The following is a 57,671-nucleotide window of genomic DNA, read 5'->3' as shown; positions in this document are numbered from 1 at the left end:
CATTCCGTCTACAAAGTATTTCCAATATTCTAATGTGAGTGAAAGATTTTTTTCCGCAGCAAGTCTTCCACAAAAACAGGCGATAAAATCATCAGGTTTAATGGCATACTGGATTTTAAGATTTTGAATGACATCCTGATTGAGCGTATCTTCGGCAAAATCGGTGGTAATACATGCATTGGGAATTTTATAAATCGGTGTTGTTACTTTGCATTGCTTTAAAAAATCTTCCAGTTTTGTCGATGCACAGATAACCGCTTTAGCGGCATTGGTATACCGTAAAATACCATGGTCGATAAAATCTTTTACCGCTTTAAGATTCTGTAATGCACCGAAATAGTGAATATAATCGTAATACATACTATGGCAGGTATATACAATCGGTATATTGAGTTTACGCCCTGCATACAAGGCGAACAGGCCTTGGCTGAATTCATGGTGAATATGAATAATATCGGGATTCCATTCTTTTAGCAGCCTTAATCTGGTTCTACTACGCGGGTAAGAAACGGAATAATTGTAAAGATTGTGCAATTTTACGGCAGGGCTGTATAAAATACCGTCAGTAATATGGTGATGCTTTGTATTCGCATCAGGCTTAACGATAAGAACCTCATGCCCCAATTCAATTAGACCTTTCCTCAGCGCTTCGATATGATATACGGCGCCGTTAATTTCCGGAAGATAACACTCGGTGATAATAGCAATTCGCATACTGGTAACCTTTATAAGTATGACTTTAATCCTATCACGGTAAGACGGTAAAAGCAAGCATCAAATCAGAACTTCAAAACAACTATGATATTTTGTAAGAACGTGCCGGTATACATCTAAGGGCTTTTGATCTATCTGTTGATATGCGCAGTGGACATCTTTCTTTGTTTTATCTATTATTACTTACCAAATATCTCTCAGGGTTAAAAAATGAAACGTTTTATCATTATTCTATTACTATTGTTAACACCTGCCGTATTTTGTTTTGCAGATACGCCTTATGCGTTATTTGTGGAAAATGACCATTGGATTTATGATGCAATGCATATCCTTTCGGTTGAATCGCGGCAGACAACGCTTGCAAACCGTCAACCGCTTTCTAAGGGTGAGCTTGCCGAATATTTTTCTACTTTTGACAATGCTGCTATACCGCAGGCGAGTGAACCGCTATACCGTATGATGCAGGGATATTTTTCAGGGCATTCGTTTTTATTTACTCGTAAATATTTTACATTTGATGTGAACGGCATTTTTACGCTGCAGGGGCAATATGTACACAATCGTGAAAACGAACCTCGGCTTGATAGTTTTTTGCGGTATAATAGAACCCCCGCTGTTGTTTCCATCCCAATGCATGTGATGTTTACCCGGTATGTTGATTTTTTTGCAAATTTCAGCTTAAAGAAGAATTATTGGGCAGCGGAATTGTCCTATCCGTATACAAATCTGCCCTTAGAAGGGAATGCGTTTGATATGACATTTCCTACGCAAGCAGGGCTGAGCCTTGGAAATCACTTCTTTAATTTTACTATTGGACGAGGTGCTTTAAATATCGGTAGGTCACTTGCGGGTAGTATGCTGATTGCAGATACCGTAGACCGAATGGATTATATGACTGCTTCGCTTTTCTATAAAAAGGCACATCTGTCGCTGAGTGTGTTAGAATTGGAGCCTACCCGTTTTTTGTTCTCTCACGAAGTGTCTTTCCGCCCGCTAAGCTGGCTTATGTTTCGACTTTACGAAGGAGTTGTCCTCAATGCGCCATTCGATCCTCGGTATTTAAATCCAATGATGATTTTTCATAACTATTATGGATGGCGCGATCCCTCTTTTAATAAAAGTACTGCAGGCGCTCCCAATTCCGATGAAGGTAAAGCGCTGATAGGTTGTCAAATCGGTTTATCTGTTGAGATTGTGCCTATACATGGACTTCGGCTATATGGGCATTATGGGCAAAATCAGTATCAATTAGCTTTTGAACGAAAGAACTATCCCTTAGCCCGGAATATTCCCAACGGTCTCGGCGGTTCTGCCGGTATTGAATATATTCATCCATTCAGCTTTGGACACCTTTCAATAACCGGAGAGTTTTTATATGCAAGTCCATGGATGTACATTATGGAGAATAAACATGTAAGTTTGTATCATCGCAGACGAGATACCATTGCCGGCAAAGAAAAGTTTAACGATTATATTATGGCATGGATTGGAAATCCCTACGGTCCGGATACTATGGGAGCTTTTTTGCAAATTTCCCTAACGGAACCGCAAAAGTACCGTGCAAAACTCGGTTACCGTTTTTTGGTAAAAGGGGAGAATGAAGAAAAGTTTTTTGATCCTAAGCAAGAGACTGGCAAAGATATTTACTATCCTCCTAAATACCACTATAAACCGATAGTAGATGCAAAAACGCCTTCTGCGAATCCGGCATACTTCCATACGATTTCGTTAGGAGGTTCGTACAGGGTGATTAAACAGCTTGATCTGAATGCAGGGCTCAACTGGACAATTGTAACCGGCAAAAAGAGCGGACATGCAGTGGATATTTATTCTTCTGTGAAATATACGATTCGGTAAAATCTGTTTACTGTATCCGCCCCTGCTTGAGCATATCGCTAATTTTTGATATCTTTCGCAATTATTATAAAAATAATTGTGAAAAAGATGAGGTATGTATGAAAAAACTCTTATGCGTTGCGTTATTACTCACCACGCTCCACACAGTATATATTCATGCGCAGGCTCCGGTAGATTTGTTCGATCCATTTTACGAAGATTTATCGATATGGGAGGGCAGCGGTTTAATTAATGATACACCGAGCATTAGACCGTATCCGTTACAGGAAATTGAACGTATATTGCAAATAGTTATAGAAAAAGGGGATGCCGGTCAGCGCAGAAAAGCTGCCGAATATCAAGCACGTTTCTTTCATCGCGCTTTCCATTTTGGGGGGAAAGCCGAATTTAATTTCGCACGACAATCAAAGAAAAACGAAAATCAATTTTTTATAACGCCCTTTGCTAAAATGAATTATCAGATAACAAAAATGCTGACCGTTTCGGCGTATGTAAGTTTTAGCCTATTTAATAAACTAGATAATCCTTCTTTGCTACCCGCTGATACATATTCCTCTAAAGATATTGCTCGTGATCATGGTACAGCAATTGGTAAATGGAACACCTTACCGATGTTTAATTCATCCATAACATTCGGAACTCCTGAGTATTATTTAACGGCAGGATTAGGACGTACTTCTTATGGGCCATTCCATGATAGCGGTATTTTTATTTCTCGTCAGGCTTTTCATGCAGGACAGTTTATTTTTACGGTTAATAAACCAAAGTGGGCATATAACCAAGTTTTACTACTGCTTTCAGCAACTAATAATGCAGGATACGATCTAGGACCGAACAAATTTTTAGCATCCCATTCTTTGGATATACGACCGCTGCCATGGCTGACATTTTCTATAATAGATTCAATGGTATATGGAGGACGATTCGAGCCGATTTATTTAATCCCATTCTCGGCATTCTTCTTAGGTCAAAGTATTTATAGCTTTCCTGATAATTCCTTATTGGGGATGAGTTTTACGGTTAAGCCTATAAGGGGTTTACGCTTTGATGCCGCATTATATGTTGACGATCTTGGTTTAACTGAAATTATTAAATTTAAAAGTGCATTATGGCGTTTAGCTGGAGAATTCGGGGTGTCTTATACCATGCCGAATACTCATTGGTTCTCGTTTGTTGATTTAAATTACACGCTTGTGATGCCGTATATGTATACACATGTTGACGATGATAATTATAAGAAACCTAATTATCAAAATTATACGCATCATGGCTCTCCGCTTGGAACAAACCTTGAACCGAACTCCGATAGGATTCATCTTAAACTTAAATTTCGACCTGTTTATGGATTTGATATCAATCTTTCCAATACCTTTATCAGGCATGCTAATACAACTGAAAGTATTACAGATATCAGTATGATAAAAGATTACCTTGCAAGAAAATATACCACAGACGGTTCGGTGTTTAATCACCCTACTATTACAGATAGAACTTCAAATGGCAACACTCACTGGAAAAATCATGCATTTCTTTATTCCACTCCCTTTATGCGACAGCAGACCATCCAGTATATTAATCAACTGGCACTTGACATCAGCTGCCATTTACCGATTGTAAAGTCGGGCGGGTATATGCTGTTTAAATTCGGTTACGTGTTTGAGGCAAATATCAACCCGGGTGTGCGAAGGAACATTTATTCGCCCGTCGATTCGATGAGTGGATGGGATAAAAAGAAGATCGAAAAAATGACCGCAGCAGAGATCCAAGCTGTCAAAGATAAAGCTGCAGAACAGCTTGCAGATTGGCGTAAGAAGGCTATTGGTAAGCAGTTCAACCACTATATCCGGTTAAGCGCAGAGTTTGCGTATTAGGACTCCATCGGGTTTTCGCTCCGAAACGAATTTTGTACATTTACCGACAATCGACACCCCCGACGCTCTGTGTCGGGGTATTAAACTCTACACATAAATCAATTTTCCCGGTGCAAAGCATCGGGGAAACATTTTATTTCAGTAGCGGAGAATCCTTATCAATCAATTGGAACGGTACCCACGTTATTTTATCGGGGGTACCACCCTTTATTCTTTCGATAATAACCTTTGCAGCACCACCACCTTGTCCGTTTGCATCCTGCAACACCGTCGCAGCCATCAAACCTTCCCGTATAGCATTCCGTCCTTCAAGCGTTGCGTCTACACCAAGAACAAAGACATCTTTTCTATTGGACGCCTCCAATGCCTTAATAGCGCCAAGCGCCATTTCATCGTTATTCGCCAATATCGCATTCAACTGACGGTCATACGTCATAATCCATTTTTCGGTAATGGTAGCCGCTTGGTCACGCTGCCAGTTTGCCGTTTGTTCGGCAAGTATGGTAATCTCGGGGTATTGGGACGTGAGTACCTCCTTATTACCCTCAGTCCGTTTTAGCGCACCTTCATTTTCGAGGATACCGACCAGAATTGCAACACCGCCTTTTCCTTGCAGCAATTCGCCAACCCGCTTCCCTTGAAGCCAACCTGCGATAATCTCCTGTGATCCGACATAGTACACACCGTCAGGGATACTATCTTCTTTGCCTGCAAAAGGATTGCGGTTGACATAGCAGAGCGGAATATCTGCGTTGCGTGCTGCATTGGTGATAGCATCCATTGAACTGGTATCTACCGGTACAACAATTAATCCCTTGACGCCCTTTGCAATAAAGCTGTTTACCTGATCCTGCTGCTTGATAGTATCCTCAGTTGCATCCTTAACCTCAATTCGGCCTCCCGCTTCGGTAATGGTTTCTTTTGCAGCTGCCAGAATATACGTCTGGAAAGTATCATTGAGACTATTGATACAATAACCAATCGTAAAGCTGTTATCCTTCGTATCGGATGCATGAGTCGCATTAGCTCCTTTCTTTGCACATCCTAACAACATTGCAACAATGGTCGTAACATACAACATTCGTCTTGCAAAAGTCTTCATATCTTCCTCCTGAACGTAAATTCCACCGGTTCATTTTTATAGATATATCTGTTAATACGTTACCTGTACAACCTTATCGGTGCGTTCGACAACCGTACCAATAATTGCCGGTTTTCCGCAGACGGTATTTTCAAGAACAGCGCAGAGTTCTGCATATAACTGTTGAGCGTCTTTTTGCGCTACCGCGATAACAAGACCGCCTGATGTCTGCGGGTCAAACAGGATATCTTGATAGGCGCGCGGCACTCCGTCCAGCGCAGTATTATCCCCGACAAAGCTCCTATTTGAATACGCTCCGGCGGGAACAAAGCCCATTTCGGCATATTCAACGGCAGCGTCAAAAATCGGCAGCGATTTACAGGTAAGCTCAATACTAAGGCCGCTTCCCTTTCCCATTTCATACAAGTGCCCCAACAGTCCGAAGCCGGTGATATCCGTACAGGCGTGAACCTCGTATTTGGTCATCACAGTGCAGGCGGCGGCATTTAAGAAGGCCATAACGTCATATACACTTTTAAGCTCGTCCGTACCGAGCATATCAGCTTTCGCAGCCGTCGTCAAAATGCCGGAGCCGATGGGCTTGGTTAAAATCAGTACATCACCTGTTTTGCACGCTGAATTTCGCAGTATTTTATTTGGATGCACAAAACCCGTTACCGCTAAACCGTATTTCGGAATGCTGTCGTAAATGGTGTGCCCTCCGCAGATAATTGCTCCCGCCTCAAACGCCTTGTCGGCGCCGCCCCGCAGTATCTCTTTGATAACGGATTCGGGCATTTTTTCCGAAATACAAAAAAGATTGAGCGCCAGTTTCGGAACACCGCCCATTGCGTAAATATCACTGAGCGCATTAGCGGCTGCAATCTGTCCGAACATATAAGGATCGTCCGTAATAGCCGGAAAAAAATCGGCGGTAAAGATTAAAGCTGTTTCGTCATTGATTTTATAAACCGCCGCATCATCCGATGTATCGAAACCGACTAACAGCCGGGGATCGGAGCAAATAGAAAAGCTTTTTAATAATCCGTCTAGTGCACCTGCACTTAATTTTGCCCCTCATCCCGAATAGGACGAAGATTTAATTAAACTGAAATTGTTATCTGGAAGCGTACAAGTCATGTTTGTCCCTTACTTGAGTTTATAGGCACTGTTGAAAAACTCATTCACAATTCGTCTCAGCGAATATAGCGCATATTATTTAGTTATGGAATAGGCCAATACAGTTATCGGGTCTCTTTAAAAATAGAGATATTCAGAGAGACCCTGTTTTTAGAGGTTCACCGCGGTGTATTTTCCGGCGGCATCAAAACTGAACACTTCATCGCGTTCAATGTTTGCGAAGTTCTCTGCGCCGAACACAGCGCCGCCTTTTATCGTAACTTTAACCGCCGTACCGCAAGCGGAGCTGAGTTCGCGCGGCACGGGAATAAGCTTGATAGTAATCGTGCCGTTTTGCACAGCCTCGCTTTTTTCGAGACTGCGCATACAAACGAGTGCTTCGTAATGAGTGTGAAATGTTATTACGTAGCCGTCAATCATTTTGAAACAGTGATTTTCCAGTCGTTACCGTCGGCAGAGACAGAGGTCTTTGCTTTCATCTTATCGCAAAAGCGAATAACGTTTTCTTTTGAAGTTTCGTTATCGACAAGCACCGTAAAATTCTGATGTGCATCAAATGCTTTCTTTGTCCGTACTACCGGTTCGGGGCAAGAAAGTCCCCGTGCATCTACCGTATAATCTTCCATTTTGGTCTCCTTCGGATATCTCTAAAACTTTAAATTTTAGAGGTTATCCACGTAGATATTTTCTATGTTAAAAAAAAGCGACATCCCTAATGAGGTCGATGATTAGGGACGCCGCGAAAACATTATTTATTTTTTGCCGCGTAGTATACGCTGACACAGGCTGTTACAACTAATCCGATAACAACGGCAATCATCCCCGCGCTTGTCGGCCCTTTACCGGAAGAAGCAAGACCGAAGTTGTGAGCGAAAGCAGCGCCTGCAATCAAACCGGTTACAGTTATTGCCGAGTCGGTATTACCCTCGCCGGTTAAAATGAGCTGGCGCAAGGGGCAGCCGCCAAGCAGAACGCTTGCCCATCCGACCAGCACCATACCAAGAGCATTCCACAATCCGTCGGTGTGAGCAACTGCCTGCCCCGCAAGTCCGAGCTTAAACTGTCCGGTTACAAGCGTTCCGATAAACACAGCAACTAAAATAGCAATACTTCCCGTTAAAAGGTGAAAATCTTTGAGCATAATCGCATCGCGGATACCGCCTGCAGTACAGAGCCGGCTGCGTTGTGCCAATACACCGCCGACAAGACCGATACCAAGTGCGAGTGCAATTGGCGCATGCATTGAACCGGGCCCTTTTTCGCTAAAGACGAGAACGGCAGGGAATGCAACCAATAAAATGAAGAATACGATCATCACGATGGGGGCAAACATACCTTCCTGTCCGGATTGGGGATACGCACGGCTCAATGAGAAGTTCTTGTTGAGGAACACAACCCCGATAGCGATACCGATGATGAACCCTACAAGCCCAAATACCGCATTCAAATCGCCTGCACCCAAACGCAAAAACATACGCAGCGGGCATCCCAAGAACATCAACGCACCGATCATTACAAAGAAGCCTAATACAAAGCGGGTAAAAGGCGCTGAACCGCCGCGGGGCTTAAACTCTTTTTTTATAAGTGCAATGGCAAACGCACCAATGATAAGTCCGATAACTTCAGGGCGCATATACTGTACCACAGCTGCATTATGCAGTTTTAAGGTACCCGCAATATCGCGCAAGAAACAGGCAATACAGAAACCCATATTCCCCGGGTTTCCGAATTTAACCAATACGACAGCCGCAATACCGATGAATGCGCCTGTCAATGCCACCATGAAATGTTTTTTCATTCCATTCCTCCAGTATTAATATTTTAAATAAAAATATAAAAAAAATTATATATAGTATGATACAAGGACTTTATGGGACTGTCAAGATTTCTTTTGAAAACAATGCCGAATTGGTACGATTGGAAAACACTTCTTTTTATGCTATATTATTATCTACTTTACTTTAGGATTATTTTTATGGAAGAAAAATTATCTACGCTTTGCTCGGTTTTAAGTAAAGACCAACCGGTACTTATACAAACGCATGATTTTCCGGATCATGATGCCCTTGGCGCCGCTTATGCTCTTTTAAAACTTTTAGAAAGTTACGGCTACAAAGTGGAGATTGCTTATGGCGGTCATATTCAAAGTTTATCTTTAATAGAATTTGTAGAATATTTAGACTGCCCACTTCTGAAACTTGATGAAATTGATGATTTAAAAAAATACCAAGTTGTAATTGTCGACGGCTCTCCTTTTAAGGGAACCGTAAAAAAGGTAGGCGGTATTTTAAAGGCCGTAATAGATCACCATCCGGCACGAATGCAGTCTACAGCAGCTTATACGGATATAAGGGCGGAAATCGGGGCATGTTCTTCCATTATTTGGTCTTATTGGAAAGAGTCGGGAAAAGAATATGACGAAATGACCGCGACAGCAATGATTGCGGGTATACAGTTGGATACGGCTTTTCTATCCAGAAGTGTCAACAAACTTGATCTGGATGCTTATTATGAGCTCTACTTTAAATCGGATGTACAAAAAACATATCAAATGATTAAAACAACCATAAACATCTGCGACCTCGAAGAAATAGGACGGGCTTTTACCGACTATTTACGCATAGATAATTTCTTAATTGTAGAATTAAGTGAAGATTACTCAAGAGCTATTCTGTCGGTTGTAGCCGATTTTTTAATTTGGATAAAAGATATTTCTTTTGTTATTGTAATAGAAACAAACGGTCCCGAATACAAACTCTCTGCACGAAGCCGTGATAGCAAACTTGATGCGGGTTATCTAATTCAAGAAACGGTAAAAGACATGGGGTCTGGAGGAGGCCACGCGCACATGGCCGGCGGAGTGATAGATGCAGAAAGATACTGCGGCAAAACCGCATTTTTAAACGCTATCATTGCATTAGCTCGTTCTGAACAAGGAAAATAAAACCGATACAAGCAGAATAAAACCAAATTCGGGTTTATTCTGCTTGTCCGTTTCCGGATCATTATTCCGGCGAACGATAGTGCTTCCAACCGGATTAACCGATACCGCCGTAGAAAATACCGAGAATATATATGATGACGGTAACGCCGCAATAAAGATATTTTCCTTGCACAACATACGCGCTGCCGACCGGTTTTAAGCGGCCTTTTGAAACTTCGCGTAACACGAAATCTTTATTGCATACCCAGAAGAACATAATACCGGCAAGTAACGCTCCGAGCGGAATAATATAAATACTGATAATATCCATCCATGTACCGAGTATGTTTCCATCTTCAACTATAAGACCGACAAGAAATCCTATACCAAGTATGATTGCAAGAGCAACCTTTCGGCTGAGCTTAAACTTTTGCTGCAGCATCTCTACCGGTGTTTCATACAGATTGATCAACGAAGTCATTCCGGCAAACAATACCGCAACAAAGAATATAATCGAAAACAGGGTGCCGGCAGGCATTTCTTTAAAGATCATCGGCATGGTGATAAACATCAACGGAGGCCCTGCTGTCGGTTCAAGGTTATACACAAAGACCGCGGGGATAATAACCAATGCTGCAAGCAAGGCTGCGAGTGTATCGAATATCGCCGTGAATTTTGCACTGGTTGGAGCATCTTCATTATCTTTCAAATAGCTGCCATATACCACAGTACCGCTTCCGGCGAGGGATAATGAAAAGAACGCTTGACCGAGTGCATAAACCCACGTTTTTACATCAGCCAATTTACTCCAGTCTGCTTTAAATAGAAAGGTATATCCGTCAGCTGCTTTCGGTAATGTCGCAACACGAATGGCAAGAATAATAAATAAGCCGAAAAATGCCGGCATCATCACTTTGTTGACTTTTTCGATACCTGATGAAACACCTGCCGCCATAATTATAAAGCAGCCGATAATTGCGGCACTGTGCCACGGTAAGCTTGAAAGCCGTCCCGCAATGGCACCGAAGTATGCACCACTGTTCTCTGCAGCAAGCATGGAGCCTGAAAAAGCTCCTACCGTAAAGCGGATAATCCATCCGACTACAACTGTGTATCCGATTGCAATACCGAGCGAACCGACAACGGGTATCCATCCGATGGCGGCGCCTGCATTATTACCGTGCATTTGAGTTGCTTTAAGAAATGCACCGCACGGGCCTGTTCTCATTGCTCGTCCTAAGCACATTTCTTCAACGATGCCGGTGTACCCGATTAATGCAACAAAGATAATGTAGGGAATTAAAAATGCTGCGCCTCCGAACTGCCCTGCACGGAACGGGAATAGCCATATATTTCCCATGCCAACGGCGGAACCGATACAGGCAAGAATAAATCCAACCTGTGAACCGAATTGATCGCGCCGTGTTTCTTTATGTATCATAGCCGTTTCCTCTTACATAGGCGGATTAGTACGCTTCGTGTTCCGAATGTCCGCTTAGGACTATTTAATGGGTTCCAAGTGAGCTTGGAAGTGGCGCAAAATCGGCGGTTCCCAGATGATGCGGTAGCCTTTCACCTGCGACGCCCGTTCTTTGATGTTGATTAACGCTTCGGCAATGACATCCAAATGAGCCTGAGTATACACACGACGCGGAATAGCCAATCGTGCAAACTCGAACTCGGACTTAATCTGCTTACCTGTTTCAGGATCATTGCCGAGCATGAACGACCCGATATCGCAGGTACGGATGCCGGCTTCTTTGTACAGCTCTACACAGAGTGTATGGCCGGGGAATTCATAGTAGGGGATGTGCGGGAACATTGCATTCGCATCGACGTAAACACCGTGTCCGCCCGCAGGATTCTGAATGGCAACGCCCGCATCAAGCAGCTGAGATGCCAAATATTCCATAGAAGCGTTACGGTATTTCAGATATTCTTCATCGATACCTTCATAAAGACCGATAGCTAAGGCTTCCAAATCACGGCCGGAAAGACCGCCGTAGGTAATAAATCCTTCAAATGAAATGCAGTTGCCCTTAATCAGCTGATAAATATCTTTGTTGTTCTTAATACCGATGAGGCCGCCCATATTGACGATTGCATCTTTTTTTGCACTCATCGTAAAGGTGTCGGCATAGCTGAACATCTCGCGGACAATGTCTTTAATGGATTTATTGTTGTATCCCGCTTCGCGCTCTTTGATAAAATAGGCGTTTTCTGCAAAACGAGCGGCGTCGATATTAAAGAGGATACCGTATTTTTTCGCAATCGCAGAAACTTCACGAATATTTTGCATTGATACGGGCTGACCGCCGGCGGAGTTGTTTGTAATGGTCATAACAATCATGCCGACATTTTCTTTGCCGTATTCATTGATATACTTTTCAAGTTTTTCAACATCCATGTTGCCCTTAAACGGAGCATAGACAGACGGTTTTTTTGCTTCCGCACATACGCAGTCTACCGGTTTGCCGCCGGATAAAGTAACATGCGCTCGTGTCGTATCAAAGAACATATTGGAAAGAGCGAACTGCCCTTTTTTAAGCAATAAGGGGAACATCACTTTTTCCGCTGCACGTCCTTGATGTACCGGTTGGATAAATTCGTATCCGAAAATATCCTGTCCCGCTTCGAGCAATTTAAAATAGCTTTTGCCGCCGGCATACGCCTCATCACCGACCATCACACCCGCCCACTGCTTATCACTCATTGCGTTTGTTCCGCTGTCGGTTAATAAATCGATGTACACATCTTCCCCGCGCAGGTTGAACATGTTGTACTTTGCCGCTTCAAGTTTTTTGAGGCGTTCTTCGCGGGTTGTCATTTTGATTGGCTCTACCATTTTGATTCTAAACGGTTCCGGTACATACTTTTTCATACGATTTCTCCTTCCGTGTTACTGTGCTAAATATTCGTTAATACTCGCCGCCGCTTTGCGTCCTTCGCCCATCGCGAGGATGACGGTGGCAGCGCCAAGTACGATGTCTCCGCCCGACCAGACTTTCGGAATACTGGTTTTCTGATTTTCATCGACGATGATGTTGCCGGTCTTGGTTACCTGCAATCCTTCCGTCGTCTTTGCCATCAACGGGTTGGAGCTGTTACCGAGCGCAACGATAACCGTATCCACCGAGATTTGATGCTCAGTACCCGGAATGGCGACGGGACTGCGGCGGCCGGAAGCGTCGGGTTCACCGAGCTTGTAGTTCAGCACTTCGACTGCACACACCTTGCCGTCTTTGTCGCCGATAAAGCGTGTCGGGTTTTGCAAAAAGCAGAACTCAACGCCTTCTTCTTCCGCATGGGCGATTTCTTCGGCACGGGCAGGCATTTCGGCACGGGTACGGCGGTAAATACAGTATACTTTGTCGGCGCCGAGCCGGTATCCCATACGGGCGGCATCCATCGCGACGTTTCCGCCGCCGATAACCGCAACAACCTTTGCAGGATACAGCGGCGTGTCCGCCTTATCTTCCTGATAGGCCTTCATTAAATTGGCACGGGTTAAGTATTCGTTTGCACTGAATACGCCGATGAGGTTTTCTCCCTCGACGTTCATAAACTTAGGAAGCCCCGCGCCGGTACCGATAAAGGCGGCATCGAATCCGTCGTCTTGAAGCAGCTGTTCCAGCGTTGCCGTCCGTCCGACTAAGAAGTTGGTTTCAAACTTGACGCCCATCTTTTTAAGATTTTCCACTTCTTTAGCGACAATGTCTTTGGGGAGCCGGAATTCAGGGATTCCGTAGACCATAACGCCGCCTGTTTTATGGAAGGCTTCAAATACGGTTACCGCATGACCGGCGCGGCGGATATCGGCAGCGGCGGCAAGCCCCGCAGGTCCCGAGCCGATAATCGCAACCTTCTTTCCGGTATCGGGAGCAACCGGCGGAATTGTTGTCTTATTATTTTCCCGTTCCCAATCTGCAACAAAGCGTTCCAATCTGCCGATTGCAACCGCCTTATCCACCGATTTATGCATTTTGCCGACGGTACATACCGCTTGGCACTGTTTTTCCTGCGGGCATACGCGACCGCAGATAGCGGGGAGCAGGTTGGTTGTTTTAATCGTATCGACAGCGGCCTTAAAATCTCCCTTCTGAATACAGGTGATAAATTCGGGGATGGGTATACCGACCGGACAACCCTGTACGCAGGGGCGGTTCTTACAGTTTAAGCAACGTTCCGCCTCTATCCGCGCCTGTTCTTCGGTATAGCCGGTTGCAACCTCGTCCATAAGGCGGGCTCTGGCATGCGGTTCAAGTACCGGCATTTCCTGTATCGGAATAGCCGCACGATCCTTCATTTTTAATTCTTTATCTTTCAGTTCGCCCCAATATGTTTTTGCCTGTTCCGCAAGTTCTTCACGGGGCACATAGTGATGTTCGGTATTTGTATTTTCATTTTCCATTTCATACTCCTCTATCCGGCAAGTCTCCGAAAATGCCGGTTCATCCTTGTTCGGATTAATTGGCGCCGTTTGACAGTCCAATTCTGCATGCATGACGATCGTGATCTTCCCGTTCCTTAAAGGCCTTCATCCGCATCATCATATTGTCAAAATCGACTTTGTGTCCGTCAAATTCAGGTCCATCTACACAGACAAACTTTGTCTTTCCGTCAACCGTAACGCGACATCCTCCGCACATTCCGGTGCCATCAATCATAATCGTATTTAACGAGACCACCGTGTGTATTCCGAACGGACGAGTTGTTGCTGCGCAGAACTTCATCATAATCGGCGGGCCAATTGCGATAACCTCTTGAGGCGGCGCTGCGCTTTCGCAGATTTCCTTTAACGGTTCGGTAACCAGCGCTTTTCGGCCGTAGCTTCCATCATCCGTTACGATAATGAGCTCATCCGCTATCTTGCGCATTTCTTCCTCGAAAATCACGAGTTCTTTTGTACGACCGCCGATGATAATGATAACTTCATTACCGGCACGTTTATAAGCTTGGGCAATCGGGTGTAAAGGCGCCGTACCAATACCGCCGCCGACACAGACAACTTTTCCTACCTTTGCAATATGCGTCGGATTGCCAAGCGGCCCGAGTATTGCGGCAATCGAATCGCCCACTTCTTTTTGACAAAGCTTGATAGTGGTAGCTCCGACCGCCTGAATGACCAGCGCAATCCACCCCTCGGCAGGATCAGCATCGGCGATGGTAAGCGGAATACGCTCGCCGTAATCGATATCAAGCTGGATAATAACGAATTGCCCCGCCTTTCTCTGACGGGCAATTTCCGGCGCCGCAACGCGCATGTAAAAGACATCTTTTGAGAATTGTTTCTTCTCTAAAATCGTGTGAATCATTCGACCTCTTCTCTATAATATAGGGAAAATACGGTATCAATTTATAGTTGATACCCATTTCGTGCTATTTTACTCGTAATAGTACGGAATATCAATATAGAAAGCATTGCGAAAATTATCAATTTCTCTTATACTGGATACATGGATAATGTTGCAACTATACCGGTAGATAAAAACAAGATTAAGCAAGCGGTGCAGATGAATATTCCCATCTCGATTAACACTTATACGCTTCCTAAGGAAACGGAAAACTATATCGTTGATGTTGCGAAGGCTTTCCTCGAAACGGTTCATCAGGACGGAATCCAAGACTATATCGTCTATTGCCTCAATGAGCTGACCACAAACGCAAAAAAAGCAAATACCAAGCGGGTCTACTTTAAAGAAAAAGGCTTTGATATCTATGATCAGAAGTCTTATGACGAAGGAATGCTCAATTTTAAACAAGAAAGCCTCGGAAATATTGATTACTATCTGCAGCAGCAAAAAAAAGCAGGACTTTACATTAAAGTCATCATGCAGGTAAAGCAGGGGCATATTATTTTTGAAGTGCGCAACAATGTGCAAATGGTTGCAACGGAATTTAAACGCATCTTTGACCGGATGGTTGTCGCGCGGGACTATGAAAATGTGGATCAAGCCTTTATGCAGGCAATTGACGATACGGAAGGTGCAGGACTTGGTTTAATTATTATGCTTCTTATGCTAAAAAAAATCGGCTTGCAAGAAGATGCATTCGAATTGATTCCGGAAAAAGACGTAACGATTAATCGGATTACCATTCCAATCGATTTTGAAGTGAACCAGCATCTCGTGGAATTGACCAAAACGATTGTAGATTATATTGAAGAAATTCCGCAATTCCCCGAAAAAATCATGCAAATACAGCGGCTTATCAATGATCCGAATGCAACGATGGGGACAATTGCATCTTTTATTAGTGATGACATTGCGTTAACAACCGATCTTTTAAAACTCGTCAACTCGGTTGCGTTCGGACTTACAAAGGAATGTATGAGTATTACCGAAGCGGTTAAAATGGCTGGTTTACGGGGTATTCAGCATTTGTTGTATTCCGTTGGAACACTACAAGTTTTAAAAGTAACGGGAAATGAACAAAAAAGACTGTGGAATCATACCTATCGATGTGCATTTTTCGCATATAATCTTGCTAAAATGCAAGGAAAAACCAATCTTCTTGAAGAAATATATGTTTGCGCCCTTTTGCACGATTTAGGTAAAATCGTATTCAGTTCTATTTATCCGGAAGTATTGGAAAAAATAAAAGACTTACAAGCAAAAAAGAATATTCCCGATCAGGTCATCAAAAGTGTGATGTCAGGGATGGAGCATCAAGCAATTGGTGTCGCTGTTGCTGAAAAATGGCATTTACCCGAAGCTATTGTCAATACGATAAAATACCAATACGAACCGGAATCTGCCCCTAAAAAATATTATGAGCTTGTTTCTACCGTCAGTTTTGCTGAATTTATGTTGCAGTTTTTTGACGGCAATATCAGCTACTATCAAATTCCACCGGTTTTGTTAAAGCAGCATAATATCGAAAATGAAGCGCAGTTGCGTGAACTGTGTGGGAAGCTTAATGCCAAATTTCACGAACCCATATAACATATTTGTATGAACGAACAGCAGCCTATACTTCACTCGGCTTTTATTCCCGCACACGAACACAGCGATGTGTGCGGAATGGTCTGTATTCAAGATTTATCGTTTAAATATGGCGCCGGTAAAAAAACATTATTTGAAAAACTCTGTCTTACCATTAAGAAAGGAGCGTATATCTCGATTGTCGGCGAAAACGGCGCAGGAAAAAGCACCCTGATAAAGCTGATCCTTGGGCTGTTAACTCCCGATACGGGAAATATCCGCTGCGGAGCGCGCAGTATCGGCTATGTACCGCAAAAAAAAGCGGCGATAACGGGGTTTCCGATTACCGTTTACGAAACCTTAAACTCGTATCGGATATTGCGTAAGCAGCGCGATAAAGGCGTTATCGACCGCTATCTTTCGGACGTCAGGCTGCTCGATTACAAGTATGCTCTGGCAGGGACGCTGTCCGGCGGGCAGCTGCAAAAGATGTATATAGCCCGTGCGCTTATCGGTGAGCCGGATTTGCTCATCCTCGATGAACCGTCAACAGGAATCGATATACAGAGCCAGCAGGAAATTTATACCTTTATAAAAAAACTGAATACAGAGCAAGGGCTGACGGTTATCTCCGTGGAACATAACCTCGACGCGGCAGTGCTCAACTCAACCGATATTTTCCATCTTGCAAACGGATGCGGACACCTTTGCAATCCGCAAAAATATGCCGCGGAGTTTCTTCACTTCCGTCGCCCGCCGTATACTTCGAATATCTGACCGTAAAAACCTACATGCCCAACGACCTTCGATTAACACCGTTGTCCGGTATATTCACACAAAATATTTTTTTAAATATCATACTTGACAATATATTATATTATAAATAATATTATAACAATTACAGCGTAAAATAAGAGTATTTTGAAAAGCTCCATAAGATTTTCAGAGATTTGCGTACATCTAGAAATAAGGTTAAGAAGAACCTCTAAAAAACTGATTCACAGTCCGCAAAGCGGATAACTTAATGAATTTCCTTACAGAACAAGCCGATAGGCTTGCAGTTTTTAGAGGTCCCCATATAAACATCGGGAGGTGAAAGTGCTTTTTTCAATTAACTCAGGACTGCTTGAAGCCTGCGTGCTTGCCCTCTTGAGTAATGAAGATTCCTACGGTTATAAGTTAACGCAAGACGTAAAGGACGTTATGTCTATTTCCGACTCGACACTCTATCCGGTATTAAAACGGCTGCAAACAGCGGGTTTTTTAGAAACGTATGATATGCCCATTGATGGGCGCAATAGGAAATATTATCGTATAACACCCGCAGGAAAAAGACAGCAAAGCTTATACTGTGACGAATGGAAGTCTTACAAAGAATTGATCGAAAAAATTTTTAAAGGAGCACAATGTTCATGACTCGTAGAGAATTTATGACTGAACTGGCTGCACGACTGCACCGACTGCCGAAAGAAGATTTACAAGCTGCATTACAGTATTATGAAGAATACTTTGACGAGGCCGGCAGTCAAAATGAACAAAAAGTGATACAGGAACTGAGAAGTCCCGCACACGTTGCTTCAAAAATTTTATCTGATTACGCCGTAAAAGAAGCAAAAAAAGCACGCGCCTCTACAAAAAGCGGTTGGCGTGCTTTTTGGTTTACCATACTGGCAATTTGTGCAGCACCCGTTGCGGTACCGCTTATTGTTGCAGCCGTAGCCGTTATCGTTGCACTCGGATTTGCCGGATTTGCAGTTGTCTTTGCCTTGGTAATTGCCGCAGGCGCAATTTTTATCAAAGGCATTGGTACATTGTTCTTCGGCTCTGCTACTGCTTTATTACTATTCGGCAGCGCCTTAATGCTTATAGGTTTTGCCCTTCTGATCTTGTCCGGTATCAGTGCTTTAATCACCGGTATTGGAAAACATATCAGAAACAAATCAAGTAAATAGATGAATATTACTAAAAGTTCAGGTGAACTTTTAGCGATGTTCATAACAACACATTGGAGGATTACATGCAAAAGAAACTCTATCGCAGCGAAAGTGATAAAAAAATCTGCGGCGTATGCGGCGGTATTGCCGAATACTTTGACATCGATACAACCGTTATCCGGCTGTTATGGATTCTTGCAACTCTTTTTTTCGGAAGCGGCATTTTCTGCTACATTATTTGCGCGTTGGTAATGCCCATCAAAAAAGAGGAACCGCTCGAATATGAATATGTCCGCAAAGATGAAAATAATACGGAACAATAAGGGAAAGTAAATGCTGACAATCATTATTTTATGTCTTTTATGTACTCTATTCGGAATAGGCGGGTTAGTTTTTGCCATCGCAGGCGGTTTGCTCAAGTTTTCATTTAAACTCCTCATCTTTAGCATTACGCTGATTATTACGATTTTGTGTGGCATCCCCCTCTTATTGGCGGGATTATTTTTCGGAGGCTTAGCATTTTTATTTTAGGGTGTATGGATGAAAAGAAGAATAAGAACGGCATTTGCAATTATCGGAATTGGGGGATTACTTATCATCATTGGGATTCTGATGGGTGGAAGCGTAAAAAAGACTTTCTATGATGAATACAACGATGAAGAGTGGAATATGGATGAGGAGTTGAACATGGACGGCGAAAACACAAGTATAACCTTATCAACAGATATGCATGAAACACAGCTGGTTGCCAGCAACTCCGGTTTAAACCGGCTAAAAGTGGATGTTTCTTATGTCACGCTGAGAATTAAGCCGCACAATATGCAATCCGTCACCTACAGTATTATGAATAACACAAAAAGAATCGACGCTTCTGTGCAAGTTGAAGGGAATACGTTGATGATCAGCACAAAAAAGAACCGTAAATGGAATTGGAATTGGCTATTTGGATGGAACCGCAATACTGGAGGTCACTCTAAGACTGTAATCACGGTCAAGATTCCTCAAAACACCATATTCGATACTGCCGACATCAATATCGAAACAGGTTCACTGATACTTGACAGCTTTACAGCAACGCAGCAATTTACACTGAATGTAGGAGCAGGTGAGATAGATATTAAAAATATTACTGCCTCAAACGTGGATATAAAAACGGGTGTCGGTGAAACGGTTTTTCGCAATTGCAGTTTTACGGATACGATAATCAACACCGGTGTCGGTGAAACATCCTTTGACGGTAGGATTTTTAAAAGTCTTGATATCAATGCCGGTATCGGTGAAATAGATATGCGCATAAACGGTAAAAAAGACGATTATTTGATCAATGCTACCTCAGGGATCGGTTCGATACTGATAGACGGACGCAGTGCGACAGGGATCGACTCCACATTCCGTATCAACAATCAGAATACACTACATACAATCCGTGTTAAAGCCGGTATCGGTCAGGTCAATATTCGATTTACCGAATAACGTTATATATACGAAAACAGAAACGCATCCGACTGTTTTGAATTTTCCGACCGAATAAGAGGACAAAGACCTTTGCAAACACATTTCCGTTAGCCTTTTAGAAATAATCGAGGTAGATACCAACATATTTTTAAAAGGAGCTACTTGACAATAATGTTTTTTTGGGGTATAAGTTTATCTCGTTGTTATTCGGCGGAATAAATGTCTCCTTCGTCTAGTGGTTAGGACATCGGGTTTTCATCCCGACAACAGGGGTTCAATTCCCCTAGGAGATGTCTAAAGCCTAAAATAGACTGAATAGTCTGTTTTAGGCTTTTTTATTTTCTGAAGTTTTCCTCTCTCTCTCTAATCGCCTAAGGAAAAAAGAGCTTGCCGCCTGTGGGCATTATTCGTGCGGAGGGTTTAATACCCGCCGTCCATCTACCGCCACGGACGGCGGTGGTTCCGAACAGCAGCTCTGCGTCGGAGTTGTTGATTCACGTAAAATTTTATTGAAGTCTTTCCAATTTTTCAGCAAGCTGAAGATACGTCTTGTTATAAGGATCAAGCGCAATAACTTGTTGCAAATAATAATATGCTTTTCGGTAATCTTTATGTCTAAAATACCACTCATAGAGAGCAAAGAGCGTCAAAGAACTACGCGGATCGGACAAAAGGCTCGACCGTAAAAGAGCCAGTTTCTCTTCATCGTTGGGCGCAAGTAATGCTTGATAATAAATTAAAATCGACTTTAAGGCAGATCGAGCATCACTGAGATGGCTGTTAATAACTTGCCTAAGCGTACCGTATTTTTTTCCACCGTAAAGAGCCTGCAAATACAACGCGATAATTTCGTCAGAAGGCTGCTTTTGGGCGGCAGTAGTATATGCAGCTTGCGCCGTATTCACCGCTTCTTCCCAGTTATTCATCCCTGCACAGACACGGGCATATAGTACGATATCTTCCTCGGAAGGATTATTATTATATAAATACTGTGCACGCTCAAAGGCACTTTCCCATCGTTTTTCAGCTATATCTTCTTTGACCAAAAGACGAATCGCTAGAATATTACGCGGGTTTTGTTTTAGAAGAGCATTGATAAAATCGTTAGCAGTCTTTCCATTAACAGTATTTTTTGTTTCAAAGCAAAAATTCGCACAAGCAAGAATAACATCTGAAGATTGCGGATAGAATGAATCTGCTCTTTCAAGGCATTGTTTTGCCTCGGTAATATTTTTACTCCATTCAAGTAAAATACGGCTCCGTAATAGAAGATAATCCTTATCAACCTTATTCTGCTTAGCAAATTCATCAAGCATGGCATTTGCTGCTAAATATTCTTTTTTTTCTATATGCAGTCGAACTTGCAAAAAGAACGCACGCCCAAAATCATTGTTTTTTTTAAGAACCCCAGAAACAATCTCCTCTGCCTTTTCCAAATTTCCTTTTTCAAGATATGCTTCTGCAAGCAATAGCTGAATCGTTACTGCATTAGGATAACGATCATACAATTTTTCAGCAATTTTATATGCTGTTTCAATATCATTAGTAAAAAGCGCTAAATAAGCAAAGCGCATACCGGCTGGATAACAGCTCTCATCTTGTTCCCATGCGGTTTGATAGTAATTCGCTGCATCCGAAAGCTTGTCGAGTTGCTCGTACAAGAGACCTAGAAGATAAGGCGGTAGTACAGAAGAAGGATTTAAGTTTCTTGCAATCAACAAACGCTTTTCCAGTACAGAGGCATATTCCTGCAATCCTACCCCCTTTATTAAAATCATTGCCGGAATAACCGCATCAAAAAATGTATTCATACCAAGGTTTTGTGGATAACTACCCTTCTCGATCTGGGTCAATGCATCAAGATACGGATCGGCTTGTTGATAATTCGGAGTATTCCAATCAATAGACACGAGTGGATATAAAAGACGCATCAACCGAGCAGCCAATGTTAATTGCAATTGCTTTTCTTTCGTTAACCCTTGAGAAGTCGAATATATACGGGTTACAGCACTGCGAATACTTGTCGGAGAAGCTATTTCCATATCAGCCTGAACTTTTGAATCGATATGGCTTGATGCCAAATCAGCCGCAGAAGGCAAGGGCAAAATAGTAGCCGAAACAGACTGTCCGGGTGTAGTGTCGGCATGAATACTATTTTTTACTGTAGTACATGATATAAAGAGAAAAATAGGAACCAATAAATACAATACGTAATATTTTGAGATAGGGCGAGAAAACATCATCAGCAATACCCACCTTTATTCCATACAGTTAAGCAAAAAAAAGCCCGGCAGCTACCTACTTTCCCACTCTAGATGAGCAGTATCATCGGCGTAATGAGAGCTTGACTTCCGTGTTCGGGATGGGAACGGGTATGACCTCTCCACTATGGCAACCGGGCAATAAAAGACGAAACAAAAAAGAAACGAAATTTATTAAATAAAGGGAAGCGCTTAATTGTTGTAAGCGACAGGAAAGAAAGAGCAAGGGGAAAAAGTAAAGAAGAGAAGATAATATGGTCAAGCCTCACGACTTATTAGTATTGCTCGGCTATAACACATTACTGTGCTTAGACCTGCAACCTATCAACCTTGTAGTGTGCAAGGAGTCTTTAGCGGGGTTAAACCCCGAGGGATATGTAATCTTGAGGCGGGCTTCCCGCTTAGATGCCTTCAGCGGTTATCCCTTCCGAACGATAGCTACCCAGCACTTACCCTTGGCAGGATAACTGGTACACCAGAGGTTCGTCCACTTCGGTCCTCTCGTACTAAAAGCAGCTCCTCTCACATATCCAACGCCCATAGCAGATAGGGACCGAACTGTCTCGCGACGTTCTGAACCCAGCTCACGTACCGCTTTAATTGGCGAACAGCCAAACCCTTGGGACCTACTTCAGCCCCAGGATGCGATGAGCCGACATCGAGGTGCCAAACTTTCCCGTCGATGTGAACTCTTGGGGAAAATCAGCCTGTTATCCCCGGAGTACCTTTTATCCGTTAAGTGACGGCGCTTCCACTCGCGACCGCCAGATCACTAAGACCTACTTTCGTATCTGCTTGAGCTGTCACTCTTGCAGTTAAGCCTCCTTGTGCCTTTACACTCACTGCGTCGATTTCCAACCGACGTGAGGAGACCTTCGCGCACCTCCGTTACATTTTAGGAGGCGACCGCCCCAGTCAAACCGCCTGCCTACCACTGTTCCCATTCCGGCTTCACGGAACAGGTTAGAAACCTAATTCATCAAGGGTGGTATTTCACCTTTCAACTCCACTCACCCTAACGAGCAAGTTTCACTGTTTCCCACCTATTCTACACATGATAAACCAAGTCCCAATAGTAAGTTACGGTGAAGGTTCACGGGGTCTTTCCGTCTAACTATGGGTAACCGGCTTCTTTACCGGTATATAAATTTCACCGAGCCTCGCGTTGAGACAGTGCCCAGATACGTTACACCATTCGTGCGGGTCGGAACTTACCCGACAAGGAATTTCGCTACCTTAGGACCGTTATAGTTACGGCCGCCGTTTACCGGGGCTTCAATTGACAGCTTCGCATTACTGCTCACCGCTCCTCTTAACCTTCCGGCACCGGGCAGGTGTCACCACCTATACGTCTCATTACTGATTCGCAGATGGCTGTGTTTTTGATAAACAGTCGCCTGGGCCTGCTTTATGCTACCTCCACTCATTACTAAACAGAGGTCACACTTCTCCCTAAGTTACGTGTGCTTTTTGCCGAGTTCCTTAACGCGAGTTCTCTCGAGCGCCTTAGATTTCTCATCCTACCTACCTGTGTCGGTTTACGGTACGGTCTTTTATAACCTTAACCTTAGACAGTATTTCCCGGCACCATGACTACTCCCGCTTCGCTTCTCTCATCGATCCACTCGCTGTCGCTTCTCACCTTGGATAGCGGATTTGCCTACTATCCTTCATAACGGCTTGAATACTTCGACCGGAACAACCGTTCTCCGGCCGGGGTTCGCCTCATGCGTCCTGCCATCGAAATTATAAAAGGTATCGGAATATGAACCGATTTCCCATCGACTACGGCTTTCGCCCTCGCCTTAGGGGCCGACTAACCCTGGGCAGATGACCTTTACCCAGGAAACCTGAGGTTTTCGGCGGAAAGGAATCTCACCTTTCTTTTCGTGTACTTATACCTGCATTCTCTCTTCCATCCCCTCCAGTGCCCCTGACAGGTACACCTTCATCAGTCCATGGAATGCTCCCCTACCGCCTTACACTTAAATCGTGTAAGACCCGTAGCTTCGGTATACTGCTTAGCCCCGTTACATTATCTGCGCATGTATACTCGACCAGTGAGCTATTACGCACTCTTTTAAGGAATGGCTGCTTCTAAGCCAACCTCCTGGCTGTCTTTGTATCCACACTTCATTTCACACTCAAGCAGTATTTCGGGACCTTAGCTGACGGTCTGGGCTGTTTCCCTTTTGACTACGAACCTTGTCGCACGCAGTCTCACTCCTATACGTTGATTACCGGCATTCAGAGTTTGATTGGGTTTGGTAGGCGGTGAAGCCCCCTAGTCCATCCAGTGCTTTACCTCCGGTAATTTTGTATAAGGCTGTCCCTAAAGGCATTTCGGGGAGAACCAGCTATTTCCAGGTTTGTTTAGCCTTTCACTCCTAGTCACAAGTCATCCAAACCTTTTTTAACAGATTGTAGTTCGGTCCTCCACAGCGTTTTACCGCTGCTTCAACCTGCTCATGACTAGATCACTCTGGCTTCGGGTCTACGACATGCAACTTTACTTCGCCCATTTCAGACTCGGTTTCCCTCCGGCTCCGGAACTCCTATTCCTTAACCTCGCTGCATACCGTAACTCGCAGGCTCATTCTACAAAAGGCACGCTACCACCCATAAAAGGGCTGTAACATCTTGTCGGTTTATGGTTTCAGGTTCTATTTCACTCCCCTCACCGGGGTTCTTTTCATCTTTCCCTCACGGTACTTGTCCGCTATCGGTAGCCAACTCGTATTTAGCCTTGGATCGTGGTCGACCCGGATTCCGACAGGATTTCTCGTGTCCCGCCGTACTCAGGTACTGCACCGGCAAGATGACTGTATTTCGTATACGGGGATTTCACCCTCTCTGTCAGGCTTTCCCAAAACCTTTCTACTATACATTCATTTTATCACTTGCTGTACGTAAGCCCGTGCAGCCCTACAACCCCCGTCTAACGGGTTTGGGCTCTTCCAATTTCGCTCGCCACTACTTTCGGAATCTCTTTTGATGTCTTTTCCTTGAGTTACTTAGATGGTTCAGTTCACTCAGTATCGCTTTACCTCTCTATTTTATTCAAGAGCGTAATGATAGAATCACTTCTACCGGGTTACCCCATTCGGCTATCTCCGGATCACAGGATATGTGCTCCTCCCCGAAGCTTTTCGCAGCTTATCACGGCCTTCTTCGCCGGTTGGCTCCAAGACATCCACCATAAACCTATTCTTCGCTTGACCATATTATGTTCTCTTCTTAAAACAATTACCTATTCGGCAACCGTTAAGAATTCTTCTTTTCACCTTATTTTTCTACTCTCCAGTTAATTACTTCTCCAATAAAGTAATCTACCTTCAAGCATTCTTTCTTTCCCTTCCCTAGCTTTTCAAAGATCTCTTCGTAAAATCATTTTTAATGATATTACTATCAGCTGTTTGCTCAGCTGTAAAATGGGCCTGATTAGAGTTGAACTAATGACCCCTTCCTTATCAGAGAAGTGCTCTAACCAACTGAGCTACAGGCCCGTATAAAAAAGAGAGGGAAAGAAGAGGAGATAAGCGGAAGCTTTGTGTACAACAAACAAAGCATTTAGTATTTACCTTTCTCTGAGAAAGGAGGTGATCCAGCCGCACCTTCCGGTACGGCTACCTTGTTACGACTTCACCCTCCTTACCAAGCGTACCTTCGGCACCGTCCTCCTTTGCAGGTTAGACAAGCGACTTCGGGTACCCCCAACTCGGATGGTGTGACGGGCGGTGTGTACAAGGCCCGGGAACGTATTCACCGCGCCGTGCTGATGCGCGATTACTAGCGATTCCAACTTCATGAAGTCGAGTTTCAGACTTCAATCCGAACTACGATTGCTTTTTTGCGGTTTGCTCCACCTTACGGTCTTGCTTCGCTTTGTAGCAACCATTGTAGCACGTGTGTAGCCCTGGACATAAGGGCCATGATGACTTGACGTCATCCCCACCTTCCTCCGATTTGTCATCGGCAGTTCCGCCAGAGTCCTCAAGCTTTACCTGTTAGTAACTGGCAGTAGGGGTTGCGCTCGTTGCGGGACTTAACCCAACACCTCACGGCACGAGCTGACGACAGCCATGCAGCACCTGTCTAGCAGGGTATTGCTACCCGGCCTTATCTCTAAGACCTTCTACTAGATGTCAAACCCAGGTAAGGTTCCTCGCGTACCATCGAATTAAACCACATGCTCCACCGCTTGTGCGGGCCCCCGTCAATTCCTTTGAGTTTCACCCTTGCGGGCATACTCCCCAGGCGGTACACTTATCGCGTTTGCTTTGGCACTGAAGCTCTTGCCCCAACACCTAGTGTACATCGTTTACGGTGTGGACTACCAGGGTATCTAATCCTGTTCGATCCCCACACTTTCGCATCTCAGCGTCAATTATCGGCCAGAAACCCGCCTTCGCCACCGGTGTTCTTCCAAATATCTACAGATTCCACCCCTACACTTGGAATTCCAGTTTCCCTTCCGTAATTCAAGTTACACAGTACCCAATGCTATTCTAGGGTTAAGCCCCAGGATTTCACATCAGGCTTACATAACCGCCTACATGCCCTTTACGCCCAATAATTCCGAACAACGCTCGCCCCTTACGTGTTACCGCGGCTGCTGGCACGTAATTAGCCGGGGCTTATTCGTCGATTACCGTCATCAGATGAGCATTCCCTCTCACCCTTATTCTTCATCAACAAAAGGATTTTACAACTTTTCAGCCTTCTTCATCCACGCGGCGTCGCTCCGTCAGACTTCCGTCCATTGCGGAATATTCTTAGCTGCTGCCTCCCGTAGGAGTTTGGGCCGTATCTCAGTCCCAATGTGTCCGATCACCCTCTCAGGCCGGATACCCATCGTCGCCTTGGTGGGCCTTTACCTCACCAACTAGCTAATGGGACGCAAGCTCATCCTCAAGCGAAGCCGTAGCTTCCTTTCCTCAATACCCCTTATGAAGCACTGAGTGTATTCGGTATTACCTGCTATTTCTAGCAGCTATCCCCATCTTAAGGGTAGATTACCCACGTGTTCCTCACCAGTCCGCCACTCTAGGAGAGAAGCAAGCTCCTCTCTTGCCGTTCGACTTGCATGCTTAAGACGCGCCGCCAGCGTTCGTTCTGAGCCAGGATCAAACTCTCCATTATTTTATTTCAAACACCCCGAAGGGTGTCTGATATCAATAATTTTGAAAGCAAGTCCCGTTTCTTATTTTTAGGAACGTTGACCTTCGAGAAAAAAACAACAATGCAAAGCAATTATTCATCACTCTACACCCTCTTTCTCTCAATTCTTTGTTCTACGCTTATTTTCCTTACCAAAGATTTTTTGCTCTTTGGCTTTTCTTCTTTCCCTTCCCTTTAATTTCAAAGACCAGTTTGCTCAACACCCTGCTTCAGGGCGTCGCAGCGAAAAAGAATGTATCACAAAACCGTTCGTTTTGTCAAGCACCTTTTTCTTTTTTTGTTTATTTTTTTTCGCTCACTGTAATAAGCGTTATAAACACATAAAAGTATTACCTTAGCCTCACTGCTCCGAAAGCCCATCCGTATCAAAAAAAAGAAACCTGACAGACTTCACTGATGTGAGAAGTTTACACAACTGTACACTATCTAATAAATAATAGAAGAAAGTGGTAAAACCAAACACTTTTACGCTTGTCTCACCTCACCTGCTAATTATCAGCAACTGAATGCAGCGGCAAATATACTAACACAAGCCACCCTTTTCGTCAAGCATTATCTCTCCGTTTTTTTTATTTTTTGCTTTTAGCTCATTAAAAATGTAATACTTCTATAAGCCACAACTTGAGTTGAAAGACCTTATAAAGAACAGCTCGGTAAGTCTATACACAGAAAGGAATAAGCTTGTGGAGAATAGGGGATTCGAACCCCTGACCTATTGATTGCGAACCAATCGCTCTACCAACTGAGCTAATTCCCCAAAATTGGTATGAGTATATAGTTTTTCGATAAATTGAGCAAGTGTTTTTTAAGATAATATTTTAGAGCGTACGAAAAAATTTTTATACATCATAGCAGCTCTAAAACTGAATGAATATTTTAGAGGATCCCGCTATAAAAAACTGTGATATATGTGGTATATAAGAAAACATGTGATATATGAGGAGGAAATTCTAAAAACCGCGAGCCTGTTGGCTTGTTCTGTAGGGAAACGATTATCGTATCCACACGGACGGAGTGCGCATCAGTTTTTCGAAGACGTCCAAAGATATAAAAATACAAAATAAAATCCTTGACTTTTCCGACAAAGTCCCGTACACTAAATGTATGAACTTGAAAACTGTTTTGACACCTGAAACTGTCAATCTCCATTTAAAAGGAACCTCTAAAGAGGAAATTATTGATGAATTACTTGAAATGCTTGTTCAGGCAGGAAAAGTAAAAGATAAAGCCGTTGCCCGTGCCTGCGTGTTGGATCGTGAACGCAAAATGTCTACGGGAATGAAGCATGGTATTGCAATTCCGCACGGAAAAACCGATTCAGTAAACGATCTTGTTGCCTGTATTGGTATTTCGGATCATCCGGTCGATTTTGATTCGCTGGATCAAGAGCCATGCCGTATTTTTATTATGACACTTTCGCCGATTGACAAAACAGGACCGCACTTGCAGTTTTTGGCAGAAGTCAGCCTGCTGTTTAAGAGTGCCGAAAAACGACAAGAAATACTGAATGCAACTGACAAGTCCGATATTATCCGTATTTTAACCGAATAGTGTACACGACTGGAGTAAATGCACTTAAACTAACAAAGCATGAGGAGGTTTTATGCTTGTAAATGTATTAACAGCAGGGGACGATGTAAGTGAAAAATTAAAGACATACTGCAACGGATTACCCGATGTCGATAAGAAGATTATGGATGCTGCATCCGATGAAGGAAAAAGCTTTATGGGCGCACATGGCGTATCTGCAGCTCCGATGGTTGTCGTTCTTGATGAAGACGGAAAGGATTTATTAAAGACTACCGATATGAATGAACTCGAAAAGTTCTTTTCTTAAATTTCTGCAAACTTAATTTAAAAACCTCTCGGGAACATTATTCCGAGAGGTTTTCTTTTAATATATGGCTATATTTTTCTCTGCTTTACAAGCAAAAGAGCCGCACCGTATTTAAAGATTTTTATACATATTCCACGTTGATTCAATCAAAGTTTTTACATCAGAATACTGAGGATTCCAGCCTATCGTTTCGCGGGCATGCTGAGATGTTGCATAAAGCTCGGCAGGGTCTCCGGCACGGCGGCCGACAAAGCGGGCAGGTATTGCCTTTCCGGTAATAGAACGAGCGGCGGTAAGCATTTCGCTGACGGTAATTCCAACTTCGCTGCCGAGATTTACGATAAGACTACTATTTTCCTTATCGATATAATGCAGTGCATCGGTATGCGCTTTCGCAAGGTCGCTAACATGGACATAGTCACGGATACAGGTGCCGTCGCGTGTGGGATAATCGTTTCCAAAAATTTGAAGTTCTTTCCGCATACCGGCAGCTACCTCCATAATAATCGGCAGGAGGTTCTGCGGATTCCGCTCAAGCCCCTTAACAGCCCCCTCCGGATCATAGCCTGCTGCATTAAAATACCGCAGCGATGCAAATTTAAGCCCCTTTAACCGGTCATACCATTGCAAAAACTCTTCTGTTTTAAGCTTGGTAAACCCATAATAGCTTTCGGGATTCTTCGGATGCTTTTCATCAATCGGAAGATATTCAGGGGAACCGTAAACTGCAGCCGATGACGAAAATACAAAACGGAGACACCCGTGTTTGACCGCAGCATTTAAAATATTCATCGTTGCCGAGATATTATTGATGGAATATTTTTCAGGAGCAACCATCGACTCTCCTACCGCCTTAAATGCAGCAAGGTACACAGCCCCGTCAAAACCACGGGCAAAGGCTGCTTCAATATCGTCGTTGTGGCGAGTATCGCCTGCAATAAACTCCGTACCCGGGAAAATATTGCATAATTGTCCCGTCGATAAATTGTCGAATACCGTAACCGAATGACCGGCCGCCAGCATTGCTTTTACTACATGACTGCCGATATATCCGGCACCACCGATAACTAATACACGCATAGTAAACCTCTTATAACCCTCTTTTCCAACGCCACCTACTCATCAAACCGTTATGGTTAATCGGTTAGTTCGGTATGCCGTAATGAGGTGATATTTCGTAATCGCTTTATCAATTCTTTGTTTTTGCCAAAAGTCTCTATGGGGAGCGGTAATCGATATGTCCAGTTCGACTTGCTGACAGTACCCGGCACATTAATACGCTCCTCACAAGCCTTACTTTTCGGCAATTCATCGATTATGACTCCCAACCAGTCTTGCACAGGAAAGATAGCAAGCATTGACGGCACCTTGACTAAGGCGCTCAATAATACCACAGCTAAGTCCGCCGTGTAGGCAGGTTTTTCCCCTTCAATAGGACAAAGCGTTTTCCGCATCTTGCCGTCAATATGTAACGCATCAAAGAATGAACGCATATCCACATAAGACAATTCTTGCTCCCACCATTCCCGCATTGTCGAAGAATCGTGCACGGAAGTTACCGCAACTGCTGCTTTCGGATAATCTTGCAGCGGGATAAAAGGCGCTCCGTTTTTTCCCCATTCACGTTCCCAGCGGAACACCCGCAGGCTCAAGATATGTAAGTTTTCCAGAACCGCCGGCAATGCCGCAGGTTTCGCACCCAAATCTTCAGCACAAGGCTGCATATCAACGGAATCGCACAATTCCGACAAAACATCTCCCGCCTGCGCAGCCCACAGTTGATTCTGCATTAATTCTTTTTCTTCTACCAGTAAAGCAAATTGTCTTTGTTCATCCTCCGATAACGTTCCCCATGCAGTGGTATTCCGGTACAGATATGCCGCGGTATACACGGCAGCGCCATGCAAGTCTTTTCCGGCTTTTACCAACATACGATCAGTCCATTTTTGCCGCAAAACGGTTTCCACTTCAGGAGGAAATTCACAACGATGAATATCTGCCTCGCTTTGTATTTCTGCTTTAAAAAGCCACAGCTCCTCAGTACCGATTCTATCGGCAACTTTACGCAACAGACCATGCGCATACAGATAGTCGCCGTTCACTGCATTTTGAACGATATCGGTATTGATATGCGGCTCTGCCATCCATCGGATACGGCTTTTGGAAAAACCTGCCTTTTTCAAATCCTCAATCGTTATTTCCGCATAAGGAATAGGTTTACCTAAAATACCGGTCGTTTCTCCTTCGGTAATAGCCCAAATTCTAAAAAAGCCTAAGATATGATCGAGCCGGTACGCATGGTAATACTGCGATGCATGGGCAAGCCGCTCTTTCCACCAACGATAGCCGGTTGCTTTTAAATTTACCCAGTTGTAAATAGGGAAGCCCCAATTTTGTCCTGTAGGATTATCTCCATCAGGAGGGCTGCCAGCGCGAAGATCGCTACGGAAATATTCGGGGTGCGCCCACACTTCTACCGAATCCTCGTTCATCAAAATAGGAATATCGCCTTTTACCGCAATCCCGTTATTAGCACAATAGGTAACGGCTTTTAACAGTTGCTTATGCAGATGCATTTGTACCCACGCATAGAATAGATGCTCCCGTTTCAAAACAGGATCGTTCCACGCAGCAGCGATTTTTGCCGTTGAAGGAGAACGCATACCGGCACATTCTTTCCAATCTTTCCACGAAGCATAATAGTTTTGCCGCTTAATATTCTTAAACACCGCGTATTCGATTATCCACGGATTTGCCTGTATCCATTCCGCAAGCTCGCCGGTCTGAGAATCCGCAATAATTTGTGATTCAGCCTTATTAAATATGGCATGCAACAGTACATTTTTTTCGTGAAGTATATCCCGGTATCGAAACCGCTCCCCCGGAGTGTGCGGTTCAAAAGCGGTACGTATTTTTTTTATCTCAGCCTTGAAAGTATGTGCTTCCGGTATATCATCCAAGCAGATGTAGAGCGGATGCAGCGCAAACGCCGAAAGAGCATTATACGGAGAACTGTCGGTACCTGTATCATTGACAGGTAAAAGCTGAATAATGCGCAGTCCTGCTTTTTTGCAAAAGTCTGCAAAAGGAATGAGATCGGAAAATTCGCCGACGCCGCAGCTTTTTTGACTGTACAGAGCGGAAACCGGTACGGCAGTTCCGCATAAAGCCTGATTAAGCGGTAAACATTTCATCTCATTCCTCCTAGTCAACTAGGGTTATCATAGACCAAAAATGTAAAGTTAGAAAGAGGGGGACAGCAATCAACAAGTATGATGGCTTTCAGACCACAAAGAAACAATAAGCTTTTAGAGCAATCAATACAATAAACACAATAAATGCCATTCCATTTGACAAAAGGCCGTATGCGTATTACCGTATATGGAGAAGCTTTTAAAATTCACCATCTTTTTAAAGCCTCCCCATAAAGCCCTATAAAGGAAAGATATATGAAAAATGTACCGGCAGAGACACTACAGCACAATATAAAGTATTTGGATTTACTTTCCCGCTTGTTCCCCAATGTTACCACCGCAGTTGAAGAAGTGGTCAATCTGAAAGCCATCCTGAATTTACCGAAAGGAACCGAGCATTTTTTGACGGATATTCACGGAGAAGCGGAAGCATTTAATCATGTGATGCAAAATGCGTCGGGCGCTATCCGGCGGAAAGTATCCGAAGAACTCAGCTCAACAGTCAGTATTGACGATTTAGAAGAACTCACTACCCTCATCTACTATCCTAAGGAAAAACTCGAACTGATCAAAGCGGAAAAAAAGGCCAATATTACAAACTGGTACGAATTAACTATTTACCGGCTGGTACGGGTGGCACGGGCAACAGCGTCAAAGTATACACGATCAAAGGTGAGGAAACTGCTGCCGAAGAGTTTTGCCTACATAATGGAAGAGCTGTTGCAGGAAGATGAACACCGCTTTAACAAAAAGGATTATTATAGCGAAATTATCAAAAGCCTCGTGGAATACGGACGTGCGGATTTATTCATCATTGAACTGTCCGAAGTAATAAAAAAATGCACCATCGATCATCTGCATATTATCGGCGATATTTTTGACCGCGGCCCGTCCCCGCACAAGGTGATGGATACGTTGATGGCGCAGAACAGTCTTGATATCCAGTGGGGCAATCACGATATCCTCTGGATGGGAGCTGCTGCGGGATGCCGTGCGTGTGTTGCAACGGCGATACGGATTGCGCTCCGCTATTCCAACATCGACGCTATCGAGGATGGATACGGCATCAGCCTGCTGCCGCTGGTAAGTTTCGCACAGCATGTGTATAAAGATGATCCGTGCGCGCAGTTTATGCCGAAAGTAAACGAGAAAAAGCCCTTCGACGTCGATGCGGAACTGCTCGCAAAAATGCATAAGGCAATCAGCATCATTCAATTCAAAATTGAAGAGAATATCATTGAGCAGCATCCTTCGTATAATATGGAACACCGGAGACTTTTGCGAACGCTTAATCCTACTGCGGGCACCATCGAAATTGAAGGAAAGACTTATACCCTGAACGACACCTCGTTCCCGACCATCGATCCCGCACATCAAACAGCGCTTACCGATGAAGAGCAGTACCTCATCGATACACTAACCAATACGTTTATGACCAGCGAAAAGCTCAAGCAGCATGTGCGGTTCTTGTATGCAAAGGGGAGCATGTACCGGCGCTATAACGATAACCTGCTCTTCCATGCCTGCCTGTTGCTGAACGAGGACGGCAGCTTTAAGGAGAAAGAGATAGACGGCGCCGTATATTACGGTAAAAGCCTGATGGATAAATACGACCAGATGGCGCGGGAAGCCTACTTTTCCGGACAGAATGCAGACTTTCTGTGGTTTTTATGGTGCAATCAGGATTCGACGCTGTTCGGCAAGACGAAGATGACCACCTTTGAACGCTACTTTATCGATGATAAAGCAACGCATAAAGAGCCGTCCTCGCCATATTATAAGCTGATGGAACGGGATGACGGAACGCTTGCCGCGCGGATACTCAAGGAGTTCGGATTAAGCGGCAACGCTCATATTGTCAATGGACACACGCCGGTCAAGGTTGCCAAGGGGGAAAGTCCGATTAAAGCGGGCGGCAAGCTTTTGGTTATCGACGGCGGATTTTCAAAAGCCTACCAAAAGACTACCGGCATCGCAGGCTACACGCTCACTTATAATTCTTACGGAATGACGCTGATAAGCCACCACCCGTTTGAGTCCGTGGATAAGGTTTTGCGCGAAGGCTTCGACATTGAATCTACAAAAGAGGTGATTGAAACCTTGGTTGAACGAAAGCGGGTTGCGGATACCGACACCGGCGCCGACATGAAGGAAAAAGTCCAAAACTTGGAAATGCTGATCAGCGCTTACAACAAGGGAATTTTAAAACAACAGGATTAACAACCACAGCGGCTGCTAAAACGGATTGTGGATTCATTTCTGAAAGCAACGGAATCTCTACTACCTCATGCAGTTTCAGAATGTAACAAGTACTTTTCCGTATACCGCTGTGCAGCAGCCTGTTCCGGTTCGTAGTACCGTTTGATGCGGATAAGCCGCTGTGCGATAGCGGCAAGGTTGTCTCCCCTGCCGAGAGCGAAGAGCGCCAATGCCGCATCGCCGACCAATTCTCCGTCGGCAAAAGCGGGAAGCGCAAAAGTTCTGCCGGTCATGTCGGCTTTCATTTGGCACCAGAGTGCATTATGCGCCTGCCCGCCGGATAACGTATACACAGGATGAAAACCGGAAACTTGTTCCAGTAAATCACAGCCATGCCGAATACGGAAAGCAAGTGCCTCTACAAATGCACGCCCCTGTCCCGCAAAGGTCGCGGGGTATGCACCAGAAGCAACGAACGGTTCCGCTGCGATCCGTTCCATTGCAGCAATGTAATCGTTACCCAAAAAGCCGTGAGACACCAGAAACGAGGAAAACGCTGCGCCGGAAGACGGAATAACGGATGACAGATTCCACAAATCAGGCATAACCGATGGCAGCAGCAGCGTTTTCTCGGAACGGCACGGCTGCGAGATACAGACGTTAATGCCCTCACTTGAGCCGGCACGGTCGCAGGCGGTACCCGCCGTCAGCGTTCCCGTCCCGATAAGCGCCGCGATAAAATCCGGTACACCGGCGATAACCGGAATACCGCAAAAGTGTCCGATCACCGTACCGGCGGCTGTGAAAGGCGGCAGCAAACCGGCAAGCCTTTCCGTATCGATATGCAGCGCTTCCGAAAACCGGAAAAGCTCTTCTTTACTCCAATAGGCCGCCTCGTAGCGCGGATCAGGGAGGCTGGTTACCACCGCGCCGGTTAAAAGGTAAGAGACATATTCCGGCCCGGAAAAAAGCTGCGCAGCGCCGGCGAATACATCAGGATATTTTGCACGAAAAGCCGCAATCCGCGGCAAAAAAAGGGACAGCCCCGCCACTGGGACAGATGCGGTTCCCTCTTGCGGCGCAGGTACGGCAGCCCCCTGCTGCCCCGATACGGTAAGCCCTTGTGGCACAGATTCATTCCATAAAAACAAGGTATCGTTTTTAGCCGCGTCAATAATAGCGTTAATAACATCATCAGGGGGAACAGCGGAGAGTAAAGATGCGGCGGTCAAAGGTGTAGCGGTGTTTATAGGCGCCTGCGGCATACGACGGTTTTGAGGTACGGCAACGAGCGAGGGACCGTTTCCCGAAACGCAAATCACGTCTACCGTATAATCAGCCGGCAAACTGCGCCATGCGGCAAAAAAGGTTTGAATCCAGTCTACCGCTTGAACAGGCTGCGGAAACAGCAAGCGTATAAACTTGAGAACCGTTCCGTCCTCGGTAATAAATGCCGCCTTTAACGACGACGTACCAATATCGGCACAGAAAATACCGTGATGCATAAACCTATGTAACGTCGCCGGAGAAAGACTCGTCATTCGCAAGCATTTGGTTTATATCGTCGTTGACAACTTCCGAATGAGTATGCACAGAAGCAAAACGAGTACTATACCAATCAACCCGCCGCGTAAGAAACATCAGCAGCGCAACAACGCAGAAGATACCGATACTGCCGATAAGCAGCGCATAATCTTCCGATTGCAATATGCCGAACAATAAAAAATAGGATATGGCTTGTACCGCAGTTAAAAGAATACCCCAACGTATCCGCTTAAAAATTGCAGCAGTATAAAACCCGACAACGGTACATACGCCTGCCGTAGCAATCAAATAGCTGAGATTAAACGAAACATGTTCGGAAAAAGACAATAACAGCAAATAAAATAAAATGTCGGCAATCCCGATAAGAAAATACTGGATGGGATGAATCCGCACCGCACTCCATAATTCGCATAAAAATATCGCTAAAAACGGAACCGCTAAAAAAAGGAGCGCATAAGTAATGCACCGCTTTACTTGCGAATAATGATTAACGGGTGTAATAAAACCGATCTTTACCGTTTCGGGCGAACTACGGAGGCTTGAAGAAGCTTTCGCCGCATAACCGTCATATTCATCATACACATCCGTATCTTTGGATATACTGAAATCCTGCGCTTTCCAACTACGGGGAAATACCGTGCTTAAACCGGAAATACGCCAATCGGCGGAAAAACCCGAATCGTCGAGCGTACGGCTCTTTGGCAGCCATCCACCCGAAAAACTGGGGGCAGGCCATGTCGACTGCACAGTAAAACTGTTATCCGCAGCAAGCGGTACGATACAAAGGCTTTTACCTCCTTGTATGGAAACAGAACCCTCAATCGAAAAGCCGGAACGCACGGTATCTTCCGGTACCATGTAATAAACGGCATTGCGAAACGGAGATGCTCCGGCAGGGGCAGTCAGCGCTTCAAGCAGCGGCTTACCGTTCCCGTGAAGTGTGGGATAAGCGGTTAATGTCTTTTTATCTTTTATCCCAAGAATAAGGACAGCATCTTTGTAGCGAATATTCTTTTCCGCAATATTGAATTGACTAAATTGAAAGGCGGAGAACGAAGCGGTAATCGCAAGCTCGCCGTTAAAAACGGGTACGGTAAATATACCCCGCGAAAGGTGATAAGGATTAATCTGTGTTACCAGATTATATGTTTCCGGAACTGTGAGAATATAGTCCGTTTTTTTCTCTTTTTGAACAACCTTTCCGGAAGCATCCGTATATTCAACCAATTCGTTATATGGCACGGCAAGCAGCAAGCCTTCAATAACAGGTTCTCCCCCAGCAGGTTCCATGATAGACGCTTCGGCAGTCCGCCGGTACCCTTCCCGATCATTAACAAGTGAGCGAATAAACGCAAGCGGAATAAGCAGTATCAGCATCATAATAAAGATGATAACGGGTTTTATCCACGCCGCCTGATGGGGAAACATTGATTTCTTAGGCATAGCAGCAGTTATCTCCGTTGATTGCTTTATTTCCATATCGATCCCGATTTTGCTTAATCTTGTTTATTATCTGTCTTATTTTGTGCATTCGAATCCGCTGTATGCAATATCCGCTCGATAATATCTCTATTATCCAACAAACCACTCAAAGACTGATTATGATGCAACCGCGAAATAGCCTGCGCAAACAATCTTGAAACATCAGTTGAAATATACCATTCTTTCTTGAGCAACTCTTCGTGGTATACCGCATTGGTACCGATGATGCGATAAAAATGTCCTTTTTTATATGCTTCATCAAAAAGCTGGATTGCATCACCGGTAAAAAACGGCAAACTCACCGCCGCAATAACTTTTTTCGCACCCTTGCTTTTAAGGAACTCCATTGCTTTTAACAAAGTTCCGCCTGTACCAAGCATATCATCGGCAAGGAAGGCGGTTTTACCGTTTACATCACCTAATAAATTGATATTTACAATATTGGATTGCTTTGCATTTTGGGTAACTACGGAATAATCACGCTCTTTGTAAATCATTGCAAGCGGTTTTTTTAGACCGCTGGAATAAAATTTGTTCCGGTCTACCGCCCCGCTATCCGGCGCAACAATAACAAGCTCGGCATTGGGATCTGCAAGGTTTTCAATTTTTATCAGCTCTCGAATAATCTGATAACTTGCATGAAGATTTTCGATTCGGGCAGTATGGAAGGAATTTTCAATCTCGCGGGAATGGATATCCAACGTAATAATTTGATCAACGCCGAGCGTTTCGTAAAAATGTCCCAGCATACTGGCAGTCAATCCTTCACGTCCCTTCTTTTTATGCTGACGGCTATACGGATACACAGGAACAACAAGCGTAATATGCGCAGCTCCGGCATACCGAACGGCGTCGATGGTTACCATCATCGACATAAGGTGATCATTGACCGAAAAAACGTGTTGATTCTTACCTTCATTCACCCAGAGCGGATAATGATTTTCTACATCCTGAAAAATACAGACATTCTTTCCACGAATACATTCCAGTATTTCCGTCTTAAATTCGCCGTTCATAAAGTAGGTAAAACGGGCATTCACTTTAAACCGAGGAATCCGGATTTTTTCAATCTCGTTATTTTCATGTAAACCGGAAGAAATAAGATCGTTATAAAAATTGAGGTCTCGGATGAGGTTTTCTTTTTGTAAATTATACCGTTTTATTAACTTATCTATTTTTCTATTAAGTTTTTCTACATAAATACGCCTTAAATGCTGAATTACCGCATCGGCAAAGTGCTCGCCGCCCGGACACGCCAGAATTGCCAAATTCGCAGACCCGGAGTATATCATACCCGCCCCCTCATGTCGGAATAAATTTGAGCATTAGTTTACATGTTTTTAAAAAAAATTCAATCGGTCTTTGTAGGGTAAACGCATCAGGTTGCTTTTTAACAACCCCGCAGAAAAATTGATACTATTCGACCAGAGTTGAACCGCTTCGCGTTTCAAATGGTCTCATAGTATCAATTTTTCCGCGTTTTTTATCTACTCTACCTGATGCATTTTACCCGCTTGTTGGAAAAAATGTGCGAAATTTTAAGCAAAATTTCGCACAGAAGGAAGGCAAACGCATCAGGACACACACGGATATAGCTTTCCGTTAGCCTTTTGAAAATAGCTTGTTGAGAAGCGTACATCCGTGTACGCTTCTCAACGACGAGATTTGTGCATACCACAAATCTCGCTTCTGTTAAATTTTACGGACATCCGTGTCCGTTCTGAAATTACAAGGCGCGAGCACAAATAAAGCGCAGGCACGCCTAAAAATGAACATCCTTGTTCATTTTTAGGCTACAAGTTTGCAGGAGCAAACTTGCTTCTGCTTGAACCCACCGCCATCCGTGGCGGTTCTGATACGTTGAGGATCTTCAGAAGCGGCACGGATGCCGCACGTATTAAGCAGACACAAGTTTGACACCGGTCAAACTTGTGTTCAGCGAAGTACACGGACGTACTTCGCTGAACGAGCAACGCAGTAGATGTGCCATATATTTTCAAAAGGACATCCTAGAAACCGATACCTACGCCAAGCTTTACCCCAACTCCGGATAGAGTGGTAAACGTACGCCTGAAATCCTGTGACGCAACCGATGCGGCAAGGTTAAGTGTAAAACCGCGCGAAGCAATAAAGAAGCAAAGTTCATGCCGCCACATTCGTTCGATACATCCGATATCCAAATAGGCTCCAAGCACTTTTGCAAACCGGCTTTCAATTTTAAGACTTCCATCTACATAATACGGCTTTGCATTGATAACCGGAAAGGCAAAAGACGGTGATAAGATCAAATAATCATTTTGAAACGGTCTAAAATCTGCCCCGATTTGAATCTTACACGGACGCATAATTTTTTTCTGAGGCAACTTATCGGAGAGCTCATCCATTTTCATATTTTGAGTAAAAATTTCTTTATTTTTATCTCCGATAGCGCTTAAAAGATTGTCTACCGAACCTTCAAATTTAAAATGACTCTGCAGCCCCGTATTCATTTGTACAACCATAAGTGGCAAATAATTTACCCCGCCGGTAACGGTAACCCACTTTGTCGGGCTGTATGATCCACCTAAACTAAGATCGAGCCCACCGTTTTTTAAAAGTTCGGGAACAGAAATGCCTCTCCTCGCTGCCATTGCCGGCAAATACCCATAAATATTTGCTGTGCCTTCCGCTTCCATGATCAGCCCTTCAATATGCTCTCCGTTTTTTTTGGGTGATAAGGTGACTGTTGCTTGCGGATTTTCCATATATGCAAGCGGAATAAAATACGCAAGCCGGGCAGAAAAGCCATAATTCGGTTTTTTCAGTTGATACAGTATTCCTGTGTCGGCAAAAGCATTGAGCTTTGCATTGACAGCTCCTTTAATTGCCTTTCCATCTGCATTCGCCTCATTTCCTTTTGCGATAAGATCGAGCAAACTTTTTGAGACATTCGTCCATCCATCCACATTAACTGTGGTGGAGAGTTTTACAGTGTGCTCTTCAAGTACAGTAAATTGAAAGAACCAATCAAAGTTAAATAAAACGTTTGCATGGATACCTGACTTTATCGTCTTGTCTGAAAGTGTATTAAGGTCGATAACCAGTTCCGGCTGAAAAAAGTCCTGAAAAGAAAACGCATTGTTTGCACCACTGGCTGCAATTGTTAATCCCGAATGCATAGAAAGCGAGCGCCGCTTAGACCGCTCCATCGGTTCATTCATTTCAACGGGCTGTAGTACATCTGCATGCTCTTGCTCTTTCGTGTTCTGTTCAGGGACGATTACCGTTCCCGCGCCGGAAGATTCGTTTTTAGCATTTATGTTTGGAGCTGACGAAGTCACGGATTCGGCTACACCGGTATCTGTATGAGCAACAGGCTCGGCAGAAGTATTTTCGGCAGACGCAGCAGAAGGCAGCGCGGTACTGTCGTCATTGTCAACAGAAACGGCGGCGGATGCTTCGTTTTCGGATTGAGCTACCGCATCTTCTTGGAAAGACTGAACGGCTTCACTATCAGTTTGAACACGATCGGGTTCTTGTTCAGTTACTATTTCAGAATCGGTACTAGTACCTACCGCATCCTGCCCGAACGCTGCAACAAGACCTATTACGATATATAATACAATAAACCATTTTTTTTTCATTTTACTTTCCTCTGGATATTCCGGTAATTAGTTCACTTTCATCGAATAATCAATATCCGTTTTGGCGGAAACAGATAACGATGCGGATACAGTGAAATCTTTATTAATCTTAATAGTGCGCTTATCTGCCGGAAATTGAAGAAGGATTTCAGGGTATACGGGATACGTATTCTGAAGTTTATTCCAGTCATCCTTAGTAAATTTTAACGGATCCTGTTTTCCGGTAACCGACGACAGTTCTTTTTCTACGAGTACGGATCCATCCTCCGCCTTTGCTTGAAATGTGATAGTCGGCTGGAAACCCGATTCATTCCGGATATTCGCATTCAACTGTATAGACTGTAATGCCTTCGTAATTCGTTCATCAAGTAATTTATCGTTTGCGCTTGTTCTATTTAAGATATCTCTTTCACCTATTCCTTTCATAAACGGCATAAAAGATATGGGGTCGGTAGTCTCAATTGTAAAACCGACTGGAATCTCTAGAAGCACATCAAGTTTTATTTCGGCTTTTCCTCCTGCGTTTATTATATTATCATAGGTTGCGCGATCCACCTCCATTTCGTCCATAGTCACTGTATACGCAAGCTGTACACCTGTCGGATATTTATTAAAAATATCCGCGAGCGTATTATCGGTAATCCCATGCTTTATAGCAAAACTATACGGAGGAATGGCCTCCGTATATTCTTTTTTAGTATCAACGAACTTATCGGCGGGGAAGTTCTGTAATATGCAGGGCGTTTCATTGCATAACGTCATCGACTGAGGAGTAGAACTACCTTCTTCCTTATAGCGCGCTGATAGCCCTATTTTTATCGGCTTATCAGCCAATAAACCGGAAGCAGTACCCGCATATACATATACCGGCATATCAGGCATTTTCAGATACGCCTTCTTCAAGTTTGAAAGGGCAGAAAGATCAATAAAATTATTGTCCCCCTGCGGATAAGAAAATGACTGGCCGGTTTGCGCTTTCAACGTAATTTTCTTCCAATCAAGAGTAAACTTCGTTTCTACGGAAACTTTTATGTCTGTACCGGTAGAAATATTTTTTAAAGTAAACGTCTTATCACTGTCGTTATAATTGGGAAGTTCCACTGTAGCATTCAAATCAAGAGTATGCGTATGTTGCACATCCAATATCCAATCTGCACTACTGCTGTAGGTGTGTTCCGTTGATTTTTGGGAGGGGAATTCTTGTGATTGCGGCGATATATTAAGCGCGGTTGACGAAAGCTTCACCGTTATAGGATTCCCTTCCGGTAATCCGTTGTCCATCTTTACCGTTGCACTCACTTCATTAAACTCTATCTTATTAATCCATTTTTTCATGGCTTCGGGAATAGGTTCGGTCTTTGCTATTGCCAAGGTATCTTTGTTTTTCAAAGTAAGATCGGTAAACTCCTGAATAGAAAAACTGAAATCGGCAGATAGCGGTTTGGATGGTTTGCGGTACGTTGCATTCGTTAATGTTACATCAAGCTCCGGCGTATACGTCAGTGTTTTTGAATCATTGAGCTTTAACGTAGCAAGAGGAATTGGAGTACCTAACGAACGGAAAGCTGGAGGATCAATAAGTAGTCCTGATGCTCCGCTCTGTTCTATTTTTGTTTTTTCTTTTATGTCGATCCCGCTCCACCCCTCAGGCTGCTGGATTGCAAACTTCAGAGAGCCTTTCTCTATTGTTGCTTTTTTAAAATCATCCGGCAGCGGCAATTCAACAGTCTGAACACCGCCCAGCGTAAGATGTTCAAGATGGGCATTGACGCCTTTCGCTTCTTTTATCGTTCCTTCAAGGGTACTCCGAAACCTGACCGTACCACCCGACGATACGCTGCCGCCCAGAGTCATCGTCCCTGTAAGACGTAGCGACTTGGATATTGTGTTATATGAGTTATAGATAGAGAATCTCACCTTATCCTGACCTAAGTTATATCCGTCAAATGTATTGCCGTTACTGGTAAGTTTTGCATCGGAAAATGAACATGTCATACCTGCGGGAAGCTCTGCCAAAAGCGTTAAAGAAGTCCCATATTCGAGCGTAAGTTCTTCAAAGCCTGCGAAGTTAATAGTAATATCTATGGGCATCGAATGTCCGCTCGGTGTTCCAACCGGAATATCTATCGATGGCAGCGTCGACGTCTCTGCATTGTTAAAAGCCTCCAGTAATTTAGCATTAATCACATCAGGTTCTACTATAGTGAATGATTCAGTTGTATCTAAAGTAGGAATGGAAATTTTCTCATCTACCTTGTATGAAAGCCCCGTATCGCTTGAAACCGCATTTTCTCCGAAATAATTGCTTATATCAAAGTCTAAAGATTGAACGGGATAATGAATTAAATAGCGCAACTGATTTTTATCTTCACCTGTCGCATCGGGCGGAGCATAGCGGAATATACGCGCCTTTGTACCGGAGGATGAATCTTCGTTTGAAGCTGCGATATCTCCCAATTTTTCTTCTATATCGCTTACTGTAATTTTTGCCGACCCCAGCGGCAAATGAACCTCAGGCCTCGCTTTTACTCTAACGCTTGAAAAAGGCTGCAAACTACAGGTAGCAGTCAAAGCCAAAGCGATAAGCACACCAATATACACGTAATATTTGCTATATTTATGATAAAACATCTTCCCCTCCTTACCTTACAGGTACACTATATACCGCCGAAAATTGCGACGGCTTTGGGTAACGAAACAATCCAGCATTTTGTAGAATATACCACGTTATCTGTGCAAAAACAAGGCAAAAAAAGGGAGCCGATTAAAAAAGCGGCTCCCTTTTCTGGCTTACTCTAATATGGCATCTCTAAAACTTGCTGGATTTTTAATTATTCGTCTTTACCTTTTCTTCCGTAACATAGCTTTTTTCAAAGCCCTCAATTTTTTTGATGCTATTTAGCCAATACTTTGCTTCGGTGTTATTAGTAAAGGGACCAACTCTTACACGATGCGTTAATCCGGAAGAAGTCTCTTTAGTAAAAATCTCTACCTTCATGTGCTGCGCAGCAAGCTTATCCCGTGCGCGTTCGGCGTTAATCCTGCTTGCAAGCGAAGCAGTCTGAACCCAATAAAGGGTTTGAACCTGCGGTGCAGCAGGCTTAGCCGGCGTTTTCGCCTTAGGTTTAATGGTAACCGAAGCGCTTGCTTGTGCAGGTTTTTTTTCTACTACAGGTTTCGGCTGAGTTTGTACCGCTACAGCTGCTGGGGGCTGGATGGGGGCTTCTTCTTTTTTTTCAGAAACAGGTTGTTCTTCCGGTTGTTCCGGAGCAGTATCTATACCGATTTGTGCCGCCAAATCTTTTGGCAATCCGGAGACATCGGCATCACCAGCCTGTACGGTTAAATCGGAAACGTCAATCCCGTTTGTTTGGCCGCTCTGCCCATCAGTCGAAATGATATTCAGATTATTCAAATTGATAATGTTTCCGGCAGCAGCAGGAGCGTTTCTATCCAGCCCGGCAACCCTATCGGGGTCTCGTGCCCATAAATCGGGATCAACATTGGCGGAAGTAGTGGTCGTTTCATAAGGAATAGTTTCCCCGCCAGCCAATGCCGTTGCGCTATTCCGCGACGGTGAATATAAAAATAGTGCAATACCAAAAATAATCAATACGAATAAGCTTACCGAAAGGATGACCCATAAAATTTTCTTTTGTTCCATAGCTGTCCTCAAAAACCCTTTTCGCGCAGTACGCGCTCGATTTTTTTCCGTAAAGACTGCACGGAACGAGCGTTTACTACGCTTACAATATCGGCATTTTGTGAAAGGTATTGAGCAAAGAAATCTTTTTGCTGTAAAAAACGGGCAATGAGCCGGCAAAGCGGAATAGCATCCCTTTTTTTGCCCCGGATAAGCCTGATAAAAAAAGGAGCCTTAATATACAGAATAAACGAACATTCCGGGGTTAGAGAGGTTTTATGCAATGTCGGTGCGTTAAGGACAACCGGTCGATTCGGCTGTTCGGTTAAAGCAGTGTTAATAAGATTTCGGATACGCGCTTCAATTTTGGGGAGAATAAAAGCCTCATGTTCCGCTAATAAGGCGGGATCCGAAAAAAGCAGGACGCTCAACGCCTTTCTGTTCAATGAGCCCTCCTGCGTCCGCAGCTGCAACCTTTGTTTTTCGGCATAAGGCGAAAAACGTGCTATCACCGCTTCGCTTTGTTCCTGCAAAACTGTATGAGCAACCTTATCGGCATCGATAACTGCATAACCCTTTTCTTCAAGGAAATCCGCAACAAGGTTTTTTCCTGCACAAGACTGCCCAACCAGTCCAATAAGGTTAGCTATTTTTTTTGCCATTCGCTCCTCCGGTTAAAAAAAATCCGCAAACAGCTGTGCTGCATGCGGATTGCTCAAACTGTCGGGAAGAATTCAAAAGGAGGCTACTTTTTCGACATCCTCGACAGCAAACACCTTTCAAGAAACCTCTAAAAATCGCAATTTTTAGAGGTTTCCGCTTTTTATTTAATCAAGATAAATTCAACGCGGCGGTTTTTCCACCAGTTATCCCGATCCGAAAGCGATGCAATCGGTTTTGTACCGCCGATACCGACTGACGACAGTCTGCCGCGAGCAACACCTTTTTCAATCAGGAATCTACGGACAGCATCGGCGCGCGCACCCGAAAGCGGAATAAGATCTTCTCTTTCTTCACGCTCCGTTCCGCTTGTATTATTTGCATGCCCTTCAACCTGTACCTTGTATTCGGGAAACTTATTCAAAATCTCCGCGATACGGGTTAATACCTTAACGTTCCGATCAACGACATTTTGTTCAAGCCCTTCAAAATCTGCTGCATTCTTTCTAAAGATAATAGAAGGAACTGCAATCTTTAACTTGTCGCCATCGCGGATAACCAAAACGTCAATCGGGATATAACCTTTTACAACGGAGGTCTGCCCGACTTCATCGGTTACGGTAAAGGTATACGGATAGTCGGTAGCCGATTGTACGGTTTCACCTCTTAACGAACGGCCATCCCAAATAATCTGTTCAGTTATCTTATTTTTTCCACCGGTACTCCAGAACAGCTTATTACCGGTATCTTCCGGTTCGCGAATTTCAAACGACCATTGCTTTAACTGCGTATCCGACTTTGCAGACAGATTGATAAAGAGTTCATCTTCGTTACCATCATTATCCGGGCTGAAATACTTAGGAAGCATCTTAACCCCGAGCTCAGGAGCTTTTGTCGAAGAAACAAATGGAGCACTACTGACAACCAGCTCATCACCTTTCGTATACCGGAGTGAAAGCTCCGCGACAAAAGTACCGGACGCAACTCTGCCTGCATCGGATTTACCGTCCCATTGAATGGAAGAAGCAAACACATTGCCTTTTTCTGACGACCACGTTTTTATCGACGCAGCGGCGCTGTTGTCTGCCGGTTTTATCACAACCGACCATGCAGCAAGCCCGTCTTTCAACGTTGTATGAATGGTCAAGGTTTGCGTATCCTTTACCCCGTCTCCGTTGGGTGAGAATGCGGGTAGCTCCGCAGTGATATATGCCTTCGGAACACGTGAATCAATCACGATATTGTCAAGCGACTTAATAGTTCTGTTACCGGCAGGGTCTTGTGCAAAAATAGTATAGCGGTAGGTTCCATCAGGAACTTTATTCCCCGAAGCATCGGTTCCGTCCCACACAAAATCGGCAGCTTTCCCTTCCCATGTAAAGTTTCGCACTTCTTTATTACCGGAAGTGGTAACGCTACCTGTCCACAAGTTTTCTGCAGAAGCTTTTTGCGTTATGGGCAAATTCGGACGTTTTGCTGCACTATCCGTCGAGAACGCCGAATACGGTGCAGAAATTTCAACTTCGGGATACATCGTATCGAGGATAATTTCGGGGATCGCCGATTTAGCCGTCTGCCCGTTGGTAAGTGTTACGTCGATAGCCGCAGAGTATGAACCGTCTGCACAAAGTCGGCCTTTTGCATCTCCGGCATCTGCGACACCATCCCAGCTGATTGAAGCGGGCGGCATCCCGTTTCCTGAAAGCGTTTTTACGGCAGCGCCTGTTTTATCGTAAATACCAAAGGTATAGGAAGCTGCGGCAGTATTCGATTTCAGTTTTGGTGAAAATACAATCGTATCCTGTACACCGTCTTTGTTCGGCGAGAATGCCAGCATATTTGCAGATAAAATGATATCCGCTTTTTCGGTATTAAGCTCAACCGGAACGGGTGCCGAATATCCGGTATTACCGGCATCGTTTTTACCTACTAATCGATAGACATATTTTCCGTCCGCAAGCAAGGCGCCGGTGTTATTCCGCCCGTTCCAAGCAAAATTCGTAGCGTTATCTTTTGTAATTGCAAAGCTGCGTACCGGCTTACCGGTCATATTTCCTGCACCGTCAAGGGCATAAATTTCGGCTGTCCAGCTATCACCGGCACTTACTTGCTGCGTAAAGGTAACTGTATCAAGCTTTCCATCTCCATCCGGTGAGAAAATAGCGGTCGAAGCTTTTACCGTTGCCTTAGGAGCAGTAACATTGAGGGCGAAAACCGGTGACGTTTCAGTCGGTGCATATCCGTTTACATAACGGGCGGAAAGCACTGCTTTGTAATCGCCTTCCGGTAAAACCTTACCGTTTTTATCCTTTCCGTCAAAAGTAATTGCCTCGATTCGGCTATCAGTTATTGTGTGTACCGTCGTTCCCTTTGCGTTTTGTATATCGATTTTCCATTCCTGCAAGCCGGTTTGAATCGGAATCGCCGGAGATAGGGTAATAGTATCTTTCACACCGTCCCCGTTTGGAGAAAAGGCATTGGTGCTAATTGAAATACCGACCGAAGGCTTGATAGTGTCTACAATGATATTGGAAACCGACTGTGATGCACTGTTTCCCGCACGGTCGGTAGCGGCAATTTTATAAGTGTAAATACCATCAGGAACAAATTCACCGGTATCGTTCTTTCCATCCCAGACAAAATCTGAAGGGGCAGCTTTTACAGTATCGACAGTACGTACAACACGATTATCGGCGTCGATAACGGTGGCTGTCCACTTATCTTCAACAGAACCGCTCTGTTTGATAAGGAACGTATCCTTGTTTCCATCCCCGTCAGGACTGAAAATCAATGCATTTTGACCGGTAGGAGGCGTAAGGGTAATCACCGGCGGCGTATTATCGACTACTACGGCATACCGTTCGCTCTTTGCCGTGTTATTGTTATCATCCGAGGCGGTAAGCGTAAAGTAGTAGGTTCCGTCGGGCGCTACCGAACCGGAATCAAGCATACCATCCCAGCGCAGCGTCTCCGGTACTTCAACGCCGGATTTTGCTTTTGTCAGAAGTTTCCAGAACGACTTTCCACTTAGTTGCGGACGCGCTTCTTTATTCGCGATTGTACGAACGCGCGCTCCTTTTTCGTTCTCAAAAACACACTGCCATGACATTACATAGCGTTCATCAGTGATGGATAACGGAATTTCGAGCACATCCTGCACACCGTCGTTATTGGGAGAAATATATTGAGTTTCAGGATAATTAATGCTGATAACAGGAGCTGCCGTATCGGTTTTTCCAACCTTAACATTTACCCCTGCGCCGATTGCCCAGATATTATTATAGAAAGGTTTAACGGCAACCTGCGGAGTAATGTCGCTCTGTTCCCATGCATTCGCTTCATTTGCATTTTTTGATTTAATTTTAATTGAACAAGCAAGAGCAAATGACGGAATATAGGTTTGGCGATGATTCAGCGTTTCGACAAGATTGAAGTTCCAACCGGTTTTAAAGGTAACCATATCGGCAAACTTCATGTGCAAACCGGTATCAAAAACAAGGTTTTGGAATGTCGGAAAGGATAGATCAAAAGCCATACCAAGCTTAAAGTTTTTCACCGAAATAAAAGTGGTCGCAAAGCCAATACGGGGAGTAACCATACCCGGAAAACTATTCCCGGGGAATCCGCTCGTTTGACCGGTTCCTTTTATACCGCCCCTGCCGGCGTTATACGGTTTACCCATTCCGGTAATCGAAGCGCCGACTTTTGAATCTTTTGCAAATCCGAGATCACCGAACCGATACAGTACACCGATATCGGCTCCTACGCCCCAACCGGTACCGAAAACACCATATAAACCGATGCCGAGTGCCAAGTTATCGGTTAAATCCTTTGAATACGAAAGCCGCAACGAACCGGCAGTACCCCACGGCAGCGAGTCAAACGATGAAGTAAAAAAATGAACATCGGCGGCAATAACACCCCATCGCGCCGGATACAAAAAATCGATGTTTGCCAAATGCCCTTTCAATCCGAAGTCGTTTGCGGTGTTTTTATTAAACCCGATAACGGCAGCATAAGAAAGGTCAAAGATGACTCGCTGTTCATACGCTGAAAGCGCAGGGTTCGTTGCCAATTCGGCAGGATTTCCATCCCCGAACGGTCCGCCGGTAGCGCTTGCTTGACCACCCAGTAAATCGGGAGAAAAGAACGTGTTGGCAGATTCCCCTCCCGCAGGCGGGTTATAAGCAAACAAGAATGTATATGCACCCAATAATGCACATAAAGTGAATACCCCTCGTTTCACAAAAGCCTCCTCGCAAGTTAAATCTAAGAAAAACCTCTAAAAAAAGCTCCGCAATCAGCGTTAAGTGGATACGATAATCGTTCCCTTACAGAACAAACCGATAGACTTGCGGTTTTTAGAGGTCTCCACTTATTTTAGAACGGAGAATGGATTGATCAATCTCCCATTTTTATAAATAGACAAGTGTAAATGGGGACCCGTGGAATAGCCGGTATTACCGACCGCCCCCACGACCGCACCTTGCGTGACATACTGCCCCCGCTTTACATAAATCGCAGACAAATGACCGTAAAGGGACTGATAACCTCTATCATGAGTAATAATGATATAATTCCCAAAAATACGGTTAAATCCTGTCTCGGCAATTCTTCCATCAAGTGTTGCCTTAACGGATGTCCCTGTCGGCGCAGCCAAATCAACACCTGAATGAAAACTTCGCACCCCTGTAAAAGGATCGCTCCGGTAGCCGAACGGCGAAGTAAGCCTACCGTGTATCGGATAGATAAATAATTCGCCAAGCGCTTTTCGCAGCTCAAAAGACGAAAGCGATGCGCCGGGAATAAAAAGCTTCTGTCCGACAGCAAGGGTTTCATTCGTTAAGTCGTTTGCATCAAGCAAAGCCGTAACGGTTACGTTATGAGCTGCTGCGATACCTGCAAGTGTTTCATTCTTTTTGACCGTATATAAAAGACCGTCCATCGAAGGTATACGCAGCACCTGTCCCGCACTAATCCTGCGGGCGTTATCGATGTTATTAACCGATAACAGCGTTCCGAAATTCCGCAATCCAGCCTGAGAGGCAATACCGCTGACAGTATCTCCCTTTTTTACCGTATAGTCTTTAAACGTTACCGTCGAAACATAACCGTCCGTAGCAGTCACAGCCTCTTGATCGGTAAAGTTCTCCTGTTCAGGGAAAATATATGAATGCAAAGCGCGGCTGGATGAAGGCTCTTCGTTAAAGGTCATTGTCCGTATAGAATAAGAACCGACTCCGGTACGCAGCAACGGCAGCGCCAATAACGCATAAAGGATACTGAAAACCAGCAAAAAAGGCAAAGGGTTAAACCGTATCAGCGGCACAGCACGATTAAAAGTAGCCGGCGGCTTTGTATGGGTATACGCCGAACGAACCTCGTCAAAGCCTGAAAAAAAACGCATATCGGCTGCTACCGCCGCTTGCCGCGCCTGACCGCCTGTATACCCGCTTTTATGTGTTATCTGAGCCGAAAACGGCATGGAATCACTTTGCAATATGTCCATATCGGACGCATGATACGTTATTATATCCATAGTTACACTATCGGCAAAAAAAATGGAAGACCAAAGAACTAGTCGATCTTGAATTTATTTACTGCATTTGACAAATTTTCAACCAAGCCCTTTCCCTGTTGCGCAACGGTATTAACTTCCTGCACCGAACGGTTTATCTCTATCGCCCCGCTCGCCATTTCATTCATATTGTCGGTAATAAACCGCGTGAAGCTATCCAATTTCTGCATCTCTTCGGCGACTTGTTCCCCTCCTTTGAGCATCTCCACAGAACCGCTTCTAACCTCAGCAGTAACCGCATTGATATCCTTAATCGCCGATAAAACTTCCTTACTGCCGTTTTCCTGCTCTTGCATTGCATCCATAAGAGCCGCACTCATTGTGTTAACTTGTTTAGAAAGCTCAAAAATAATGCTAAACTTATCTTCAACACTCTTTGAAGATCCCGTTAGGCTCTCGATTTCAATACCGAGCGCTTTCAACGTTGTCGTAATATTTTTACCCTGAGCTGAGGATTCCTCTGCAAGCTTCCTAATTTCGTCTGCAACAACCGCAAATCCCTTACCAGACTCTCCGGCATGCGCTGCTTCAATAGCAGCATTCATTGCAAGAAGGTTAGTCTGACTTGCAATATTTTGTATAACATTGCTTGCATCGATAAGCCCACCCGAAGCCTCCGCGATTTTCTGTGTTACCTTATTCGAACTTACAATGGTACTCTTGCCATCAGCTGTCGCGGAGGTAAGCCGTTTAATCACATCGTCCGTCTTCTCAAGTGTTTGGGTAATCGACACGATATTTGCCGCCATCTGTTCTATAGAAGAGGAAGACTGAGCTACGCTTTCCGACTGTATTTCAACACTTGAATTAAGCTGTTTAATAGTTCGAACAATTTCTTCGATAGTGGCAGCCGTTTCACTCACGCTCGCTGCCTGTGATATTATTTGCTGCTTTACACCTTCAATATTTGCACTGATTTCATGAACGGAACTTGCACTCTCCGTTGTATTGACCGACAGCACGCCGATAGCTTCACCCATCGTCTGCGTATTCGTCTTCACGCCCCTGAGGAGTTCGACCGTATTATCATAAAAACGATTCAATCGTGTAACAAATAATCCGAATATATCACGGCGGTTGATTTCAAGAGGTTCGGCAACAAAATTCCCTTCCGCAAGCTTATCGGTAAAGCGAAGAATAGTCTCTATTTCGTCATTGACACCTTTATAGAGCGTATAATTAATAAAAATAGCGCCCCCAATCGTAACGATCAATAAAGGCATCATAACATACGTTAGGGTAAAAACGACATCTCTGCCGTTATAAAGAGTTGCTACAAAAGGAGCGACACAAAGAAAAGAAATTCCTACAAAAAGCGCAAAGCCTACGGCGGCACCGCGCTGTGTATATGACAGGCTAATATGTTTTTTCTCAAGTGTTAAAAACTTTACATATTTTTCGAGCTTCTGAAGCCAAACGACAAAGAAAAAGAGAGACACAAAAAACATACTGCCGATTGCTGCTAAAGCCGTTGCAACAAACATAGGCCAATCTCGCCCCCCTACCCACCAAAGGGCTATTACCGGTACAATACTTGAAAGGAAGAACGGCACGACAATACTTGTCAATGAATATACGGCTAACGCTTTATTTGCTCTGTCAACACCGTTATGTTCAGAATGCCAGTTTTGAATGATCGGCATACAATTGCGATATAACAGTACCGGCACCGATAATGTTGCGCAAAGACCTAATAACGCCGCAGGGTTCATAAACATACGCAACAGCACACCATCCGGTACTATTTTCGCAAACCACGCATACAAGAACGTTAATCCAAACACGCCGTTAAAAATTAAAAAGTTTAATATAAAAAGCAGCTTTGGCTCTTTAAAAACTGAATGCTCTTCCATTTGAGCCTCCTGTTGATAGAATTGTTTGTTATAAACATCTAAATCTAAAGAAAACCTCTAAAAACTGATTCGCAATCCGCTTTAGCGGATATGATAAATCATTTCCTTATAGAACAAGCCGATAAGCTTGAGGTTTTTAGAGGTTCCTTAAAATTGAACAACTGAACAAAGTATCAACTTTGGAAGTTGTTCAATTCGTGCGCAATAGCGCATACGTCAATAAGTGAGTTTGCCTTGTGGCAAACTCATCGGTTAACGAGGCAGCCTTATTTGGTTGCCGAAGTTATACCTTCCTTAAAATGCAACAGTCGGACAAAATATCAATTTTGGAGACTGTTGCATTCGTGCGCGGTAGCGCACACATCAATAGGCGATGTTTGCGTGAGCAAACTCGCAGCGTTTTTAGACAATGCCAACTGCATTGTCTAAAATAAGCTTTCCCTAAAATGCAACAGTTGAGAGAATGTCAATTCTTGAAGACTGTTGCATTGATGCGCGGAACGCGCATACGTCAATCAGCGAGTTTGCGGTATGCAAACTCGACGTGTTTTTCAGCCGCGCCATTCTAGCGGCTGAAAATAAACGTTCTTTAAAATGCAATCTTCAATCGAACTTACATTAAATTTACTTTAATCAACAACCCCGACGCAGAGCGTTGCCGAGAAACGGCAGGTATTAAACCCTCCGCACGAATAAATACTATTTGAAATACAGGAGGGTACGAAAGCAGCAATAAAATTATGACACCCAGCTTTACATCAATACGGGTATCTCTCAATCGGTAGACCATATTCAGAGATACCGTTTTTGTTTCTACTAATCTTTTAAGTAATCTGTTTTGCTGCCTTGCCTTTTCCGCCGAGCAATCCAAACAAGAATGCACCGATAATTGCCGGAATAAGCCATGCGACCCCGATACCTGAAAGCGGAAGTTTTTGCAACAGCGCAGCCAACCCTGCAAATGATATGGGCTTTGCGCCGAACAGTCTGAAGAAATCGTTTACAATCCCTTCGGTTGAGGCAAAAGCCTGCAAGCAGCTGACTAAAAGCGTACCGACAGTCCCTCCCACATAGTAGTACCGGTTTGGAATATAATCATCTAAAAGATTCATAATCGTTAAAAGAATACAAACGGGATACAACGCTTCCAGAAGCGGCACCGAATAGCGGATGATATTTTCTACCCCATAGTTGGCAAGCCAGCAGCTGAATACCGACACGACAATAACAATCGCTTCATAAGAGACCTTATTATTGAATAATTTCTTAAAGAAATGCCCAGCCGTGGCAGTCAAACCGATTGCAGTGGTAATACAAGCAAACGCAATCGAAAGCGACAGAATAGCCGTTCCGACCTGCCCCCATAAACTCGCACAGATATTGATCAACAGTGCCGTGCGGCTGATGTTTTTAGGAAACACCTGTGAAGCAGAAGCTCCTGCATGCAGTAATCCGCCGTATACCAGCAGCAATCCCGCCGCCGCGATTAATCCGGCAGAAAGATTGATCTTTAGCAGCGATTTTCGGTCGGAATACCCACGTTCCTTGATATTATTGATGATAATCGTCGCAAACAACATAGCAGCCAGCGCATCCATTGTCTGATATCCTTCCAGAAATCCCTTTAAGAAGAAATTCTGCGGAGGGGGATTTTCAAGCGGCCCGAGCGGCGCGATAAAAGCACGAATAACGATAGCGGCAAGTACAATGATAAGCACCGGTGTTAAATATTTACCGATGGTATCGATTACTTTTGACGGTTTAATCGAAAAGATCAACACAATAGTAAAGAATATGATCGAACTGATTACAGGACTGAGCGAGGTGGTAAACGGAAGCACACCAATCTCATACGTGGTTGCGGCTGTCCGCGGTAGCGCTAACAACGGCCCAATACCCAGCATAATGACGGTACCGAACACATTGGCAAAAACGGGATGAACCTTACCGGCAAAACGCTGTACATCGCCGCCCGCTTTTCCCATTGCAAAAATACCTAAAATTGGAATACAAATACCGGTAATAGAGAATGCAATAAACGTAATAAACCATTTGCTGCCGGTCATAAAACCGAGCAACGGCGGGAAAATAAGATTTCCTGCGCCGAAAAACATTGCAAAGAGTGCAAAGCCGACAATGATACAATCCCGAAGGCCTTTCTTCATAGCGGGTCTCCTAATATATAATTTACGCTAATCCGTCGATATAACCGTTTACAAGGTCTATGCGAAGCGCCTGAGGTTCTTTTGGCAGCCCCGGCATCCGCATCATGTCGCCCATAACCGCAACGATCATCTCGGCGCCATTGTTTACGATAATTTCGCGGACAGTCATATCAAACTGCTCCGGAACGCCGAGTTTTTTGGGATCGTCGGAAAAAGAATACTGCGTTTTTGCGATACATACCGGATAGGACGCGACACCCCATGTAATGATCCGCTTCAATGTTTTTTCCGCATCGGCAGAGTAAGCAACATTTTTGGCGCCGTACACCTGTTTGCATATCTTTTCTATTTTAGTCTTGATATCATCACTATCCTGATAGATAAAAGCAAGCGGCTTTGACGGTTCTGTTTCGATCAATCCTGAAACGGTACGGGCAAAATCGGTTGCACCTTCGCCGCCATCGGAAAAGGCGCTGTTTACGGCAAACGGTACGCTGATATTCCGGCAGTATGCACGAAGACACTCGATTTCTTCTTCGGTATCGTAATCGTATTTATTCAATACCACCAACACCGTCTGTCCGAACTTACGCAAATTTTCAACATGCTTATCCATATTCTTAAATCCATGGACGAACGCCTCTTTATTGGGCTTGGACAGCTCCGCTTCTTGAACGCCTCCGTGTAATTTAAGCCCGCCGGTAGTAACGACAAGCACGGTTAAGGCAGGTGAAAGCCCTGCTTTGCGGCATTTAATATCAAAGAATTTTTCAGCGCCTAAATCGGCTCCAAATCCCGCTTCGGTAATAACGTAGTCACCGTACGTAAGGGCGGTTTTAGTCGCGATAATGGAATTGCACCCGTGCGCGATATTTGCAAACGGACCGCCGTGTACAAAGGCGGGGGTATTTTCGGTGGTTTGTACTAAATTCGGATTAATCGCATTTTTAAGCAGTACGGTAATTGCTCCGGCGATGCCGAGATCTTTAACCGTAAACGGCGTATTGTCCGGTCGGTAGCCAAGGATAATCTTTTCTATGCGGCGGCGTAAATCGTCGATGTCGGAAGCGAGGCATAAAATTGCCATAATTTCCGAAGCGGCGGTTATATCAAATCCCGATTCGGCAGGAACACCATTCCCCTCACCAAGTCCGGTAACAATTGAACGGAGTGCGCGGTCATTAACATCCAGCACCCGTTTCCAAACTACTTTTTTTAAGCCCTGCGGCGTATTCTGCGTTCTAAATACGTAGTTATCCAGCAGTGCGCTGATCATATTGTGAGCTGAGGTAATGGCGTGGAAGTCGCCGGTAAAATGCAGATTGATTTCTTCCATCGGAAGCACCTGCGCATAACCGCCGCCGGCTGCCCCGCCTTTCATTCCAAAGCAGGGACCAAGCGAAGGCTCACGCAACGCCAATACCGCATTTTTCCCGATTTTCTGTAAGCCGAGCGCTAAACCGATGGAAACCGTTGTCTTCCCGATTCCCGCTTTTGTCGGCGTCGTAGAGGTAACGAGGATGAGTTTATGCTCTTTTATGCGGGCGGGGACAATAGACGTATACGGAATTTTCGCCGTATAAAAGCCATACGGAATTACGGAAGAAGAATCTATATGAAGTTCCGCTGCAATCTCTTGTATCGGTTTAAGAGAAGCCTCACGCGCTATCTGGATATCGGTTTTCATGCGGGCGAGTGTACAACAATCATATAAAAAAAACAAGGTAACGTCCTTTTAAAATATACGGTGCATCTACTGCGTCGCACGGTAAAAAATGTCCTCAACGTATCAAAGATACGCCTGCGGTACTTTTTTACCTAGCTCCTTGTATCTGTACCGTCTATTTCAAAAGGCTGACGGAAAAGGCATTTCAGGACGGACAGGGATGTCCGGGGTTATAAGCAGCAGCGAGTTTGTCTTCGCAAACTCGCTGCCAAAGAATGAACATCCGTGTTCATTCTTTGGCGATTCTCTGCTATTTTTTCTGAGGAAATTTCTTTTTCAGCATGGCTTCAACGATAGGAGGCACCATAGTCGATACATCGCCGCCGAAAGCTGCTAGCTCCTTAATTGAACTGGAGCGCAGCACAAAAAACTTAGGGTCGGGAACCAAGAACAGTGTCTCAATCTGCGGATTCAAGCTCTTGTTCATCATCGCTAAATCAAATTCATATAAAAAATCATTATCGTTCCGAACACCTCGGATAAGAACATCCGCCTTAATTTTCTTTGCATAATCAACGATCAGCGAATCCCACAGATGCACGGAGACATTATTCCAACCGGAAACCAGCTTCTGTATCATCTCTAACCGTTCCTCGCCGGAAAAACAATAGCTTTTATTATTATTTACGGCAATGACAACATGGATTTCGGAAAAGAGCTTTTGTACTCGCTCGATAATATTCAAATGACCGAAAGTAGGAGGATCAAATGAACCTGCAAAAACAGCCTTTACCATAGTGCAGTATCTTCCTTTATTCTATTACGATACGATAGAGCACTGCTAAAAGTTCAACGCCAATTTTTACCAGTACCCGATAGCGTCTAT

38 protein-coding genes, 3 tRNA genes and 3 rRNA genes (1 of these 44 cut by a window edge) are annotated in these 57,671 nt (G+C 44.3%); 13 read left to right on the top strand and 31 right to left on the bottom strand.

Translation table 11 applies throughout. The annotated features are described in order from the left end of the window. On the bottom strand, positions 1-714 hold the 5' portion of the coding sequence (locus DWB79_RS04660) for a glycosyltransferase (RefSeq protein ID WP_016522885.1). 471 nt of this gene lie to the left of the window's left edge; 714 of the gene's 1,185 nt are visible here — the first part of the coding sequence; it begins with the start codon at positions 712-714; its stop codon lies beyond the left edge, outside the window. A 210-nt stretch (positions 715-924) separates the two neighbouring features. Between DWB79_RS04660 and DWB79_RS04655 the strand changes: the two genes are divergently transcribed. Next, the gene (locus DWB79_RS04655; RefSeq protein WP_016522884.1) at positions 925-2,571 is read left to right on the top strand and encodes a hypothetical protein; all 1,647 of its coding nucleotides are present in this window, start codon (positions 925-927) and stop codon (positions 2,569-2,571) included. 98 nt (positions 2,572-2,669) lie between these two features. Continuing rightward, positions 2,670-4,442, top strand: coding sequence for a hypothetical protein (locus tag DWB79_RS04650; protein WP_016522883.1), 1,773 nt, complete (start codon positions 2,670-2,672; stop codon positions 4,440-4,442). A gap of 133 nt (positions 4,443-4,575) precedes the next feature. Here DWB79_RS04650 and DWB79_RS04645 read toward each other — a convergent pair whose 3' ends face one another. The 5 genes from DWB79_RS04645 to yedE all read right to left on the bottom strand — a co-directional run bounded on the left by DWB79_RS04645 (position 4,576) and on the right by yedE (position 8,461). Continuing rightward, entirely contained in the window at positions 4,576-5,544 is a 969-nt protein-coding gene (locus DWB79_RS04645) for a substrate-binding domain-containing protein (protein WP_016522882.1), read from the bottom strand. A 51-nt stretch (positions 5,545-5,595) separates the two neighbouring features. Then, positions 5,596-6,663 carry a selenide, water dikinase SelD gene (gene selD, locus DWB79_RS04640; RefSeq protein WP_084762270.1) on the bottom strand — a complete coding sequence of 356 codons (1,068 nt, stop codon included), beginning with the start codon at positions 6,661-6,663 and terminating at the stop codon, positions 5,596-5,598. Between the two features lie 150 nt (positions 6,664-6,813). Next, positions 6,814-7,083 carry a putative Se/S carrier protein gene (locus DWB79_RS04635; RefSeq protein WP_016522880.1) on the bottom strand — a complete coding sequence of 90 codons (270 nt, stop codon included), beginning with the start codon at positions 7,081-7,083 and terminating at the stop codon, positions 6,814-6,816. Further along, positions 7,080-7,289, bottom strand: coding sequence for a sulfurtransferase TusA family protein (locus DWB79_RS04630; RefSeq protein ID WP_016522879.1), 210 nt, complete (start codon positions 7,287-7,289; stop codon positions 7,080-7,082). Before DWB79_RS04630 ends, DWB79_RS04635 begins: the two co-directional genes overlap by 4 nt. A gap of 122 nt (positions 7,290-7,411) precedes the next feature. Continuing rightward, entirely contained in the window at positions 7,412-8,461 is a 1,050-nt protein-coding gene (gene yedE, locus DWB79_RS04625) for a YedE family putative selenium transporter (protein ID WP_016522878.1), read from the bottom strand. 177 nt (positions 8,462-8,638) lie between these two features. Between yedE and DWB79_RS04620 the strand changes: the two genes are divergently transcribed. Then, the gene (locus DWB79_RS04620; RefSeq protein ID WP_016522877.1) at positions 8,639-9,607 is read left to right on the top strand and encodes a DHH family phosphoesterase; all 969 of its coding nucleotides are present in this window, start codon (positions 8,639-8,641) and stop codon (positions 9,605-9,607) included. Between the two features lie 94 nt (positions 9,608-9,701). Here DWB79_RS04620 and DWB79_RS04615 read toward each other — a convergent pair whose 3' ends face one another. Genes DWB79_RS04615 through DWB79_RS04600 form a run of 4 tightly spaced genes read right to left on the bottom strand, consistent with a single transcriptional unit; the run spans position 9,702 to position 14,898 of the window. Then, entirely contained in the window at positions 9,702-11,027 is a 1,326-nt protein-coding gene (locus tag DWB79_RS04615) for a sodium-dependent transporter (protein ID WP_016522876.1), read from the bottom strand. Between the two features lie 60 nt (positions 11,028-11,087). Then, positions 11,088-12,467, bottom strand: a complete 1,380-nt coding sequence (locus DWB79_RS04610) for a tryptophanase (RefSeq protein ID WP_016522875.1) — start codon at positions 12,465-12,467, stop codon at positions 11,088-11,090. Positions 12,468-12,485: 18 nt separating this feature from the next. Continuing rightward, the gene (gltA, locus tag DWB79_RS04605; RefSeq protein ID WP_016522874.1) at positions 12,486-13,997 is read right to left on the bottom strand and encodes an NADPH-dependent glutamate synthase; all 1,512 of its coding nucleotides are present in this window, start codon (positions 13,995-13,997) and stop codon (positions 12,486-12,488) included. Positions 13,998-14,052: 55 nt separating this feature from the next. After that, on the bottom strand, positions 14,053-14,898 hold the full coding sequence (locus DWB79_RS04600; RefSeq protein WP_206181083.1) for a sulfide/dihydroorotate dehydrogenase-like FAD/NAD-binding protein: 846 nt from the start codon (positions 14,896-14,898) through the stop codon (positions 14,053-14,055). A gap of 144 nt (positions 14,899-15,042) precedes the next feature. Between DWB79_RS04600 and DWB79_RS04595 the strand changes: the two genes are divergently transcribed. The 7 genes from DWB79_RS04595 to DWB79_RS04565 all read left to right on the top strand — a co-directional run bounded on the left by DWB79_RS04595 (position 15,043) and on the right by DWB79_RS04565 (position 20,191). Further along, positions 15,043-16,530: an HDOD domain-containing protein gene (locus DWB79_RS04595; protein ID WP_016522872.1), complete on the top strand. Its 1,488-nt coding sequence runs from the start codon at positions 15,043-15,045 to the stop codon at positions 16,528-16,530. A 78-nt stretch (positions 16,531-16,608) separates the two neighbouring features. After that, positions 16,609-17,286: an ATP-binding cassette domain-containing protein gene (locus DWB79_RS04590; RefSeq protein ID WP_206181081.1), complete on the top strand. Its 678-nt coding sequence runs from the start codon at positions 16,609-16,611 to the stop codon at positions 17,284-17,286. A gap of 321 nt (positions 17,287-17,607) precedes the next feature. After that, on the top strand, positions 17,608-17,925 hold the full coding sequence (locus tag DWB79_RS04585; protein WP_016522870.1) for a PadR family transcriptional regulator: 318 nt from the start codon (positions 17,608-17,610) through the stop codon (positions 17,923-17,925). After that, positions 17,922-18,461: a DUF1700 domain-containing protein gene (locus DWB79_RS04580; RefSeq protein ID WP_016522869.1), complete on the top strand. Its 540-nt coding sequence runs from the start codon at positions 17,922-17,924 to the stop codon at positions 18,459-18,461. The genes DWB79_RS04585 and DWB79_RS04580 overlap by 4 nt, the downstream gene beginning before the upstream one ends. Positions 18,462-18,526: 65 nt before the next feature. Then, complete coding sequence (locus DWB79_RS04575) at positions 18,527-18,766, top strand: PspC domain-containing protein (protein WP_016522868.1); 240 nt, start codon at positions 18,527-18,529, stop codon at positions 18,764-18,766. A 217-nt stretch (positions 18,767-18,983) separates the two neighbouring features. Beyond that, the gene (locus DWB79_RS04570) at positions 18,984-19,916 is read left to right on the top strand and encodes a DUF4097 family beta strand repeat-containing protein (protein WP_016522866.1); all 933 of its coding nucleotides are present in this window, start codon (positions 18,984-18,986) and stop codon (positions 19,914-19,916) included. A gap of 203 nt (positions 19,917-20,119) precedes the next feature. Next, positions 20,120-20,191, top strand: a tRNA-Glu gene (locus DWB79_RS04565). Between the two features lie 213 nt (positions 20,192-20,404). On the opposite strand, the gene DWB79_RS04560 is transcribed toward DWB79_RS04565, so the two are convergent. The 6 genes from DWB79_RS04560 to DWB79_RS04535 form a co-directional block, all read right to left on the bottom strand. Continuing rightward, positions 20,405-22,141, bottom strand: coding sequence for a tetratricopeptide repeat protein (locus DWB79_RS04560; protein ID WP_016522865.1), 1,737 nt, complete (start codon positions 22,139-22,141; stop codon positions 20,405-20,407). Between the two features lie 42 nt (positions 22,142-22,183). Then, positions 22,184-22,298, bottom strand: a 5S ribosomal RNA gene (gene rrf, locus DWB79_RS04555). Between the two features lie 115 nt (positions 22,299-22,413). Continuing rightward, positions 22,414-25,380: ribosomal RNA gene (locus DWB79_RS04550) — 23S ribosomal RNA — on the bottom strand. 211 nt (positions 25,381-25,591) lie between these two features. Further along, positions 25,592-25,665, bottom strand: a tRNA-Ile gene (locus DWB79_RS04545). Positions 25,666-25,751: 86 nt separating this feature from the next. Then, positions 25,752-27,301: ribosomal RNA gene (locus tag DWB79_RS04540) — 16S ribosomal RNA — on the bottom strand. Together the 16S, 23S and 5S rRNA genes with 1 tRNA gene alongside form the textbook arrangement of a ribosomal RNA operon. A 723-nt stretch (positions 27,302-28,024) precedes the next feature. Continuing rightward, positions 28,025-28,097 (bottom strand) — tRNA-Ala (locus DWB79_RS04535). A 347-nt stretch (positions 28,098-28,444) separates the two neighbouring features. Between DWB79_RS04535 and DWB79_RS04530 the strand changes: the two genes are divergently transcribed. Both DWB79_RS04530 and DWB79_RS04525 read left to right on the top strand, forming a co-directional pair. Beyond that, positions 28,445-28,891 (top strand): PTS sugar transporter subunit IIA, encoded by a 447-nt coding sequence (locus DWB79_RS04530; RefSeq protein ID WP_016522864.1) that lies wholly within the window; start codon positions 28,445-28,447, stop codon positions 28,889-28,891. 52 nt (positions 28,892-28,943) lie between these two features. After that, positions 28,944-29,177, top strand: coding sequence for a thioredoxin domain-containing protein (locus DWB79_RS04525; protein ID WP_016522863.1), 234 nt, complete (start codon positions 28,944-28,946; stop codon positions 29,175-29,177). Between the two features lie 111 nt (positions 29,178-29,288). Here the strand turns inward: DWB79_RS04525 and galE are convergent, their stop codons facing one another. Continuing rightward, positions 29,289-30,257: a UDP-glucose 4-epimerase GalE gene (galE, locus tag DWB79_RS04520; protein WP_016522862.1), complete on the bottom strand. Its 969-nt coding sequence runs from the start codon at positions 30,255-30,257 to the stop codon at positions 29,289-29,291. A 56-nt stretch (positions 30,258-30,313) separates the two neighbouring features. After that, entirely contained in the window at positions 30,314-32,371 is a 2,058-nt protein-coding gene (locus DWB79_RS04515; RefSeq protein ID WP_016522861.1) for a 4-alpha-glucanotransferase, read from the bottom strand. A gap of 255 nt (positions 32,372-32,626) precedes the next feature. Between DWB79_RS04515 and DWB79_RS04510 the strand changes: the two genes are divergently transcribed. Next, complete coding sequence (locus DWB79_RS04510; RefSeq protein WP_016522860.1) at positions 32,627-34,591, top strand: fructose-bisphosphatase class III; 1,965 nt, start codon at positions 32,627-32,629, stop codon at positions 34,589-34,591. Positions 34,592-34,656: 65 nt separating this feature from the next. Here DWB79_RS04510 and DWB79_RS04505 read toward each other — a convergent pair whose 3' ends face one another. The 13 genes from DWB79_RS04505 to coaD form a co-directional block, all read right to left on the bottom strand. Then, on the bottom strand, positions 34,657-36,075 hold the full coding sequence (locus DWB79_RS04505) for a xylulokinase (RefSeq protein WP_040859041.1): 1,419 nt from the start codon (positions 36,073-36,075) through the stop codon (positions 34,657-34,659). Positions 36,076-36,079: 4 nt separating this feature from the next. After that, positions 36,080-37,558 (bottom strand): cell envelope integrity protein CreD, encoded by a 1,479-nt coding sequence (gene creD, locus DWB79_RS04500; protein WP_245541296.1) that lies wholly within the window; start codon positions 37,556-37,558, stop codon positions 36,080-36,082. A 53-nt stretch (positions 37,559-37,611) separates the two neighbouring features. After that, positions 37,612-38,889, bottom strand: coding sequence for a ribose-phosphate diphosphokinase (gene prs, locus DWB79_RS04495; protein ID WP_016522857.1), 1,278 nt, complete (start codon positions 38,887-38,889; stop codon positions 37,612-37,614). Positions 38,890-39,606: 717 nt separating this feature from the next. Next, positions 39,607-41,220, bottom strand: coding sequence for a DUF5723 family protein (locus DWB79_RS04490; RefSeq protein WP_016522856.1), 1,614 nt, complete (start codon positions 41,218-41,220; stop codon positions 39,607-39,609). 27 nt (positions 41,221-41,247) lie between these two features. Then, positions 41,248-43,851, bottom strand: coding sequence for a hypothetical protein (locus DWB79_RS04485; protein WP_016522855.1), 2,604 nt, complete (start codon positions 43,849-43,851; stop codon positions 41,248-41,250). 196 nt (positions 43,852-44,047) lie between these two features. Then, complete coding sequence (locus DWB79_RS04480) at positions 44,048-44,884, bottom strand: SPOR domain-containing protein (protein WP_016522854.1); 837 nt, start codon at positions 44,882-44,884, stop codon at positions 44,048-44,050. An 8-nt stretch (positions 44,885-44,892) separates the two neighbouring features. Next, positions 44,893-45,525 carry a dephospho-CoA kinase gene (gene coaE, locus DWB79_RS04475; protein WP_016522853.1) on the bottom strand — a complete coding sequence of 211 codons (633 nt, stop codon included), beginning with the start codon at positions 45,523-45,525 and terminating at the stop codon, positions 44,893-44,895. Positions 45,526-45,686: 161 nt separating this feature from the next. Continuing rightward, on the bottom strand, positions 45,687-49,769 hold the full coding sequence (locus DWB79_RS04470) for a FlgD immunoglobulin-like domain containing protein (protein WP_016522852.1): 4,083 nt from the start codon (positions 49,767-49,769) through the stop codon (positions 45,687-45,689). Between the two features lie 129 nt (positions 49,770-49,898). Then, on the bottom strand, positions 49,899-51,062 hold the full coding sequence (locus DWB79_RS04465) for a peptidoglycan DD-metalloendopeptidase family protein (RefSeq protein WP_016522851.1): 1,164 nt from the start codon (positions 51,060-51,062) through the stop codon (positions 49,899-49,901). 38 nt (positions 51,063-51,100) lie between these two features. Continuing rightward, positions 51,101-52,954, bottom strand: coding sequence for a methyl-accepting chemotaxis protein (locus DWB79_RS04460; RefSeq protein WP_016522850.1), 1,854 nt, complete (start codon positions 52,952-52,954; stop codon positions 51,101-51,103). Positions 52,955-53,778: 824 nt separating this feature from the next. After that, positions 53,779-55,119 carry a branched-chain amino acid transport system II carrier protein gene (gene brnQ / locus DWB79_RS04455; RefSeq protein ID WP_016522849.1) on the bottom strand — a complete coding sequence of 447 codons (1,341 nt, stop codon included), beginning with the start codon at positions 55,117-55,119 and terminating at the stop codon, positions 53,779-53,781. 22 nt (positions 55,120-55,141) lie between these two features. Further along, on the bottom strand, positions 55,142-56,806 hold the full coding sequence (locus DWB79_RS04450) for a formate--tetrahydrofolate ligase (protein WP_016522848.1): 1,665 nt from the start codon (positions 56,804-56,806) through the stop codon (positions 55,142-55,144). A gap of 289 nt (positions 56,807-57,095) precedes the next feature. Continuing rightward, entirely contained in the window at positions 57,096-57,581 is a 486-nt protein-coding gene (coaD, locus tag DWB79_RS04445; RefSeq protein ID WP_016522847.1) for a pantetheine-phosphate adenylyltransferase, read from the bottom strand. Between the last annotated feature and the right edge of the window lie 90 nt (positions 57,582-57,671).

It is taken from the genome of Treponema medium (assembly GCF_017161265.1).
Lineage (GTDB): Bacteria > Spirochaetota > Spirochaetia > Treponematales > Treponemataceae > Treponema > Treponema medium.
This window is presented reverse-complemented; position numbering and strand designations above follow the sequence as displayed.

What these genes read in the sequence shown, in the direction of transcription:
- DWB79_RS04655 (WP_016522884.1), top strand. Translation starts at nt 925, where the DNA reads ATGAAACGTTTTATCATTATTCTATTACTATTGTTAACACCTGCCGTA.
- DWB79_RS04650 (WP_016522883.1), top strand. Translation starts at nt 2,670, where the DNA reads ATGAAAAAACTCTTATGCGTTGCGTTATTACTCACCACGCTCCACACA.
- DWB79_RS04645 (WP_016522882.1), bottom strand. Translation starts at nt 5,544, where the DNA reads ATGAAGACTTTTGCAAGACGAATGTTGTATGTTACGACCATTGTTGCA.
- DWB79_RS04635 (WP_016522880.1), bottom strand. Translation starts at nt 7,083, where the DNA reads ATGATTGACGGCTACGTAATAACATTTCACACTCATTACGAAGCACTC.
- DWB79_RS04630 (WP_016522879.1), bottom strand. Translation starts at nt 7,289, where the DNA reads ATGGAAGATTATACGGTAGATGCACGGGGACTTTCTTGCCCCGAACCG.
- yedE (WP_016522878.1), bottom strand. Translation starts at nt 8,461, where the DNA reads ATGAAAAAACATTTCATGGTGGCATTGACAGGCGCATTCATCGGTATT.
- DWB79_RS04620 (WP_016522877.1), top strand. Translation starts at nt 8,639, where the DNA reads ATGGAAGAAAAATTATCTACGCTTTGCTCGGTTTTAAGTAAAGACCAA.
- DWB79_RS04615 (WP_016522876.1), bottom strand. Translation starts at nt 11,027, where the DNA reads ATGATACATAAAGAAACACGGCGCGATCAATTCGGTTCACAGGTTGGA.
- DWB79_RS04610 (WP_016522875.1), bottom strand. Translation starts at nt 12,467, where the DNA reads ATGAAAAAGTATGTACCGGAACCGTTTAGAATCAAAATGGTAGAGCCA.
- gltA (WP_016522874.1), bottom strand. Translation starts at nt 13,997, where the DNA reads ATGGAAAATGAAAATACAAATACCGAACATCACTATGTGCCCCGTGAA.
- DWB79_RS04595 (WP_016522872.1), top strand. Translation starts at nt 15,043, where the DNA reads ATGGATAATGTTGCAACTATACCGGTAGATAAAAACAAGATTAAGCAA.
- DWB79_RS04590 (WP_206181081.1), top strand. Translation starts at nt 16,609, where the DNA reads ATGGTCTGTATTCAAGATTTATCGTTTAAATATGGCGCCGGTAAAAAA.
- DWB79_RS04580 (WP_016522869.1), top strand. Translation starts at nt 17,922, where the DNA reads ATGACTCGTAGAGAATTTATGACTGAACTGGCTGCACGACTGCACCGA.
- DWB79_RS04575 (WP_016522868.1), top strand. Translation starts at nt 18,527, where the DNA reads ATGCAAAAGAAACTCTATCGCAGCGAAAGTGATAAAAAAATCTGCGGC.
- DWB79_RS04570 (WP_016522866.1), top strand. Translation starts at nt 18,984, where the DNA reads ATGAAAAGAAGAATAAGAACGGCATTTGCAATTATCGGAATTGGGGGA.
- DWB79_RS04560 (WP_016522865.1), bottom strand. Translation starts at nt 22,141, where the DNA reads ATGATGTTTTCTCGCCCTATCTCAAAATATTACGTATTGTATTTATTG.
- DWB79_RS04530 (WP_016522864.1), top strand. Translation starts at nt 28,445, where the DNA reads ATGAACTTGAAAACTGTTTTGACACCTGAAACTGTCAATCTCCATTTA.
- DWB79_RS04525 (WP_016522863.1), top strand. Translation starts at nt 28,944, where the DNA reads ATGCTTGTAAATGTATTAACAGCAGGGGACGATGTAAGTGAAAAATTA.
- galE (WP_016522862.1), bottom strand. Translation starts at nt 30,257, where the DNA reads ATGCGTGTATTAGTTATCGGTGGTGCCGGATATATCGGCAGTCATGTA.
- DWB79_RS04515 (WP_016522861.1), bottom strand. Translation starts at nt 32,371, where the DNA reads ATGAAATGTTTACCGCTTAATCAGGCTTTATGCGGAACTGCCGTACCG.
- DWB79_RS04510 (WP_016522860.1), top strand. Translation starts at nt 32,627, where the DNA reads ATGAAAAATGTACCGGCAGAGACACTACAGCACAATATAAAGTATTTG.
- DWB79_RS04505 (WP_040859041.1), bottom strand. Translation starts at nt 36,075, where the DNA reads ATGCATCACGGTATTTTCTGTGCCGATATTGGTACGTCGTCGTTAAAG.
- creD (WP_245541296.1), bottom strand. Translation starts at nt 37,558, where the DNA reads ATGCCTAAGAAATCAATGTTTCCCCATCAGGCGGCGTGGATAAAACCC.
- prs (WP_016522857.1), bottom strand. Translation starts at nt 38,889, where the DNA reads ATGATATACTCCGGGTCTGCGAATTTGGCAATTCTGGCGTGTCCGGGC.
- DWB79_RS04490 (WP_016522856.1), bottom strand. Translation starts at nt 41,220, where the DNA reads ATGAAAAAAAAATGGTTTATTGTATTATATATCGTAATAGGTCTTGTT.
- DWB79_RS04485 (WP_016522855.1), bottom strand. Translation starts at nt 43,851, where the DNA reads ATGTTTTATCATAAATATAGCAAATATTACGTGTATATTGGTGTGCTT.
- DWB79_RS04480 (WP_016522854.1), bottom strand. Translation starts at nt 44,884, where the DNA reads ATGGAACAAAAGAAAATTTTATGGGTCATCCTTTCGGTAAGCTTATTC.
- coaE (WP_016522853.1), bottom strand. Translation starts at nt 45,525, where the DNA reads ATGGCAAAAAAAATAGCTAACCTTATTGGACTGGTTGGGCAGTCTTGT.
- DWB79_RS04465 (WP_016522851.1), bottom strand. Translation starts at nt 51,062, where the DNA reads ATGGATATAATAACGTATCATGCGTCCGATATGGACATATTGCAAAGT.
- DWB79_RS04460 (WP_016522850.1), bottom strand. Translation starts at nt 52,954, where the DNA reads ATGGAAGAGCATTCAGTTTTTAAAGAGCCAAAGCTGCTTTTTATATTA.
- brnQ (WP_016522849.1), bottom strand. Translation starts at nt 55,119, where the DNA reads ATGAAGAAAGGCCTTCGGGATTGTATCATTGTCGGCTTTGCACTCTTT.
- DWB79_RS04450 (WP_016522848.1), bottom strand. Translation starts at nt 56,806, where the DNA reads ATGAAAACCGATATCCAGATAGCGCGTGAGGCTTCTCTTAAACCGATA.
- coaD (WP_016522847.1), bottom strand. Translation starts at nt 57,581, where the DNA reads ATGGTAAAGGCTGTTTTTGCAGGTTCATTTGATCCTCCTACTTTCGGT.